62 protein-coding genes and 3 tRNA genes (2 of these 65 only partly in view) are annotated in these 54,985 nt (G+C 73.9%); 41 read left to right on the top strand and 24 right to left on the bottom strand.

Going from position 1 to position 54,985, the window contains the following annotated elements; translation table 11 throughout:
* The 3 genes from gyrA to WAB14_RS14090 all read left to right on the top strand — a co-directional run.
* Positions 1-1,633: the 3' portion of a DNA gyrase subunit A gene (gyrA, locus tag WAB14_RS14100; RefSeq protein WP_377002803.1), read on the top strand. Its footprint begins 980 nt before the window's first position; only the last 1,633 of its 2,613 coding nucleotides appear in the window; the start codon falls outside the window, past its left edge; it ends in the stop codon at positions 1,631-1,633.
* A gap of 443 nt (positions 1,634-2,076) precedes the next feature.
* Complete coding sequence (locus WAB14_RS14095; protein ID WP_340270708.1) at positions 2,077-2,445, top strand: DUF3566 domain-containing protein; 369 nt, start codon at positions 2,077-2,079, stop codon at positions 2,443-2,445.
* Between the two features lie 82 nt (positions 2,446-2,527).
* Positions 2,528-2,601 (top strand) — tRNA-Ile (locus WAB14_RS14090).
* A 16-nt stretch (positions 2,602-2,617) separates the two neighbouring features.
* On the opposite strand, the gene WAB14_RS14085 is transcribed toward WAB14_RS14090, so the two are convergent.
* The 3 genes from WAB14_RS14085 to WAB14_RS14075 form a co-directional block, all read right to left on the bottom strand.
* Positions 2,618-3,022 carry a nitroreductase/quinone reductase family protein gene (locus tag WAB14_RS14085; protein WP_340270707.1) on the bottom strand — a complete coding sequence of 135 codons (405 nt, stop codon included), beginning with the start codon at positions 3,020-3,022 and terminating at the stop codon, positions 2,618-2,620.
* 98 nt (positions 3,023-3,120) lie between these two features.
* Entirely contained in the window at positions 3,121-3,720 is a 600-nt protein-coding gene (locus tag WAB14_RS14080; RefSeq protein WP_377002801.1) for a response regulator, read from the bottom strand.
* Between the two features lie 65 nt (positions 3,721-3,785).
* Positions 3,786-4,943, bottom strand: coding sequence for a sensor histidine kinase (locus tag WAB14_RS14075; protein WP_340270704.1), 1,158 nt, complete (start codon positions 4,941-4,943; stop codon positions 3,786-3,788).
* A gap of 131 nt (positions 4,944-5,074) precedes the next feature.
* Between WAB14_RS14075 and WAB14_RS14070 the strand changes: the two genes are divergently transcribed.
* The 8 genes from WAB14_RS14070 (at position 5,075) to WAB14_RS14035 (ending at position 8,828) form a co-directional block, all read left to right on the top strand.
* Positions 5,075-5,785, top strand: coding sequence for a hypothetical protein (locus WAB14_RS14070; RefSeq protein ID WP_340270703.1), 711 nt, complete (start codon positions 5,075-5,077; stop codon positions 5,783-5,785).
* A 145-nt stretch (positions 5,786-5,930) separates the two neighbouring features.
* The gene (locus WAB14_RS14065; RefSeq protein ID WP_340270701.1) at positions 5,931-6,377 is read left to right on the top strand and encodes a hypothetical protein; all 447 of its coding nucleotides are present in this window, start codon (positions 5,931-5,933) and stop codon (positions 6,375-6,377) included.
* A gap of 3 nt (positions 6,378-6,380) precedes the next feature.
* Positions 6,381-6,878, top strand: coding sequence for an anthrone oxygenase family protein (locus WAB14_RS14060; RefSeq protein ID WP_340270699.1), 498 nt, complete (start codon positions 6,381-6,383; stop codon positions 6,876-6,878).
* A gap of 46 nt (positions 6,879-6,924) precedes the next feature.
* Positions 6,925-7,539, top strand: coding sequence for a sugar O-acetyltransferase (locus WAB14_RS14055; RefSeq protein WP_340270698.1), 615 nt, complete (start codon positions 6,925-6,927; stop codon positions 7,537-7,539).
* Positions 7,540-7,713: 174 nt separating this feature from the next.
* Positions 7,714-7,866: a hypothetical protein gene (locus WAB14_RS14050; RefSeq protein ID WP_340270697.1), complete on the top strand. Its 153-nt coding sequence runs from the start codon at positions 7,714-7,716 to the stop codon at positions 7,864-7,866.
* The gene (locus WAB14_RS14045; protein ID WP_340270696.1) at positions 7,863-8,546 is read left to right on the top strand and encodes a hypothetical protein; all 684 of its coding nucleotides are present in this window, start codon (positions 7,863-7,865) and stop codon (positions 8,544-8,546) included. The genes WAB14_RS14050 and WAB14_RS14045 overlap by 4 nt, the downstream gene beginning before the upstream one ends.
* Positions 8,547-8,605: 59 nt before the next feature.
* Positions 8,606-8,722 (top strand): DLW-39 family protein, encoded by a 117-nt coding sequence (locus tag WAB14_RS14040; RefSeq protein ID WP_340270695.1) that lies wholly within the window; start codon positions 8,606-8,608, stop codon positions 8,720-8,722.
* Between the two features lie 33 nt (positions 8,723-8,755).
* Positions 8,756-8,828 (top strand) — tRNA-Ala (locus WAB14_RS14035).
* A 95-nt stretch (positions 8,829-8,923) separates the two neighbouring features.
* Here the strand turns inward: WAB14_RS14035 and WAB14_RS14030 are convergent.
* Complete coding sequence (locus WAB14_RS14030; protein ID WP_340270694.1) at positions 8,924-9,226, bottom strand: hypothetical protein; 303 nt, start codon at positions 9,224-9,226, stop codon at positions 8,924-8,926.
* On the opposite strand from WAB14_RS14030, the gene WAB14_RS14025 reads away from it, so the two are divergent.
* The gene (locus WAB14_RS14025; protein ID WP_340270692.1) at positions 9,207-9,653 is read left to right on the top strand and encodes a hypothetical protein; all 447 of its coding nucleotides are present in this window, start codon (positions 9,207-9,209) and stop codon (positions 9,651-9,653) included. The two genes, WAB14_RS14030 and WAB14_RS14025, sit on opposite strands and share 20 nt — an antisense overlap.
* A 33-nt stretch (positions 9,654-9,686) precedes the next feature.
* Here WAB14_RS14025 and WAB14_RS14020 read toward each other — a convergent pair whose 3' ends face one another.
* Positions 9,687-10,742, bottom strand: coding sequence for an SH3 domain-containing protein (locus tag WAB14_RS14020; protein WP_340270690.1), 1,056 nt, complete (start codon positions 10,740-10,742; stop codon positions 9,687-9,689).
* A gap of 179 nt (positions 10,743-10,921) precedes the next feature.
* Between WAB14_RS14020 and WAB14_RS14015 the strand changes: the two genes are divergently transcribed.
* The gene (locus WAB14_RS14015; RefSeq protein ID WP_340270689.1) at positions 10,922-11,218 is read left to right on the top strand and encodes a DUF1905 domain-containing protein; all 297 of its coding nucleotides are present in this window, start codon (positions 10,922-10,924) and stop codon (positions 11,216-11,218) included.
* A 17-nt stretch (positions 11,219-11,235) separates the two neighbouring features.
* On the opposite strand, the gene WAB14_RS14010 is transcribed toward WAB14_RS14015, so the two are convergent.
* From WAB14_RS14010 to WAB14_RS14000, 3 genes are read right to left on the bottom strand one after another with little or no spacing between them, the layout of a single operon-like run.
* Positions 11,236-11,646, bottom strand: coding sequence for a hypothetical protein (locus WAB14_RS14010; RefSeq protein WP_340270687.1), 411 nt, complete (start codon positions 11,644-11,646; stop codon positions 11,236-11,238).
* 21 nt (positions 11,647-11,667) lie between these two features.
* The gene (locus WAB14_RS14005) at positions 11,668-12,030 is read right to left on the bottom strand and encodes a hypothetical protein (RefSeq protein WP_340270685.1); all 363 of its coding nucleotides are present in this window, start codon (positions 12,028-12,030) and stop codon (positions 11,668-11,670) included.
* A 22-nt stretch (positions 12,031-12,052) separates the two neighbouring features.
* Positions 12,053-12,865: a hypothetical protein gene (locus tag WAB14_RS14000; RefSeq protein WP_340270684.1), complete on the bottom strand. Its 813-nt coding sequence runs from the start codon at positions 12,863-12,865 to the stop codon at positions 12,053-12,055.
* 155 nt (positions 12,866-13,020) lie between these two features.
* On the opposite strand from WAB14_RS14000, the gene WAB14_RS13995 reads away from it, so the two are divergent.
* Complete coding sequence (locus WAB14_RS13995) at positions 13,021-13,551, top strand: peptidylprolyl isomerase (protein WP_340270682.1); 531 nt, start codon at positions 13,021-13,023, stop codon at positions 13,549-13,551.
* Positions 13,535-14,458 carry a rhomboid family intramembrane serine protease gene (locus WAB14_RS13990; RefSeq protein WP_340270681.1) on the top strand — a complete coding sequence of 308 codons (924 nt, stop codon included), beginning with the start codon at positions 13,535-13,537 and terminating at the stop codon, positions 14,456-14,458. Before WAB14_RS13995 ends, WAB14_RS13990 begins: the two co-directional genes overlap by 17 nt.
* A gap of 90 nt (positions 14,459-14,548) precedes the next feature.
* Here WAB14_RS13990 and WAB14_RS13985 read toward each other — a convergent pair whose 3' ends face one another.
* A complete protein-coding gene (locus WAB14_RS13985; RefSeq protein WP_340270679.1) occupies positions 14,549-14,797 on the bottom strand; it encodes a cell division protein CrgA in 249 nt (82 codons plus the stop codon).
* 102 nt (positions 14,798-14,899) lie between these two features.
* On the opposite strand from WAB14_RS13985, the gene WAB14_RS13980 reads away from it, so the two are divergent.
* From WAB14_RS13980 to WAB14_RS13965, 4 genes are read left to right on the top strand one after another with little or no spacing between them, the layout of a single operon-like run.
* The gene (locus tag WAB14_RS13980; protein WP_340270677.1) at positions 14,900-15,676 is read left to right on the top strand and encodes a DUF881 domain-containing protein; all 777 of its coding nucleotides are present in this window, start codon (positions 14,900-14,902) and stop codon (positions 15,674-15,676) included.
* Complete coding sequence (locus WAB14_RS13975; protein ID WP_340270675.1) at positions 15,673-16,419, top strand: class E sortase; 747 nt, start codon at positions 15,673-15,675, stop codon at positions 16,417-16,419. Before WAB14_RS13980 ends, WAB14_RS13975 begins: the two co-directional genes overlap by 4 nt.
* Positions 16,419-16,595: a hypothetical protein gene (locus WAB14_RS13970; RefSeq protein WP_340270673.1), complete on the top strand. Its 177-nt coding sequence runs from the start codon at positions 16,419-16,421 to the stop codon at positions 16,593-16,595. Before WAB14_RS13975 ends, WAB14_RS13970 begins: the two co-directional genes overlap by 1 nt.
* Positions 16,592-17,239, top strand: a complete 648-nt coding sequence (locus WAB14_RS13965; RefSeq protein WP_340270671.1) for an aminodeoxychorismate/anthranilate synthase component II — start codon at positions 16,592-16,594, stop codon at positions 17,237-17,239. Before WAB14_RS13970 ends, WAB14_RS13965 begins: the two co-directional genes overlap by 4 nt.
* 43 nt (positions 17,240-17,282) lie before the next feature.
* On the opposite strand, the gene pknB is transcribed toward WAB14_RS13965, so the two are convergent.
* The 7 genes from pknB to WAB14_RS13930 are packed head-to-tail and all read right to left on the bottom strand — an operon-like array spanning position 17,283 to position 25,870.
* A complete protein-coding gene (pknB, locus tag WAB14_RS13960; RefSeq protein ID WP_340270670.1) occupies positions 17,283-19,172 on the bottom strand; it encodes a Stk1 family PASTA domain-containing Ser/Thr kinase in 1,890 nt (629 codons plus the stop codon).
* Positions 19,169-20,497, bottom strand: a complete 1,329-nt coding sequence (locus tag WAB14_RS13955; RefSeq protein ID WP_340270669.1) for a protein kinase domain-containing protein — start codon at positions 20,495-20,497, stop codon at positions 19,169-19,171. Before WAB14_RS13955 ends, pknB begins: the two co-directional genes overlap by 4 nt.
* Complete coding sequence (locus WAB14_RS13950) at positions 20,494-21,948, bottom strand: peptidoglycan D,D-transpeptidase FtsI family protein (protein WP_340270667.1); 1,455 nt, start codon at positions 21,946-21,948, stop codon at positions 20,494-20,496. The genes WAB14_RS13955 and WAB14_RS13950 overlap by 4 nt, the downstream gene beginning before the upstream one ends.
* Positions 21,945-23,339, bottom strand: a complete 1,395-nt coding sequence (locus WAB14_RS13945; protein ID WP_340270665.1) for an FtsW/RodA/SpoVE family cell cycle protein — start codon at positions 23,337-23,339, stop codon at positions 21,945-21,947. The genes WAB14_RS13950 and WAB14_RS13945 overlap by 4 nt, the downstream gene beginning before the upstream one ends.
* Positions 23,336-24,625, bottom strand: a complete 1,290-nt coding sequence (locus tag WAB14_RS13940; RefSeq protein WP_340270663.1) for a PP2C family protein-serine/threonine phosphatase — start codon at positions 24,623-24,625, stop codon at positions 23,336-23,338. The genes WAB14_RS13945 and WAB14_RS13940 overlap by 4 nt, the downstream gene beginning before the upstream one ends.
* Positions 24,625-25,137: an FHA domain-containing protein FhaB/FipA gene (locus WAB14_RS13935; protein WP_340270662.1), complete on the bottom strand. Its 513-nt coding sequence runs from the start codon at positions 25,135-25,137 to the stop codon at positions 24,625-24,627. The genes WAB14_RS13940 and WAB14_RS13935 overlap by 1 nt, the downstream gene beginning before the upstream one ends.
* 10 nt (positions 25,138-25,147) lie before the next feature.
* Positions 25,148-25,870, bottom strand: a complete 723-nt coding sequence (locus WAB14_RS13930; protein WP_340270660.1) for an FhaA domain-containing protein — start codon at positions 25,868-25,870, stop codon at positions 25,148-25,150.
* Between the two features lie 154 nt (positions 25,871-26,024).
* Between WAB14_RS13930 and WAB14_RS13925 the strand changes: the two genes are divergently transcribed.
* Positions 26,025-26,108 (top strand) — tRNA-Leu (locus WAB14_RS13925).
* A gap of 61 nt (positions 26,109-26,169) precedes the next feature.
* Here WAB14_RS13925 and WAB14_RS13920 read toward each other — a convergent pair.
* The 3 genes from WAB14_RS13920 to WAB14_RS13910 form a co-directional block, all read right to left on the bottom strand.
* Positions 26,170-26,463 carry a hypothetical protein gene (locus WAB14_RS13920; protein ID WP_340270658.1) on the bottom strand — a complete coding sequence of 98 codons (294 nt, stop codon included), beginning with the start codon at positions 26,461-26,463 and terminating at the stop codon, positions 26,170-26,172.
* A gap of 125 nt (positions 26,464-26,588) precedes the next feature.
* Positions 26,589-27,620 carry a DUF389 domain-containing protein gene (locus tag WAB14_RS13915; protein ID WP_340270656.1) on the bottom strand — a complete coding sequence of 344 codons (1,032 nt, stop codon included), beginning with the start codon at positions 27,618-27,620 and terminating at the stop codon, positions 26,589-26,591.
* Between the two features lie 76 nt (positions 27,621-27,696).
* A complete protein-coding gene (locus WAB14_RS13910) occupies positions 27,697-28,161 on the bottom strand; it encodes an SRPBCC family protein (protein ID WP_340270654.1) in 465 nt (154 codons plus the stop codon).
* A 131-nt stretch (positions 28,162-28,292) separates the two neighbouring features.
* On the opposite strand from WAB14_RS13910, the gene ligD reads away from it, so the two are divergent.
* The 8 genes from ligD to WAB14_RS13870 all read left to right on the top strand — a co-directional run bounded on the left by ligD (position 28,293) and on the right by WAB14_RS13870 (position 36,250).
* Positions 28,293-29,270 carry a non-homologous end-joining DNA ligase gene (gene ligD, locus WAB14_RS13905; protein WP_340270653.1) on the top strand — a complete coding sequence of 326 codons (978 nt, stop codon included), beginning with the start codon at positions 28,293-28,295 and terminating at the stop codon, positions 29,268-29,270.
* A 128-nt stretch (positions 29,271-29,398) separates the two neighbouring features.
* Positions 29,399-30,613: an ATP-binding protein gene (locus tag WAB14_RS13900; protein WP_340270652.1), complete on the top strand. Its 1,215-nt coding sequence runs from the start codon at positions 29,399-29,401 to the stop codon at positions 30,611-30,613.
* A gap of 197 nt (positions 30,614-30,810) precedes the next feature.
* Entirely contained in the window at positions 30,811-31,929 is a 1,119-nt protein-coding gene (locus WAB14_RS13895; RefSeq protein ID WP_340270651.1) for an ABC transporter substrate-binding protein, read from the top strand.
* Positions 31,930-31,980: 51 nt separating this feature from the next.
* On the top strand, positions 31,981-32,745 hold the full coding sequence (locus WAB14_RS13890; RefSeq protein ID WP_340270649.1) for an ABC transporter ATP-binding protein: 765 nt from the start codon (positions 31,981-31,983) through the stop codon (positions 32,743-32,745).
* On the top strand, positions 32,742-33,581 hold the full coding sequence (locus WAB14_RS13885) for an ABC transporter permease (protein ID WP_340270647.1): 840 nt from the start codon (positions 32,742-32,744) through the stop codon (positions 33,579-33,581). The genes WAB14_RS13890 and WAB14_RS13885 overlap by 4 nt, the downstream gene beginning before the upstream one ends.
* Positions 33,578-34,420: an ABC transporter permease gene (locus WAB14_RS13880; RefSeq protein ID WP_340270645.1), complete on the top strand. Its 843-nt coding sequence runs from the start codon at positions 33,578-33,580 to the stop codon at positions 34,418-34,420. Before WAB14_RS13885 ends, WAB14_RS13880 begins: the two co-directional genes overlap by 4 nt.
* Positions 34,420-35,433 carry an amidohydrolase family protein gene (locus WAB14_RS13875; protein ID WP_340270644.1) on the top strand — a complete coding sequence of 338 codons (1,014 nt, stop codon included), beginning with the start codon at positions 34,420-34,422 and terminating at the stop codon, positions 35,431-35,433. Before WAB14_RS13880 ends, WAB14_RS13875 begins: the two co-directional genes overlap by 1 nt.
* Before the next feature lie 67 nt (positions 35,434-35,500).
* A complete protein-coding gene (locus WAB14_RS13870; RefSeq protein ID WP_340270642.1) occupies positions 35,501-36,250 on the top strand; it encodes a sulfite exporter TauE/SafE family protein in 750 nt (249 codons plus the stop codon).
* 14 nt (positions 36,251-36,264) lie between these two features.
* Here WAB14_RS13870 and WAB14_RS13865 read toward each other — a convergent pair whose 3' ends face one another.
* Positions 36,265-37,095, bottom strand: a complete 831-nt coding sequence (locus tag WAB14_RS13865; protein ID WP_340270641.1) for a fumarylacetoacetate hydrolase family protein — start codon at positions 37,093-37,095, stop codon at positions 36,265-36,267.
* A 123-nt stretch (positions 37,096-37,218) separates the two neighbouring features.
* Here WAB14_RS13865 and WAB14_RS13860 point away from each other — a divergent pair, with 123 nt between their 5' ends.
* From WAB14_RS13860 to WAB14_RS13845, 4 genes are read left to right on the top strand one after another with little or no spacing between them, the layout of a single operon-like run.
* Complete coding sequence (locus WAB14_RS13860; protein ID WP_340270639.1) at positions 37,219-37,911, top strand: FadR/GntR family transcriptional regulator; 693 nt, start codon at positions 37,219-37,221, stop codon at positions 37,909-37,911.
* Positions 37,908-39,086, top strand: coding sequence for a CaiB/BaiF CoA transferase family protein (locus WAB14_RS13855; protein WP_340270637.1), 1,179 nt, complete (start codon positions 37,908-37,910; stop codon positions 39,084-39,086). Before WAB14_RS13860 ends, WAB14_RS13855 begins: the two co-directional genes overlap by 4 nt.
* The gene (locus WAB14_RS13850; RefSeq protein WP_340270635.1) at positions 39,083-40,114 is read left to right on the top strand and encodes an amidohydrolase family protein; all 1,032 of its coding nucleotides are present in this window, start codon (positions 39,083-39,085) and stop codon (positions 40,112-40,114) included. Before WAB14_RS13855 ends, WAB14_RS13850 begins: the two co-directional genes overlap by 4 nt.
* A complete protein-coding gene (locus tag WAB14_RS13845; protein ID WP_340270633.1) occupies positions 40,111-40,962 on the top strand; it encodes a polysaccharide deacetylase family protein in 852 nt (283 codons plus the stop codon). Before WAB14_RS13850 ends, WAB14_RS13845 begins: the two co-directional genes overlap by 4 nt.
* Here the strand turns inward: WAB14_RS13845 and WAB14_RS13840 are convergent.
* Entirely contained in the window at positions 40,947-41,729 is a 783-nt protein-coding gene (locus WAB14_RS13840) for an IclR family transcriptional regulator (RefSeq protein WP_340270631.1), read from the bottom strand. The genes WAB14_RS13845 and WAB14_RS13840 overlap by 16 nt on opposite strands.
* A 184-nt stretch (positions 41,730-41,913) precedes the next feature.
* Between WAB14_RS13840 and WAB14_RS13835 the strand changes: the two genes are divergently transcribed.
* From WAB14_RS13835 to WAB14_RS13800, 8 genes are read left to right on the top strand one after another with little or no spacing between them, the layout of a single operon-like run.
* Positions 41,914-43,596, top strand: coding sequence for a thiamine pyrophosphate-binding protein (locus WAB14_RS13835; protein ID WP_340270751.1), 1,683 nt, complete (start codon positions 41,914-41,916; stop codon positions 43,594-43,596).
* Between the two features lie 42 nt (positions 43,597-43,638).
* Complete coding sequence (locus WAB14_RS13830; protein ID WP_340270630.1) at positions 43,639-45,246, top strand: AMP-binding protein; 1,608 nt, start codon at positions 43,639-43,641, stop codon at positions 45,244-45,246.
* Between the two features lie 47 nt (positions 45,247-45,293).
* Complete coding sequence (locus WAB14_RS13825) at positions 45,294-46,268, top strand: cyclase family protein (protein ID WP_340270629.1); 975 nt, start codon at positions 45,294-45,296, stop codon at positions 46,266-46,268.
* The gene (locus tag WAB14_RS13820) at positions 46,265-47,353 is read left to right on the top strand and encodes a tartrate dehydrogenase (RefSeq protein ID WP_340270627.1); all 1,089 of its coding nucleotides are present in this window, start codon (positions 46,265-46,267) and stop codon (positions 47,351-47,353) included. The genes WAB14_RS13825 and WAB14_RS13820 overlap by 4 nt, the downstream gene beginning before the upstream one ends.
* Positions 47,350-47,784 (top strand): Zn-ribbon domain-containing OB-fold protein, encoded by a 435-nt coding sequence (locus WAB14_RS13815; protein WP_340270625.1) that lies wholly within the window; start codon positions 47,350-47,352, stop codon positions 47,782-47,784. Before WAB14_RS13820 ends, WAB14_RS13815 begins: the two co-directional genes overlap by 4 nt.
* Positions 47,781-48,923: an acetyl-CoA acetyltransferase gene (locus WAB14_RS13810; protein WP_340270623.1), complete on the top strand. Its 1,143-nt coding sequence runs from the start codon at positions 47,781-47,783 to the stop codon at positions 48,921-48,923. Before WAB14_RS13815 ends, WAB14_RS13810 begins: the two co-directional genes overlap by 4 nt.
* 53 nt (positions 48,924-48,976) lie before the next feature.
* A complete protein-coding gene (locus tag WAB14_RS13805; protein ID WP_340270621.1) occupies positions 48,977-49,930 on the top strand; it encodes an MBL fold metallo-hydrolase in 954 nt (317 codons plus the stop codon).
* Between the two features lie 50 nt (positions 49,931-49,980).
* On the top strand, positions 49,981-50,820 hold the full coding sequence (locus WAB14_RS13800) for an alpha/beta fold hydrolase (protein ID WP_340270619.1): 840 nt from the start codon (positions 49,981-49,983) through the stop codon (positions 50,818-50,820).
* Here WAB14_RS13800 and WAB14_RS13795 read toward each other — a convergent pair.
* From WAB14_RS13795 to WAB14_RS13785, 3 genes are all read right to left on the bottom strand, one after another.
* Positions 50,814-52,457, bottom strand: a complete 1,644-nt coding sequence (locus WAB14_RS13795; RefSeq protein ID WP_340270617.1) for a phospholipase D family protein — start codon at positions 52,455-52,457, stop codon at positions 50,814-50,816. The two genes, WAB14_RS13800 and WAB14_RS13795, sit on opposite strands and share 7 nt — an antisense overlap.
* Positions 52,458-52,548: 91 nt before the next feature.
* A complete protein-coding gene (locus WAB14_RS13790) occupies positions 52,549-53,187 on the bottom strand; it encodes a CE1759 family FMN reductase (protein ID WP_340270616.1) in 639 nt (212 codons plus the stop codon).
* Positions 53,184-54,323, bottom strand: a complete 1,140-nt coding sequence (locus WAB14_RS13785) for an LLM class flavin-dependent oxidoreductase (RefSeq protein WP_340270750.1) — start codon at positions 54,321-54,323, stop codon at positions 53,184-53,186. Before WAB14_RS13785 ends, WAB14_RS13790 begins: the two co-directional genes overlap by 4 nt.
* Before the next feature lie 121 nt (positions 54,324-54,444).
* On the opposite strand from WAB14_RS13785, the gene WAB14_RS13780 reads away from it, so the two are divergent.
* Positions 54,445-54,985, top strand: partial view of a serine hydrolase domain-containing protein gene (locus WAB14_RS13780; RefSeq protein ID WP_340270615.1) — the 5' portion only. The gene runs 509 nt beyond the window's last position; 541 of the gene's 1,050 nt are visible here — the first part of the coding sequence; the start codon lies at positions 54,445-54,447; its stop codon lies off the right edge, out of view.

The following is a 54,985-nucleotide window of genomic DNA, read 5'->3' as shown; positions in this document are numbered from 1 at the left end:
CGTGCCCCGCACCCTCAGCCTCGACGGGTTCATCACCCACTGGATCGAGCACCAGCTCGAGGTCATCCGCCGGCGCACCCAGTACCGGCTGCGGCAGGCGCAGGAGCGGCAGCACCTGCTCATCGGGTACCTGCGGGCGCTGGAGAACCTCGACGAGGTCATCGCGCTCATCCGCCGCAGCGCCACGGTCGAGGACGCCCGCAACGGGCTCATGGAGCTCCTCGACGTCGACGAGGTGCAGGCGCGCGCGATCCTCGCCATGCAGCTGCGGCAGCTCGCGGCCCTCGAGCGGCAGAAGATCGTCGACGAGTACGAGGAGCTGACGGCGCAGATCGCCGACTACGAGGAGATCCTCGCGGTGCCCCAGCGGCAGCGGGACATCGTCTCCACCGAGCTCGCCGCGATCGTCGACAAGTACGGCGACGAGCGTCGCACCCGCATCGTCCCGAGCGGGGCGGAGGTGTCGATGGAGGACCTCATCCCCGAGGAGGAGGTCGTCGTCACCATCACCCGCGGCGGCTACGCGAAGCGGACGCGGGCCGACTCCTACCGTGCCCAGCGGCGCGGGGGCCGCGGGATCCGCGGGGCGGCGCTGCGCGGCGACGACGTCGTCGAGCACTTCTTCACCACCTCGACGCACCACTGGCTGCTGTTCTTCACCAACCTCGGCCGCGTGTACCGCGCGAAGGCGTACGAGCTGCCCGAGGGCGCGCGGGACGCCAAGGGCCAGCACGTCGCGAACCTCCTGGCGTTCCAGCCGGACGAGCGGATCGCGCAGGTCGTCGACCTCGCCTCGTACGACGACGCGCCGTACCTCGTGCTCGCCACCCGCGACGGGCTCGTGAAGAAGTCCCGCCTGCCCGACTACGACTCCCCTCGCACCGGTGGGCTCATCGCCGTGCGGCTGCGCGACGGCGACGAGCTCGTGGCGGCGCGTCTCGTCGGCGCCGACGACGACCTCCTGCTCGTGTCCCGCAAGGGCATGAGCATCCGCTTCACCGCCGACGACGCGACGCTGCGGCCGATGGGCCGCGACACCTCCGGCGTCACGGGGATGCGGTTCCGCGCGGGCGACTCGCTGCTCTCCGCGGCCGTCGTGCCCGCGCAGATGCAGGCGGAGTCGGAGAGCGCGGAGGGGGCCGACGTCGCCGCGGCGCCGGTCGCCCACGACGTCGTCGTGGTGACGGAGAACGGGTACGCGAAGCGCACCCCGGTCTCGGAGTACCGGGTGCAGGGCCGTGCGGGCTTCGGGATCAAGGTCGCGAAGGCCTCCGACGAGCGCGGTGACCTCGTCGCGTCCCTCATCGCGACCGACGAGGACGAGATCCTCGTCATCATGCAGTCCGGCCGCGTCATGCGGTCCCGGGTCGCCGACATCCGCTCGAGCGGGCGGGACACGTACGGGGTCATCCTCACCAAGCCCGGGGAGGGCGACGGCGTGCTGGCCGCCACGCTCAACAGCGAGGTGCGGGTCGCGGACGACGCCGCCGAGCCGGACGGAGCCGGCGAGGCGCAGGACGCTGACCAGCGAGTCCCCGCCGCCGAGGTCACCGAAGCGGCCGACGATGCCGTACCGTCGTCTGCTGAGGGGTCGGACGACCCCGGCCCCGACATGACGGGAGGTGACGGGTGAGCACGACCGAGGGTACGAGCTCTCCCACCACGGTGGGGTCCCGTCCGGGCGGCGCGAGCGCGTCCCCGGGCTCACGCGAGCAGGCACCCGCCGCGTCGCGGCCTCCGTCGTCGACGACGCCCGGGGGGGCACCGTCGCGGTCCGCCGGATCCGCTGGATCCTCTGGATCCGCTGGTCCCGCGGCGCGCACGCCGAACGGCACGGCGCGTCCGGCGCCGGCGGGTCCTGCGGCGCGTTCGGCACAGCCCCAGGCGCGGCCGGGTCAGTCCCGGCCCGGTCAGTCGGGTCGACCTGCTCAGCCCGGTCAGCCCGGTCAGCTCGCCCAGCCGGGTCAGGCCCGGCAGGTCCGTCCCGGTCAGCCCCGCCCGGGCCAGGTCCGCCCCGGACAGCGTCCCGGCCAGCCCGGGGCGGTCGCCCGTCCGCAGGGCCAGGTGCGTCCCGGGGTGCGGCGGGGCCCTCGCAAGGCGCGTCTGTCGGTTGCCCGCCTCGACCCGTGGTCGGTGCTCAAGCTGTCGTTCCTGCTCGCGGTCGCGCTCGGCATCGTCGGGGTCGTCATGACCGCCGTGGTGTGGAACGTCGTCAACGGCATGGGCGTCTTCACCGACGTCAACGAGATCGTGCGTCAGGTCGACGGCTCCGACCGATTCGACATCCTCAGCTACGTCGGCTTCGAGCGGGTGCTGTCGCTGTCGGTCGTCATCTCCGTCGCGAACATCGTCATCCTCACCGCGCTGGCCACCCTCTTCGCCTTCATCTACAACCTCAGCTCGGGTCTCGTCGGCGGCCTGCACGTCACCCTCACCGACGAGTGAGCGGGAGCCCGTCGAGGGCACCCGGAGGATTTCGGCGACACCGTGCCCGTCGGGTACCCTCGCCGTTGCGCGCGAGCGCAGCGGGCCTATAGCTCAGTCGGTCAGAGCGCTTCCCTGATAAGGAAGAGGTCGCTGGTTCAAGTCCAGCTAGGCCCACCCCCTCGGACGGCACTCAGCGTCGTGCCAGCTCCACCACCGGGATCACCCGGGTGGTCCGTCGCTCGTAGTCGCCGAAACCCGGTGCCTCCGCGATGATCCGCCGCCAGGCGTCCTCGCGTTCGGCAGGGTCCAGCTCGCGGGCCACGACCTCGACCTCGCCGTCGTCCGGGGTCTCGATCCGGACCTCCGGGTGCGCGAGCAGGTTGCGGTACCAGGCCGGGTGCTCCGGCGCCCCGCCCTTGGACGCGACCACGAGCCAGCCGGCCTCGGTAGGGAACGACATCACGGGCGACACCCGCGCGGTGCCGGTGCGCGCACCGAGGTGGTGCAGGAGCACCAGGCGGCGGCCGAACTGCGGCACCTCGCCACCGTTGGCGCGGAACGTCTCGATGACCTGCTGGTTCCAGTCCGCTGCCACGGTACCTCCACGGTCGTCGGAGCGTGCCGCTGGACGGCACGTCCTCCACAACCCCGCGAGCGCCCTGGCTACTCCCGCCGGGCGTGGCCTTCCGTGCCTCAGCCGTCCGCGACGCGTCCCGTCTCGTACGCCCACATCGCCATCTCGACGCGGTTGCGCGCCCCCAGCTTCGTCATGAGGCTCGTGACGTGCGCCTTCACGGTGCTGAGCGACACGAAGAGGTCGGTCGCGATCTCGGCGTTCGTGCGGCCGCGGGCGACGGCGAGGAGCACCTCCTCCTCGCGCTCGCTGAGGGGCACCTGCGGCTCGGCGGGCCGTGAGGGCGTGCGGCCGGCGAAGGTCGAGAGCAGGCGCGCCGTGACGCTCGGTGCGATGAGGGCGTCGCCCCGAGCGGCTGCGTGCACCGCCTGCACGAGCAGGTCCGGTCCGGCGTCCTTGAGGAGGAACCCGCGGGCGCCCCCCCGCAGCGCGTCGTGGACGTACTCGTCGAGGTCGAACGTCGTGATGACGACGACGGGCAGCGGGTCCTCGACCCCCGGACCGGCGAGGGCCCGCGTCGCCTCGATCCCGTCGAGGCCGGGCATGCGGACGTCGAGCAGGCAGACGTCCGGACGCAGCCGTCGGGCCGCCGAGACGGCCTCGACGCCGTCGCGGGCCTCCGCGACGACCTCGATGTCCGGCTGGGCGTCGAGGATCATGACGAGCCCGACGCGGACGAGGTCGTGATCGTCCGCCACGAGGACACGGACGTGCTCCGCCGGTGTCACCGCCGACCACCCGTCGGCACGGTCGCGTGCACGGCCCACCCGCCCGCGGGTCCGAGACCGGCCTCGAGCCGGCCGCCGAGCAGCTCGACCCGCTCGCGCATCCCCGCGATCCCCAGGCCGGAGCCGGCGCCGCGGGCGCTCGTGCGGCCGACCCCGTCGTCGCGGACGGCCACGACCACGGCGTCCACGGTCGCGCGCACGCTGACGTCGACCCGCGTGGCCCCCCGGGCGTGCCAGCGGGCGTTCGTCACCGACTCCTGCACCACCCGGTACACCGCCCCGTCGACGGTGCCCGGCAGGTCCGTGACGTCCCCGGAGACCGTCACGTGCACCGCGGGCGAGCCCGGTGCGCCGGGACGGTCGAGGTCGACGAGGTCGGCGACGCCCTTCACCGGCGCCCGCCCGTCGGTGTCGCCCTGCCGCAGGACACCGACCAGCGAGCGCATCTCCACGAGCGACCGCGTCGCCGCCTCCTCGATGACACGGAGCACCTCCACGGCACGACCGGGGTCCGCGGCGGCGACGGTCCGCCCGGCCTGCGCCTGGATGACGATGCCCGACACGTGGTGCGCGACGGTGTCGTGCAGGTCGCGCGCGAGGCGCTCGCGCTCCCGGTCCCGCACCTGCTCCTGCGCCCGCCGCCGGTCGGCCACCGCCAGCCGCACGGCGACCCCCAGCACCACGGGCAGGAGGAGGAAACCGGCGCCGATGAGGTTGTCCTGCGTGGAGCTGCCGTAGACCGGTTCGCGGCCGAAGTGGGCGACCATGAGGAACGCGACGCCCGCGAGGACGTGCCGGCCGGACGCCCACCGGCCGAGCGAGTACGCCAGCAGCAGCACGACGGCGGTCGTGTTCGGGACGCCGTACGGCAGGCCCGCGAGCGCGGGCGCGAGCCCGGTCACCGTCTGGGCGCCGTACGACAGCAGCACCATCCCGAGCGGGAACCGCGTGCGCCACAGGACCGACACGACGCAGACGAGCGTCATCACGAGGGTGAACAGCGGCCAGGGGACGTCGTCGCGGGCCAGCACCTCCACGACGGCTGTGGCGGTCAGCACCGCGACGACCGCCACGTCGACACGCCACCACCCGTCCCGCGCAGGGGGTGGCACGCGCGGCTCCCGCCACAGCGAGCGGAGGAGACGTCCCAGCACGCCCCGAGCGTATGGACCCTGCCCGGCCCCGTCATGGGACCTGTGGCCATCCGAGGGGTGGACCTTCGGCCATGCAGGTCCGGCTGCCCGACCGATGCGCCGATGGACGCGCCGGCGCGAGCGTGGTGGCCATGACGACGACAACGGTCACCCGCCCCCCGTCCACCCCCTCCGACGCGTCGGCCGCCCTCGAGCGAGGCGCCGGCGTCGCCGCGCTCGTCAAGGCCGCCACCTACCTCGTCGGTTTCGGCGTGATGGGCGCCTACCTCGCCCCGCGCGGCCTCCTCGACGTCCAGGGCGACCCGGCGGCCTCGCTGCAGTTCCTCCTCGACAACCAGGGCGTGATGTACGGCTGGTACCTCGTGCTCTACCTCGTCGGCGGCATCGCCCTCGTGAGCCTCGTGCTCGGTGTCCGCCGGCGGCTGCGCGGCGCACCCGCCCTCGCCCGCACCGCCGAGGTCTTCGGCCACATCTGGGCGGGTCTGCTGCTGGCCAGCGGCATGGTCCACCTCGTCGGTCAGCAGGCCGTCGTCGCTCTCGCGGCCGACGACCGTGCCACCGCTGCGACGGTGTGGGCGTCGACGGGTGTCGTGCAGGACGCCCTCGGTGGCGGCATCGAGGTCGTCGGCGCCGTGTGGGTGCTGCTCGTGAGCGTCGCCGCCCTCCGCACCCGCGCCTTCTCCCTCGGGCTCGCGGGCCTCGGCGTCGCCGTCGGGGTCGCGGGCCTGTGGACCGTGGTGCCCGCTGCCGCCGGTGTCGCGGCGTCCGCCTTCGGACTCGGCTTCGTCGTGTGGTTCGTGTGGGCCGGCATCGGTCTGCTCCGCGGGCCCCGCCGGCGTTGACCCGACCCGCCACCCGCGCGGCGTCGTGGGGCACAACCCGCCCCCACCGCGGTGCCTAGCGTCGCCACCAGACGACATGCACCACCAGACGAAGGAGGAGCACATGCCATCCCCACCCGAAGAACCCAGCACTGCGAGCGGTCGTGTGGCCGCCGCCGTCGCCGCCGCCCTCCTCGGCGCGGTCGCCGCCGGTCAGGTCGCGGCGGCCGCCGGGATGCCGGTCGGGGAGCACCTGTACGGCGGGCGCGTGGCGGAGGCCGACGGGCGCCTGCCGGTCCCCTACCGTGCCGCGAGCGGGTCCGCCGCGGTGCTGCTCGGGGCGCTCGCCCTGCTGCTGCTCGCCCGGGTCGGCCTCGTGCGCGCGCCCGGTGTCCCCACCCGCCTGCTCACGACGGGGACGTGGGCGGTCGTCGTCCTCATGGCCGTCAACACGCTCGGGAACCTCGCCTCCACGAGCGCCGTCGAGCGGTGGGGTCTCGGCAGCCTGACCGCGCTCGTCTCGGTCCTGGCGGCGGTCGCCGCGCGCTCGCCGCTCCCCGCGGCGACGCCAGCCTCCCGGCGGCCGCGCACCGGCGCCGTGAGCGGGGGCTGAGCGGTGGACGTCGTCGCCACGTCGACGACCGTCGCCGCGGTCGTGGCCACCGGGCTCGTCGCGGGGCTGCTCCTCGCCTTCGCCGTCGTCGTCATGCCCGGGTTGCGGGCACTCGGCGACGCCGACTTCCTCCGGGCCTTCCAGGTCGTCGACGGGGTCATCCAGCGGGGCTCGCCGGTGTTCATCAGCGTGTGGGCCGGCTCGGCCGTCCTCCCGCTGCTCGCGCTCGGTACCCGGCTGCTGGCCGGGCGGGGGCCCGACCCCCTGCTCCTCGGCGTGGCGGCCGCCGTCCTGCTCCTCGGCGTCCACCTGCCGACGGTCGCGGTCAACGTGCCGGCGAACAACCGGCTGCAGGCCGTCGACGTGGCGGGGCTCGACGCCGCGTCCGCCGCCCGGACGCGGGCGGGGTTCGAGCCACGGTGGAACCGGTGGAACCGGGTGCGGACCGTTGCGGCGACGCTCGCCCTCCTGCTGCTGGCCGTGTCGCTGCGCGTCGGGTGACGCCGTCGACGGGCGACCGTCCCGCGTGTCGGGCACGGTCGTCCGCATGACGTCCGAGTCCGACACCCGGTCGATGCGCGAGCGCATGCTCGCCGGCGACCTCTACATCGCCGACGACCCCGAGCTCGCTGCCGCGAGCACCGCCGCGCTCGACCTGATGGCGGCGTACAACGCGACGACGGTGCGGCAGCAGCCGCTGCGGCGGCAGCTGCTCGAGCAGCTCCTCGGGGCGATCGGTGAGGGGACGGAGATCCGGCCGCCTTTCCGCGTCGACTACGGCAGCCACATCCGGATCGGCGCCCGCTGCTTCGCCAACTTCGGTCTCGTCGCGCTCGACGTCGCCGCCATCACGATCGGCGACGACGTTCAGATGGGGCCGAACGTCCAGCTCCTCACCCCGACGCACCCGCTGGAGGCGGACCTGCGTCGCGACAAGTGGGAGGCGGCGCGGCCCATCACGATCGGCGACAACGTGTGGCTCGGTGGCGGGGCGATCGTGCTGCCGGGGGTGACCATCGGGGAGAACACGGTCGTCGGCGCGGGCGCCGTCGTCACGAAGGACCTGCCGGCGGACGTCGTCGCGGTCGGGAACCCGGCACGCGTGGTCCGCTCCCTGCCGCCGTCCGCCACCACTCGGAACGGCGGCACGGAACTCGGGTGACCCAGCGCCGTGACGTGCGGCACCGTCGGAGCGTGGACCTCGACGACCCCCCGCGCCCCGCGACCGGTCCGCCGCGACGACGGGCTCGTCGCCGTCCGCCCCGCCGAGCACAGCGGCCCCGAGGCGGTCCACTGCTACGACGACCCCCTGCACCGGACGTATCGCTGAATCGCGATGCTCGACCCCGTCGAGCTCGAGCAGCTCGGCGGGCACGGGGCCGGTGGCGGGTGGACGGTGGTCCTGGAGGCGGTCGACGTCGACCTCCCGCGACTCCTCGTCGCGGAGGACGAATCCGGTCACGCCGGGTCGGGTACGGGTGACGGGTGAAGGGAGCAGTCGTCGGGACGTCGCTGGCCGCCGCGGCTGTGCTCGCTGCGTGCGCCGACTCGTCCGGCACCGACGTCGCCGCACCGACCGCAGACCAGTCGTCCCGAGCGGCCGTCGTACCCACGGCTGCGCCGACGTCCGGCTCCTCGTCCGCGACGTCGACCAAGCCGTCGGGTCCGTCGGCGGAGGCCGCTGAGCGGTGCACGAGCCCGGAGGGCTTCAGCTACCGGGTGCCGGACGGGTGGCAGACGAACGACGGCTCGGTGGCACCACCGTGCTCCTACCTCGCGACGGGCCCGATCGAGGTGCCGGAGGGCACGGACGTGCGCCCGGGTGCCATCTCCGTCGACGTCGACCCGGTGGCCTTCGAGCGGGTCGCCGAGGAACGGGACAGCCACACCGACCGGACCGAGACGACGGTCGACGGGCTGCCGGCGGTGCGGGTCGAGGCGGTGGCCGGCGACGCCGGCTACTACTCGCCGGGGACGGAGCGGACGGCGTGGTACGTCGACGTCCCCGACGGGGAGCGTCCCCGGTCCCTCGTCGCCGACGTCGTCGACCTACCGGGCCAGGTGCCGTACGCGGACGCCGTCGCCGCCCTCGACGAGGTCGTCGCCTCGCTCCGGGTCGGACCCGGGCCCGCGACGGGACCGGGGGCCAACGACCGGCGGTCGACCTGACGCCGTGCTCTACAGTTGGCGAGCACGGACCGACCACCGACGACCCCCGAGGAGCAGCCGTGAAGCGAGTGCTCGTCATGGCGCTCGCCGCCGTCGCGGCCTTCGCCGCCTGGCGGAGGTGGACGGACCGCAAGCACGAGGCCGAGCTGTGGGCGGAGGCCACCGACCCGGTCTGAGCAGCACCACCGGGTCCCGGCCCGTCACACTCCGGGGGCGTGGCGCAATTGGTAGCGCACCTGCTTTGCAAGCAGGGGGTTAGGGGTTCGAGTCCCCTCGCCTCCACCCAGGCCAGCGGCGCTACTCACGTGCCCGCCGCCGCCTACTCAACCGGTGTCGCACCGCCACGACCGACGGGTCGACCCACCTACCGTCGGGCGTCACCGAACGAGAGGTGAGGTGGACGGGATGGACGCGACGGGACCGGGTGCGACCCGAGGGAGCACGGCCGCGACGGGGGACGCGCGGAGGAGCGGACCACCAGCACGGCACGCGGTCGCGGCGACGCTCGCGGCGGCGGTGGTGGCGCTCTCGCTGGGAGCCGCGCTGCCGGCAAAGAGGATGAGGTCCTGGTCGGCACCGCCCACGCTCGGCACGATGACGTTGTCGTAGAACCGGACGACGTTCTCGCCCAGGCGCGCGACGTCGGTGGCCCGCGGCGGCGTGGCGTGGGCCGGCGGCACCGTCGAGGACGTCTGCGCGTTCGACAACTTCGCCGACGTCGAAGTCCGGCTCCGCACCACCGGCGCCCCGCCGGAGCCGGGCTCCAGCGAGGACTACGGCGTGGACGAGCGGCTTCCGCTCACGCTCTACGACGGTGGTGGCCTCACGGTCTTTGAGTTCCTCGACCAGGAGTGCCCCGGCGTGCTCGGCGACGCCGACAGGGTGGAGCCACTCGCGACGGGCAAGGGGATGCTGCACGAACGGCTGTCGGTCCGCTGGGTCGAGGGCGCGGACGGTCCGATCCGGCTGTCGGAGTCGCGGAACAGCGCGACGGGGACGGTCGTCACGCCGGACGGGGAGCGGCTCGTCGTGCGGGGGGCCTCCTACGTGACGGAGGAACCGGAGCAGGTGATCCGCGAGGTGAGCGTCGAGGTCCTCAACCGCTGAGCGACGTGCCGCAGCCCGCTGGCGGCTCCTGCGTCAGCGGACGCTCACGTGCACGTGGTCGTAGTGGTTCGCCGTGGCGCCGCCCCGGTCCTCCATCCACTCCCACGCACCGGCGGAGTCGCCGGCCATCCAGATCTGCTGCTCGTAGATGATGTACGTGATGCCGAGCTCACCGGCCCGCGACTGGAGGAACCGCGCGATCTCCCAGCCGGGCGAGCCCGACACCATGATGTCGACGGCGCGCCCGCTGCCGTGGTCACCGCCGTCACCAGGGCGGTACCCGCCGAACGACGAGACGGACCCGCCGTAGGCCGCGCAGACGGCCCGGTACACGGCTCGGGCGTTCGCGGTGAGGCTGCTCTCGATGCTCGAGCTGATCGAGCAGGAGGCGTCGGATACGGCCGGCGCGGCCGCCTCCTGCGCCGCGGGCTCCGGCTCGGGCTCCGGCTCGGGCTCGGGCTTGCTGTCGGCGAGGTACGCGCTGTTGACCCAGCCGGCGGCGCCGTCGAGGACGACCTGGGTCCAGTCGCCGCTCGTCTCACCGGACACGTCGACCGCGTCGAGCGCCCCGAGGTAGCCGATGCGGTCGTGGCCGGTGCCGGGACCCGAGCGGACGTTGACGTCCGTCGTCGCCCACTTCTGCCCGACGACCGCCGGCGGCGGAGGAGGCGGCTCGGGGGTCGGCGTGGGCGTGGGCGTCGGGGAGGGGGTCGGCGACGCAGACGGCGTCGCGGACGGCGCCGGCGAGGCGCTCAGCGGGGCGCGGGGCTCACCGCGGCTCGCCTGTGCCTCGTCCCGGCCCTGCAGGGCGAGCGATGCCTCGACGCGGACGGCGTCCGCGGAGGCGCTCACCGAGGGGACCGGTGCGGCCTCGACCTCGGGCGTCCCCTCGAAGGGCAGCGCGACGAGCAGGTACCCGCCGAGCATCGTCCCGGCCACGGCCACACCGACGGCGGGACGGGACGCCGAGCGCGGCAGTCGCGCGGCGACCGCACCGGTGACGCCGGTGACGCGGCGGAGGGACGTGAGGGCCAGCTGTCGTGCGAGGAGCAGCGGGGCAGGCGCATTGCTGTGTCGGCCTCGGGGCACGGGTGCACTTCCAGGGGTGGGACGGCAAGGGAACGCGGCATCGTAACCATTTCTTTATCTTCGCGTCGAAACACGCGTCCACCCCCTGACCTGCAAGAACGGTCTGTCAGAGGCAGAAATCCGAGACCCGGAGGGCCTCGCGACCGATGAGTCCGGGGCGCCGACACGGTCTCCACGACATGACGACCACGACCTCCTCGCCGCTCGACCGGACGTTCACCGCGGTCCTCGAGACGAGCTCCGCCCCAGGTGGGTGGTCGTACGTCTGCACCGACTGGACCGCTGAGTACTTCGGCACGCGGGGGCTCGTGAAGGTGCGCGGCACCGTCGACGGCCACCCCTTCGAGGGCGCCTTCATGGCGCTCGGCGACGGCACGCACAAGCTGGCGGTCACGGCAGCGACGCGACGGGCGATCGGGAAGACGACCGGGGACCAGGTGACGGTCCACCTCAGCGAGCGGCTCGGCCGCGCCTGACCTGGTCGGGCGACGGCTCAGCCGGCATCGAGGCGGCGTTCGAGCAGCCGGTCGAGGTCCATCGACTCCCCGTCCCGCGCGCCCTTGCCGACGACCAGCGGCGGGTCCGTGGGCTCGAGCCGCGTGCCGGTGAGCCGCTCCCGCACCCCACCGATGGCCCGCAGGAGGTAGTAGCGCCCCTCGGTGTCGACGGCCACCGTGCCGTCCCGGGTGAGCACCCAGCCGGTCAGCCCGGTCCGGTACCGCCCCCGCCCGCCCGGGCCGTGGGCGACGAGCGGCTCCGGCGCCACGCCCCGCTCCCGCGCCTCGGCGACGAAGCGGTCGATGAGCGCCTGCGCGGCCGCGGACTCCTTCGCGGCGGCCCGCTGGGCGGCCTCGGCCTGCGCCGCGACGATGCGGGCGCGCTCCTGCGACCAGTCCTCCGCCATCACAGGGACCTTCCCACGCCTTCACGGGCCGGGCACGGCCTGACGGGTGCCGGGCAGGCGTACGGTCCGCGTCGGGGTCCCGCCGGTCGGCTGGTCCCGGCCGGTGCCGTCGAGCCGGTCCCCGACGAACGCGACGATCTCGAGGCCCCGACCGACGCCGACGACGAGCGTCCCGGCGACCACCGCCCCGAACGTGCAGACGAGGAACAGCGGCAGCGCGAACCCCTCGCCCCGGGTGGCGGCGACGAGGCCGACGACCACGCCGACGACGACGACGAGCCAGCCGGACGCGCTGAGGAACGTGCCGAGGCGTGCGGCGCGCGCGAAGTCCGGGCGCGGGACGCGGGAGACCCGGTGGGTCCCGGCCGGCGGCTCTGCAGGCACGAGCCGCACGCTACGGCACGTCTCAGCCCTTGTCGCCGTCCTTCGCCTGGTCGGAGCCGGTGTCGGACTCCCCGCCGTCGTCGGTCACGGTGTGCTCGCCGGGCGCGATGTCCGCGATGTCCGTCTCGGGACGCTGCTCGTCGTCCTCGTCGTCGCCGCTGGGGCTGTCCTCGGTCGCGGGCGCCGCGGGCGCGCTCGCGGGGGTCGGGCTCGGCGGCACGGGGGCCGGCGGGTACGTCGGGTACGGCTGCGCCCACGGGTCGCTCGCGTCGTCCTGGCGGCGCATGAGCACGGCGATTGCCGCGCCGAGGGCCCCGAGGACACCGAGCACGACCCAGACGGTGCGGGCGCGGTGCCGCTTCTTCGCCGGCTTCACGACGGCCTTGCCGCGCAGCACGTCGACAGCACCCGAGCCACGCTCGCCGGCGGCCGCCTTCGCCGCGGCCGCGGCGGCGGCCGCCGCGCCGACGCCCTCGACGACCTTCGGCAGCCACTCGTCGACGACCTTGTCGCGGGCGTGGTCGACGGCGGGGGCGATGCGGTCGGCAGCGGCCTCGACCTTCGGGGCGGCGTACGTGACGGTCGCGTCGGCGGCCTGGCGCAGTCGCGGCTCGGCCCAGTCGCGCGCGGTGTGGACGTGGGGCTCGGCCCAGTCCTTCGCGTGGTGCACGTGCGGGGTGGCCCACGCCACCGCGGCGTCGACCTTGGGGCGGGCGGCGGCCTCGGCAGCACCCGCCACCGCGCCGACGCGCGCAGCCGCCTTCTGCGTGGCCGTCTCGGCCGCCTTCGCGGAACGCTCTGCCTTGCGGCGGGCCTTGGTGCTGCTCCTCGACACGGGTCCTCCTCGCGGTTCTGGTGCCGGTCGTGTGGTGCCGGTCGTGTGGTGCCGGTCCTCGCACGTCAGGGCCCCTCGCCCGGACGCGCGGGCCCCATCCTGCCGCTACCCGTCGCCGGGCGCACCCAGTCACGCCCGCCTGAGACACTGGACGCATGCTTGCGACGCAGACCGCGACCATCAAGACGTCCAAGGGCGACATCCGCGTGGAGCTGTACGGCAACCACGCCCCGAAGACCGTCGCCAACTTCACCGGCCTCGCCTCCGGCGAGAAGCAGTGGGAGGACCCGAGGACCGGGCAGAAGCGGCAGGACCCGTTCTTCGACGGCCTCGCGTTCCACCGCGTCATCGACGGGTTCATGGTCCAGGGCGGCTGCCCGCTCGGCACCGGGACGGGCGGGCCCGGCTACACCTTCGACGACGAGATCCACCCCGAGCTCACGTTCGGTGAGCCCTACCTGCTCGCGATGGCGAACGCCGGCAAGCGCATGGGCAAGGGCACCAACGGGTCGCAGTTCTTCATCACCGTCGTGCCGACCCCGCACCTGCAGGGCAAGCACACGATCTTCGGCAAGGTGGCCGACGCCGAGTCGCGCGCCGTCGTCGACTCGATCGCCACGACCGCGACGGACATGCGCGACCGGCCCGTCGAGGACGTCACCATCACCGGTGTCGAGCTCTCCTGACACCCCGGGTGCGGCCGGGACCGGCGACGGTCCCGGCCCGCCTCCCGGTGGGCAGGCGGACCCGCCCGGCCACGCGGCCCCGCCGGTCTGCCCCCGCCACCCCGACCGCGTCTCCTACGTCCGCTGCCAGCGGTGCGAGCGGCCGACGTGCCCGCAGTGCCAGCGGCCGGCGGCGGTCGGCATCCACTGCGTCGACTGCGTGCGCGCCGACCCCGCGGTGCGCGCCCGCACAGTCGTCGGCGCGGTCCACGGCGGGGGCCGTCCCCTGCTCACGCAGGCGCTGCTCGTCGTGCTCGCGGTGGTGTACGTGCTCCAGCTCGTCGTGCCGGGCGTGACGTCGACGCTGGGGTTCAGCCCGGTCGTGTCGCAGTCCCAGCCGTGGCGCTTCCTCACCGCCGGGCTCGTGCACTCCCCGTCGTTCCCGTTCCACCTCCTCCTCAACGGTGTCGCGCTGTGGGTGGTCGGCCGTGAGCTCGAGCCGGTCCTCGGACGCGCCCGGCTCGGCGCCGTCCTCGGGGTGTCGACGCTCGCGTCGTCCGTCGGGGTCCTGTGGCTCACGTCGCCGCAGTCGCCTGCGTGGGCGGGCCTCACCGTCGGTGCGTCCGGCGCGGTGTTCGGGCTCCTCGGCGCCGGTGTCGTCCTCGACGCCCGGCGGGGGGCGCCGTTCGGGCGCCAGCTCGCCGTGCTCGGTGTCCTCGCCGTCGCGGGGTTCCTGCTGCCGGGCATCTCGTGGCAGGGCCACGTCGGCGGGCTGGTCGGCGGGCTCGCGTCCGCCGCCGTCCTCCTCCTGGCGCCCCGCGCCCGACGTCAGGCGTGGCAGGTCGCGGGGCTCGCCCTCGTCGTGCTCGGACTCGTCGGGCTCGTGCTGCTGCGGTGGGCCCTCGTGCCCGACGGTCTCCTCTTCTGAGGGCGTCGGGACGGACCACCGGTTATCCCCACTGTGGACAACAGGTGGGGACAACTTCCACCCGTGTAGTTCCCCAGGTCAGCGCGCGGATCAGCGCCAGCGCGTCGTCATGATGAACCCGGCCATCGCGATGGCGAACCCGATGCCGAGGTTCCACAGGCCGATGCCGGGGATCGGGTAGGCCTGCTGGGTGATGTAGAAGACGACGATCCAGATGAGCCCGAGGACCATGAGGCCGACCATGACCGGCACCCACCAGGAAGGGCTGGCCTTGGGGGCGCTGGACCGCTCGGGCGTGGGGGCCGCCGCCTTCTTGCGCGGCGGGGTGGACTCCGGCACGGGTGCTCCTCGGGGTGGGATGACGGGTGGCGCTGGTGCAGCCGACGGACAGACTACGGCGCCCGTGCCTCCCGGCCCTGACCTCGGGTGACAATGGGAGGGATGACGACGACCCCGCCCGCGCCCCCCGCCGCGCCCCCGCCGCGCCGCGGCATCGTCGCGCGCCTGCGCCGGCAGGGCCCGGGCATCGGCGTCGCGCTCACGCTCGCCGCCGCCGGCATGCTGTTCGTCGCGGGCGGCACGACCGCGCAGGGCACGGACCTGCGCGACGACAGCGCGGACCTCGCCGGGCTCGTCCGCGGGGAGGCGCAGGAGGCCGAGCAGGTCGCGGTCGTCGTCGAGTCCCTGCGCGGGGAGGTCGAGACGCTCGAGGAGCAGGCGGGGCGCACGGACCCCGCGCTCGAGGCCCGCCTGCTCACGACGAGCGAGGCCGCCGGCATGGTGCCGGTCACCGGCCCGGCCGTGCGGGTCGTCATCGACGACGCCGACCCGAGCAGCAACCGGGCCCAGCGCGCCCGCTCCCTCGACGACCTCGTCGTGCACCAGGAGGACGTCCAGGGCGTCGTCAACGCGCTGTGGCGCGGGGGTGCCGAGGCGATGATGCTCATGGACCAGCGCGTCATCTCCACCAGCGCCGTCCGCTGCGTCGGCAACACCCTCAGCCTGCAGGGACGGCCGTACTCCCCGCCGTACGTCGTCACCGCGGTGGGGGACGTCGCGCAGATGCAGGCCGCGCTCGAGGCGTCCGAGGCCGTGCGGACGTACCGGCAGTACGTCGAGACCTTCGGTCTCGGCTACGAGGTGAGCGTCCTCGAGGAGGCGGAGCTGCCCGCGTACACGGGGCCTCTCGAGCTGCGGCACGCCTCGGTCGTGTCGTGACCGCCGGCCGCCTCCTCGTCCGCACGACCGGCGAGCTCGTCATGACGCTCGGCGTGCTCCTCCTGCTCTTCCTCGCGTGGCAGCTGTGGTGGACCGACGTCGAGGCGGACCGGGCGCAGGCCCGCACCACCGCGGCGCTGGAGGAGCAGTGGGACGCGCTCGCGTCCGGGCAGGACGGCGCCGCGCCCGCCCGTCCCGAGCCGGCCGCCGAGCCGGACCCGGTGGCCGCCGACCCCGTGCTGGCCGCGCTGCCGAGCGAGGCCGTCGCGCTCCTGCGCGTCCCCGCCTTCGGCGACGACTACGTGCGCCCCGTCGTCGCGGGCACGGGCGAGCTCGAGCTCCAGCAGGGCATCGGCCACTACGACGGCACCGCCGGCCCGGGCGAGGTCGGCAACTTCGCGATCGCCGGCCACCGCACCACCTACGGCGCGCCGTTCAACCCCATCGCCGAGCTCCGCACCGGCGACCCGGTCGTCGTCGAGACCGCCACCGAGTTCCACGTCTACCGCGTGCAGGCGAGCCGGATCGTGCTGCCGACCGACGTCGAGGTCATCGCGCCGGTGCCGGACCGCCCGGGTGAGGAGCCGACCGAGGCGTGGCTCACCATGACCTCCTGCCACCCGATGTTCAGCGCGCGGGAGCGGTACGTCGTCCACGCCCTGCTCGAGAGCTCGACCCCGCGCGCCGACGGCCGTCCGGACGTCCTGGCCGCGGCGAGCGCGGCGACGGGCGGGGGCGCGTGATGTACGGCGCGCTCTGGCGTGCGCTGCCCGGGCCCTGGCCGGTGCGGATGCTGCAGGTCCTCGTCCTCGCGCTCGCCGTGGTCGCCGTGTGCTTCCTCTGGCTGTTCCCCGCCCTCGCGCCGTACGTCCCGTTCAACGAGCAGACCGTCACCACCTCGGAGGAGCCCGCCCCGTGAGCACCGCGACACCCGTCGACGGCCCCCGCGTCCTCGTCGTCGACAGCTACGACTCCTTCGTCTTCACCCTCGTCGGCTACCTGCGCCAGCTCGGCGCGCACGTCGACGTCGTCCGCAACGACGAGGTCGGGCCGGAGCACGCCGACTCCTACGACGGGGTCCTCCTCTCGCCGGGTCCCGGCACGCCGTCGGAGGCCGGGATCCTCGTCGCGACGGTCCGCCGGGCCGCCGAGCGCGGGCAGCCGCTGCTCGGCGTGTGCCTGGGGCACCAGGCGCTCGCCGAGGCGTTCGGCGCGACCGTCACGCACGCCCCGGAGCTGCTCCACGGCAAGACGAGCCCGGTCGTCCACACCGGGGACGGCGTCCTCGCCGCGCTCCCGTCGCCGTTCACCGCGACCCGGTACCACTCCCTCGCCGTGGTCGACGGGACCGTGCCCGACGAGCTGCGCGTCACCGGTCGCACGCCGGGCGGCGTCGTCATGGCGCTGCAGCACGTCGACCTGCCGCTGCACGGGGTGCAGTTCCACCCCGAGTCCGTCCTCACCGAGGGCGGGCACCTGCTGCTCGCGAACTGGCTCGCGGTGCTCGGCGACACCGAGGCCCCGCGCCGGGCGGAAGGCCTCAGCCCCCTCGTGCGCCGCTGAGGCGCCGGTCCCGCCGTGCGCTGCTCCCCAGCCGGTCGGAGCCTCAGCCCCCGGCGGTCGGCTCCCCCGTCGGCTCGGCGGTCGGCTCCGGCGGCCCGTCCGGGCCGTCCGGCTCCCCGGTGGGCTCCGCGGTCGGCGTCACGGTCTCCGTGACGGTCGACGGCGACGGGGCCGGCGCGACGGCCACCTCGAGGGTCACCGTGCTGCCGATGTCGAGGCGCTGACCGCTCGGGGAGCTCTGACCGATGACGGTCCCGGGCTCCTCGGGGCTGTCGACGTTCTGCGTCTCGACGGCGAAACCGGCGTCCTGCAGCGCGGCGATGGCCTCCGTCTGCGAGAGCCCCACGACGTCGGGCACCGCGTTCTGACCGCTCGCGAGGACGAGCGTGACGTCGCTGCCCTCCTCGACCGTCTGCCCGGCCTCGGGATCGCTCGACAGGACGGTGCCGCGCTCGGCGTCCGGGTCGTCCTCCTCGCTCGTGCCGGCGAACACGAGACCGGCCGCGACGAGCTGCTCGCGGGCCTCGGCCTGGGTGAGCCCGCTGACGTCCGGCACCGTGACCTCGTCGGGGCCCGTCGCGACCGTGAGGACGACCGGGGTGTCGACGGGCACGAGCGTGAGCGTGTCGGACGGTTCCGGCTCCTGGGCGACGACCTCTCCCGCCGGGGCCTCGGACTCCTCGTCCGGCTGGGTCGTGACGTCGGTGAACCCGAGCGTCTGCAGCTCCTGCACCGCGACGTCCTCCTGCAGCCCGACGACGTCGGGCATGCGGACCTCGTCGACGAGGGGCTCGTCCTCCCCGCCCGCGAACAGCCAGAACAGGACGCCGATGAGGCCGAGCGCGAGGACGACGAGCAGGACGTACAGCCACGCGCGGCGCTTCGGCTCCTCCTCCTCGTCGAGCTCGTCGCGGTACGGCGGCTGCGGGCCCGTCGGCCAGCCCGGGTCGGGCTCGCTGACGGTGCGGGGCAGGCGCTGCGTGGCGGCGCCCGCTGCGGCGGCGGGCATGAGCGCGGTCGCGGCGCCCGCGACGCCCGCGGCCGGCGGTGCGGCGACGGGCACGCCCGTCGCGACGCGGTCGAGGTCGGCGATGAAGTCGCCGGCGTCCTGGTAGCGCTCGTCGCGGCCCTTCGCGAGCGCGTGGAGGACGACGTTGTCGAGGTCCCCCGGAACCTCGGGGTTGAGGCTGCTCGGCGGCTGCGGCGTCTCCCCCACGTGCTGGTAGGCGAGCGCGAGGGCGTTCTCCCCGACGAACGGCGGGCGGCCCGTCAGCAGCTCGTAGAGCAGGCAGCCGGCGGAGTAGATGTCGGAGCGCTCGTCCACGGTCTCCCCGCGGGCCTGCTCCGGCGACAGGTACTGGGCGGTGCCGAGGACGGCGTTCGTGCCCGTCATGGTCGCGGACGTGTCGGCCATCGCCCGGGCGATGCCGAAGTCCATGACCTTGACCTCGCCGGAGTCGGTGACCATGACGTTCCCGGGCTTGATGTCCCGGTGGATGATCCCCGCGCGGTGGCTGTACTGCAGGGCGTCGAGCACGCCGGCCGTGATGCGCATGGAGTCGTCGACGTCGAGGGGCGAGGACTCCTGGAGGATCTGCTTCACCGTCCGGCCGCGCACGTGCTCCATGACGATGAACGGCTGCGGCGCCGGGTGCCCGTACGGGTCGGCAGCGGTGTCCTCGCCGGTGTCGTAGACGGACACGATCGACGGGTGGTTGAGCGAGGCCGACGACTGCGCCTCCCGCTTGAACCGTGCCTGGAACGACGGGTCGCGCGCGAGGTCCGTCCGCAGGAGCTTGACCGCGACGGAGCGCCCCAGGCGCGAGTCGCGGGCGGCCCACACCTCGGCCATGCCGCCGCGACCGATCTGCTCCGTCAGCTCGTAGCGACCGCCCACGAGGCGGGCGCCGCCAGGCGTCGTCTGATCCGTCATCGTCCGTCCTCGTCGTGCGTCCGGTGGAGCGAGCGTGTCACAGGGTCGTGGGTGGCCGCGGCGTCCGCGCCGTCCGGCAGACCCCCGTCCAGCAGCCCGAAGGCACGGAGGAGGGTGACGAGCAGCAGCAGCGCGACCAGCGCGATGAGCGCCACGAGCGGGGGCCGCAGCGCCCGGCGCGGGCGCCGTCCCACGCGCGGCGGCGGCCGGCGCGGCACCACCCGGTGCGCGACCGGTGGGACGGCGGGCGGGGCGTCCGTGTCCCTCGCCGGTGCCGTCCGGCCGGGTGCCTCGACGACCGGGACCGGACGGGTCGGCGGGAGCGAGGGTCGCGCGGGCTCCGGGGGCGTGCGCCTGGGCGCGGGCCCACCCGGGCCCCGCCACCCCGCGCCGCCGGCTGCCGCGCCCGCGGCGCCCGACCGGGCGGGTGCCGTCGGCCTGTCCTCCGCCCAGCCGCCGCTGCCGGGCTCGTCGAGGCCGCGACCCTCGCCGAGCGCCCGCAGCCGCTCGGCGAGCTCGGTGACGTCCGGGCGCTGGGCCGGGTCCTTGCGCAGGCAGCGGGCGACGGTCGCGCGCATGCCGGCGGGCACGGCCCCCGGTCCGCTGCCCGGGAGCGCGGGCACGGGGTCGTGGACGTGGGCGCGGGCCACGTCGGCCGCGCTGCCGGTGAACGGCGGCTGTCCGCTCAGCAGCTCGTACGCGACCACGCCGAGGGAGTACACGTCCGAGGCCGTCGTCGCGCGCTGCCCGCGCGCCTGCTCCGGCGACAGGTACTCCGCGGTGCCCATGACGAGCCCCGTGCGGGTCACGGGCACGGCGTCGGCGGCGCGGGCGATGCCGAAGTCGGTGACGCACACGTGCCCGTCGCTCTCGACGAGGTTCGCGGGCTTGACGTCGCGGTGGACGAGCCCGATCCGGTGCGCCGCGGCGAGGGCGTCGGCGACCTGTGCGAGCAGGGCCGCGACCTCGACCGCCGGCAGGGGTCCGCGCTCGGCGAGGACCTCGGACAGGGGCCGCCCGTCGAGCAGGTCCATGACGAGGTACGCCGTCGCGACCTGCTGCGTCGCGGTCGACCCGTCCTCCCCGTAGTCGTGGACCGCGGCGACGTGCGGGTGCCGGACGGACGCCGCGTGCCGCGCCTCCCCGCGGAAGCGCTCGAGGAACCCGGCGTCGTCGGCGAGCTCGGGGCGCAGCACCTTGACGGCGACGTCGCGGTCGAGGCGGTCGTCGTGGGCCCGCCACACCTCGCCCATGGCCCCGACGGCCACCTGGTCGAGCAGGCGGTAGCGACCGGCCAGCACGCGGCCGGGACCGGGCGCGCTCATCGGGCCAGCACCGCCTCCATGACGGCGCGGGCGACGGGGGCGGCCACCCGCCCCCCGCTGGTCTCGCTGCCGAGGTCGCCGCCGTTCTCCACGACCACCGCCACGGCGACCTGCGGGTCGTCGGCCGGCGCGAACGAGGTGAACCACGCGTGCGGGTCGGTGTCGTTGCCGGTCTGCGCCGTGCCGGTCTTGCCCGCCACCTGCACACCGGGGATCTGCGCCGCCGTGCCGGTGCCGTCCTCGACGACCGACACCATCATGTCGGTGAGCGCCGCGGCGGTCTCCGGGGAGAACGCCGTCGACAGCGGCTCCGGCTGGATGTCCTCGACGACCTGCAGGTCCGGGCCGCGGATGCTGCGGACGAGCTGCGGGGTCATGACGAGGCCGTCGTTCGCGACCGCCGCCGACGTCATCGCGATGTGGATCGGCGCGACGCGGACGTCGAACTGCCCGATCGCCGCCTGCGCGCTCTGGGGGGCGTTGAGGTCGCCGGGCACCGTCGCGGGCGTCACGGGCAGCGGGATGTCGAGGTCGGCGAGGTAGCCGATCTCGGCGGCCTGCTCGCGGATGGCCTCCGCGCCGAGGTCGATGCCGATCTGGCCGAAGGCCGGGTTGCACGAGGTCCGCATGGCGTCCGCGAGCGTCGTCGTGCCGTCGGCCTCGCACGGGCGGCGGCCGTAGTTCGGGAGCGTGGCGTCGGTGAGCGGCAGGTCGAGCTCCGCCCCACCCGGCAGCTCGGTCTCCGGCGTGTAGTCCCCGGACTCCAGCGCCGCCGCCGCGGTCACGATCTTGAACACCGACCCGGGCGGGTAGAGCCGTCCCGACAGCGCCCGGTTCTCCAGCGGCCGGCCCTCGTCGGCGTTGAGCTCCTCCCACGCCTCGCGGACGTCACCGAGGTCGTGCGACGACAGCCGGTCCGGGTCGTACGACGGGCTCGACACCATCGCGAGGACCCGGCCCGTCGCCGGCTCGAGCGCGATGACGGCGCCACGCTGGTCGCCGAGCGCCTCCGCCGCGGCCTGCTGCACGGCCGGGTCGAGGGTGAGCTGCACGGACCCGCCGGACGGGTCCTCGCCCGTGAGGATCTGCCCGATGCGGCTGTAGAAGAGGGCGTCGGCGGTGCCGGCGAGGACGTCGTTGTTCGTCCGCTCGATGCCGCTTGTGCCGTAGACGATCGAGTAGTAGCCGGTGGCGTGGGCGTACAGGGGCCCCGCCGGGTACTCGCGGAGGAACCGGTAGTCCCCGCCGACCTCCGTGCTCACCGCCACCGGGTCGCCGCCCACGACGATGGGGCCGCGCTCGCGGCCGAACTCGCGGTAGACCTCGCGGACGTTGCCCTGCCCGGCGGAGATCTCCCCCGCGTTGACGAACTGCACCCACGTCGTCGACAGCAGGAGGCTGCCGAGCAGGAGCGCGACGACGACCGACAGGCGGCGCAGCGGCCCGTTCACGGCAGCCTCACCACCTGCGTCGGGTTCTCGTCCTGCGGCGACAGCGCAGGGGCGGGCGCGCCCGGGCGGACCGGGAGGTCGGGGCGGCGGGCGAGGTCGGAGACGCGGAGGAGGAGCGCGACGACGAGCCAGCTGCCGAGCAGCGACGAGCCGCCGTACGCGAGCAGGGGCATCGTGAGGCCGGTGAGCGGGATGAGGCCCGTGACCCCGCCGGCGACGACGAACACCTGGAGCGCGATCGAGAACGCGAGGCCGGCGGCGAGGAGCTTGCCGAAGCCGTCCCGCACCCCGATGGCCGTCCGCAGCCCCCGCTGGACGAGGATCCCGTAGAGCACGAGGACGGCGAACAGCCCGGCGAGCCCGAGCTCCTCCCCGAGCGAGGCGACGATGAAGTCGCTCTCGGCGAAGGGCACGATGTCGGGGCTGCCGCGCCCGAGGCCCGTGCCGAGCAGCCCGCCGTCGGCCATGCCGTACATGCCCTGGACCACCTGGTACGACGGGCCGGTGACGAGCTCGGGGTCGAAGGGGTCGAGCCACACGCGCACGCGGTTGCGGACGTGGCCGAACAGCTCGTACGCCACGAGGCACCCGGCGACGAACAGTCCGAGGCCGATGACGATCCACGACACCCGCTCGGTGGCGACGTAGAGCATCGCGACGAAGATCCCGAAGAAGAGCAGGGACGTCCCGAGGTCCCGCTCGAAGACGAGGATCCCGACGCTCGCGACCCACGCGACGAGGATCGGACCGAGGTCGCGGGCGCGCGGCAGGCGCAGTCCGAGCACCTTCGGCCCGACGAGGGACAGGGTGTCCCGGGCGACGACGAGGTAGCCGGCGAAGAAGACGACGACGGCGATCTTGCCCAGCTCGGCGGGCTGGAAGGTCGTGACGCCGAGGTCGATCCAGATGCGGGCGCCGCGGACCTCCTGCCCGAGCCCCGGCACGAGCGGGAGGAGGAGCAGCACGAGGCCGACGACCATGGCGGTGTACGTGTACGCACGCAGCCGCCGGTGGTCGCGCAGCACGACGAGCAGCGCGCCCGCCGCGACGATCCCGATGGCGGTGGCGCCGAGCTGCCGGACGGCGAAGGAGGTGTCCTCCGCGAGGTCGAGCCGGTGGATCATGACGAGCCCGATGCCGTTGATGAGGAGGGCGATCGGCACGAGGACGGGGTCGGCGTACGGGGCCGCGACGCGGATGACGACGTGGAGGGCGAGGCCGAGGCCGAGCAGGCCGCCGCCGATGGCGAGCAGCCGCACCGGGAGCATGCCGTCGACCGCGAGTCCGACGAGGGCGTAGGCGGCGCACGACACCGCGACGGACACGACGATGAGGAGGAGCTCGAAGCCGCGCCGGGTGCCGGGCGAGAAGGCCGTGACGACCGTCGTCATCCACTCACCCCCGCCGTGGTCGCGGGGCTCGGGGCGGTGCCCTGCGTCGGTTCGGTGGTGGGGCTGGCGGCGGGGGTCGAGGCCGGCGGCTGCTGGCGCAGCCCCTCCGCCTTGGCGCGGGCGTCGTCGAGACCCCGCGCGGTGATGCCCTCGGAGACGGGCTCCTGCTGGTACGACGGCAGCTGGTCGACGGCGATGTCCGTGGTCTCGACGACGCTCGACAGGCTGATCGGGCCCAGGTCCTGCGGCAGCCCGCGGTACACCGCGACCACGTCGTCGCCGTCGTCGCCCTCGGCGACGCCGACGAAGTACTGCTGCTGCGACCAGGCCCAGGCGCCCCACACGGTGCCGCCGAGGCCGGCGACGAGCACCGCGACGACCACCCAGAACACCCACCGGCGTCCGTGCGGGCCGTCGTCGTCGTCCTCGTCGTCGCCGGCGTCGCGGGTGAGGGCGGCCGCGCGCTGAGCGGGGGTGTCCCCCGGTCCGGCCGCCGCCGCGCCCCGGGTCCGCTTGGCCGCGGCGCCGACGACCTGGGGGGCGGTCGACGGCGGGTCGTCGAGGTCGACGACGTCCGCGACGACGACGGTGATGTTGTCCTGGCCTCCGCCGCGCAGGGCGAGGCGGAGGAGGTTGTCGGCGGTCGTCGCGGGGTCGTCGCCCGCGGCGAGGGTGTCGTGCAGCGTCTCGTGGGACACGAAGCCCGACAGCCCGTCGGAGCACAGCAGCCACCGGTCGCCGGGACGGCCCTCGCGCACGGACAGGTCGGGCTCGTCGCCGTGCTCGCCCGTGAGGACGCGCATGACGACGTTGCGCTGCGGGTGGTTCTCGGCCTCCTCCGCGGTGATGCGGCCCGCGTCGACGAGGCTCTGGACGTACGTGTGGTCGACCGTCACCTGGACGAGCTCGCCGTCGCGCAGCAGGTAGGCGCGGGAGTCGCCGATGTGGGCGAGGATGAGCCGGCTGCCGGTGCGGAGCAGGGCCGTGACGGTCGTGCCCATGCCCGCGAGCTCGGGGTCGTCGCTCGTGCGGCGCTGGAGCGCCTCGTTCGTGCGGCGCAGCACGCCGGCGAGGCGGGACTGCGCCTCGCCGCTGCTCAGCGCCTCGCCGTCGAGGGCGGCGAGCTCCCCGACGGCGAGGGAGGAGGCGACGTCCCCGCCGGCGTGCCCGCCCATGCCGTCGGCGACCGCGAGCAGGTGGGGCCCGGCGTAGCCGGAGTCCTGGTTGTTGGAGTACCGGCCGAGCCCGATGTCGCTGCGGGCGGCGTAGCGGAGGGCGATCGACACTAGGCCCTCAGCTCCAGGACCGTCCGGCCGATCCGGATCGGCACCTTGACCTGCAGCGCGACCGGGCCCTGCACCTGCTCCTTCCGGACGTACGTGCCGTTGGTGGAGCCGAGGTCCTCCAGGACCCACTGCCCCTCCTGACGGGAGATGCGGGCGTGCCGGCCGGAGGCGTACTCGTCGTCGATGACGAGCGTGCAGTCCGCGGCCCGCCCGATGGTGATGGCGGACGTGCCGAGCGTGATCGTCGTGCCGCGCAGGGAGCCCTCGGTGACGACGAGCTGGCGGGGCAGCGAGGGCTGGCGCGGCTGGGCGGGCTGGGCCGGCTGCGACGGTTGGGGCTGGGCCGCGGCCTGCTCGCGGCCGCGTGGCGCGCGGGCCGGCTGCCGCGGCTGGCGCACGGCCACGCGGGTGCCGTAGAGGTCCCCGCGGAGCACGCCGACGACGCCGAGGACGAAGAGCCACAGCAGCACGAGGAGCCCGAGCTGCAGGACGGTGAGGGTGAGCTCGCTCATGCGGCGGCGGTCACCCCGCGTCCCGGACGACCACGCGGCTGTGGCCGACGAGGACGCAGTCGCCGACCTGGAGGGCCTGGTGACCGACGGGCTGCTCGCTGCCCGGGGGGGAGCCGGCGGGCAGCAGCAGCGTGCCGTTGGTCGAGCCGAGGTCGAGGACGGACAGGACGGTGCGACCGGGGCCGGTGTCGACGCGCAGCTCGCAGTGGCGCCGCGAGACGCCGGAGTCGTCGAGGACGATGTCGGCGTCGCTGCCGCGGCCGATCGTCGTGACCGGTCCGGTGAGGACGTACGCGCGACCGTCCACCTCGATGACCGGTCGACCGCCGGTGGCGGTGCGGCTCGTCGCCGGCGCGACGGCGCCCTTGACGGTCTGGCTCGAGACGTCGAAGAGGCCGACCTCGAGGTCGTCGGCGCGGTCGAGGACGACGGTCACGGGGCCGACGAAGGCGTAGCGCTGCTTGTCGGCGTGCTCCATGAGGGAGGCGGCGAGCTCGTCGGCGAGGGCGTCCTCCCACTCGGCGAGGCGGTCGTGGTCCTCGCCGCTGAGCGTGACGGTGAACGCGTTCGGCACGAGGGTGCGACCGCGGCCGAGCACCGCGGCGCGGTCGTCGAGCTCACGGCGCAGCGCGGAGGCGATCTCCACCGGCTGCACCTTGGACTTGAACGTGCGGGCGAAGACGCCGTTGACGGCGCGCTCGACGCCTCGTTCGAACTTGTCGAGCAGGCCCATGGCCGGGCCACCTCCTCTCGCTCGCGCGGGCACGACTGGGGACCGGACGTCGCCCGGCCGTCCCCGAGGGTACCGGCGGGACCTCCGGGCCACCGTACGTGCCGGGCGCGCGGCCGTCGGGGCGACCACCCGACCCGTGTACGCTTCCCTTTGCGCGCGAGTGGCGGAATAGGCAGACGCGCACGGTTCAGGTCCGTGTGCCCGAAAGGGCGTGGGGGTTCAACTCCCCCCTCGCGCACGACAGAGGACAGGGCCCACGACGCGTGCGTCGTGGGCCCTGTCCGTGTCCCTGGTGGTGCTCAGGGCTCGAGCGTGGCCTCCAGGTCGGAGAGCTCCTCCGTCGCCTCGGGGTCGAACTCGACCTCGGTCTCGGTCTCGGTCACCTCGACCTCGACCTCCTCCTCGTCGGTCCGGGTGACCGTGGCCGTGGGCTCGACCGTCAGCTGCTCCTCGACGACCTCGGTCTCCGTCTCGGTCGAGACCTCGGTGACCTCCTCGACCACCGTGCCCTCGCCGACCTCGTCGCCGCAGGCTGCGAGGGCCAGGACGAGTGCGGCGCCGAGGGCGGCGCCTGCCGTGGGGGTGCGCTTCATGGCTGGTGCTCCCTTCCGTTGCGTGCGGGTCCCTCTCCGGCTACCCGACACGGGGGTGGACAAACAGGACGAATCGCCCGGGAGGGTCACGATCGCGCAACGGTGGGGCGCCCCCTGGCGAGGGCTCAGCCCGCGCCGATCTCCCCAGCCGGGAGGCGCCGTCCCTGCGTCGTCTCCACGACGACCTCGAACGGCGGCAGCCACCCCACCTCGCCGAGCCGCACCACGAGGTCCCCGAGGTCGGGCGGTTGGTCCGGCGTCCGGATGCTGACGACGAGCGTCGGTCCCACGAGCTCGACGTCGGTCACCTCGGTCTGGGGTGCGGGCGCCGCCCACTCCTCCGCGACGCCCCGAACGCGCGCGAGGGCCACGTCGAGGGCGACGGCCACCGCGGTGTTGACCGTGAGCACCGTGGTGACGACGACGAGGAGTCCGCCGATGGCGGCGTAGGCGCGCCTGCCTCCGCGCGCCTCCGCGCGGCGCCCGACGTGGAGCGCCGCGAAGACGAGAGTGCCGGCGAGCACGAGCGCGAGCAGGTTCGACACGAAGAGCAGGAGCGCTCCGAGGGCGAGGTCGCTCCGACCCTGTCCGAGGCACACCCCGACCACCGCGAGCGGGGGCACGAGCGAGATGGCGATGGCGACGCCCGGCAGGACCGCGGCGACGTCCTTGCGCGCGAGCCCCACCGCTCCCGCGAAGCCGGTGGCGATCGCGGCGACGAGGTCGAGCAGACCCGGGGAGACTCGCCCGGACACCTGCCCGTTCCCGGCGAGGTCGTACGTGTCGGGCAGCGTGAGCGTCGAGGACGCGCCCACCGCGACGACGAGGACCACGCCGAGAGCGACGGTGAGCAGCGAGTGGAGGGTGACGGTCCGCTCGAGCCGTGCGATGCCGAGCGCCGCTCCCATGATCGGCGTCGACAGCGGCGCGATGATCATCGCGCCGATGACCGTCGCGGTGGAGTCCGCCAGCACGCCCGCCGTGGCGATGACACCCGACAGCAGGAGCATCGTCCAGAACGCCGACCGCTTGCTGCCCGGGTCCCCGCGCGACAGGTCGAGGTCGTCGGCGAGGTCGTCGAGGCTGCGCCGCTGCCGGGGCGGCAGGACCACGTCGGTCGCCCTCGCGCGCCACGACCGCCGGGTCGGCACCTCCACGGCCGGAGCCTGGCACGCGGGGTCCTCCGGAGCCGGGAGGCGTGGCCGCAGCGGGCGGCTGCTCGGCCGGCCTCTCTCAGCCGGTGGCGGCGCCCCGCTCCGCGGCGGCGGCGATGTCGTCGAGATCGGCACGCAGCGCCTTCTCGACGGAGCGGGTGGCGAGCGGGGCGGTGAGGGCGCCGAGCACCTTGGCCACCCTCGTCGTCGGGCGGCCGCCGAACGTCATCGTCGCCTCCGTCGCCCCCTCGCCGGCCGGGGCGAAGGAGAACGTCGAGAGGTAGTGGACCCCGCTGCTCGTGGCCTCGACCGTGTACGAGCGGCCGGGGTCGACGGCGGAGACCGTCATCTCCTCCGTGGCCGAGCGGCCGAACATCGTCCGTGTCTCGCGCCATCGCGTGCCGACCCCGAACGGTCCCGGGGTGAGGACCTCCACGGCGTCGATGCCGCGGACGACCTGGGGGGCGGACTCGAGGTCCGTGGCGATCCGCCACACCTCGTCGACGGGTGCCTGCACCCGCCGGTGCACCTCGACGTCGGACATGGCCGCTCCTCTCTCTCGGGTACCCACCATCGTGGCAGGGCGGGCTGGGCCTCGAGCGGCTCGCCGTCGCGCACCGGACGGGTGGTGTCGCCTCGGGTGTCGCACGCGGCGCCCGGGCGTAGGTTGCCGGTGTGGCGGGCTCGTCCTCCAAGGCGCCGGCGGTCGAGATCGACGTCGACGGGCTCACGGTGCGGTTGTCGAGCCCGGACCGGGTCTACTTCCCCGCGCGCGGGGAGACGAAGCTCGACCTGCTGCAGTACTACCTGTCGGTGGGCGACGGCATCGTCAACGCCCTCCGCGAGCGGCCCTGCATGCTCCACCGCTTCCCCAAGGGCGTCGCGGGCGACAAGGTCCACCAGAAGCGCGTGCCCGCCGGCGCACCGCCGTGGGTCGAGACCGTCCGGGTGTTCTTCCCCCGCTGGAGCCGCACCGCCGACGAGCTCTGCGTCACGCACGTCGCGCAGGTCGCGTGGGCCGTCCAGATGTCGACCGTGGAGTTCCACCCCTGGAACAGCCGCCGTGCCGACACCGAGTCCCCCGACGAGTGGCGCATCGACCTCGACCCCGGGCCGCTGTGCGACTGGGCGACGGTCCGCCGCGTCACGCGCGTCGTCCACGAGGTCCTCGACGACCTCGGCGCCGTCGGGTTCCCCAAGACCTCCGGCGGCAAGGGCCTCCACGTCTACGTCCGGATCCCGCCCACGCACGGCTTCACGGACGTCCGCCGGGCCGCGCTCGCCTTCGCCCGCGAGGTCGAGCGCCGAGCGGGCGACGACGTCACGACGGCGTGGTGGCGGAAGGACCGCGACCCCTACGCGCTGTTCGTCGACTACAACCAGAACGCCCGCGACCACACGATCGCCGCGGCCTACAGCGTCCGCGGCAACCCCGAGGGCACGGTGTCGACGCCCGTGCGGTGGGACGAGGTCGACGTCGTCGAGCCGGGCGACTTCACGATCGCGACCGTGCCGGCCCGCTACGCCGAGCTCGGCGACCTGCACGCCGACATCGACGACCACGTGTTCGACATCGCCCCGCTGCTGGAGTGGGCGGAGCGGGACGAGCGCGAGGGGGCGGAGACCCCGCCCGAGCCCGACCCCGCACCCTGACCGGTCGATGGCCACGTATCGGGGTCTCTCCGCCAGAGGCTAGACAGCAGTAGAGAGACCACGACACGCCGATCGCTGTCTCTACGCACCTCTGCGGTGAGGGCTAGACGCGCGAATACCGTCCTGGCATGGACCCCGTCCGCAACCCCTACGCCCCCGGCGCCGGCCAGCGCCCGCCCGAGCTCGCCGGCCGCGACGGCGAGCTCGAGGCCTTCGAGGTCCTCCTCACCCGCGTCGGACGCGGCCGCCCGGAGCGCAGCATCGTCCTCACGGGGCTCCGCGGCGTCGGCAAGACGGTCCTGCTCAACACGCTGCGCTCGCAGGCCGTCCGCCGTGGCTGGGGGACGGGCAAGGTCGAGGCGCGGCCCGGGCAGTCGCTGCGGCGCCCGCTCGCCGCAGGGCTCCACCTGGCCGTCCGCGAGCTCGGCGCGCCCGCGAGCGAGACCGAGCACGTCCTCGGCGTTCTCAAGTCGTTCGCCCTGCGCCACCACGACGGCGACACCAAGGTGCGCGACCGCTGGCAGCCCGGCATCGACGCCCCCCTCGTGCCCGGCCGCGCCGACTCCGGGGACATGGAGATCGACCTCGTCGAGCTGCTCGTCGACATCGGCGGGCTCGCGGGCGACTGCGGCAAGGGCGTCGCGGTCTTCCTCGACGAGATGCAGGACCTCGGCCCGGACGACGTGTCGGCGCTGTGCGCGGCCGCCCACGAGATCAGCCAGGCAGGGCTGCCGTTCGTCGTCGTCGGTGCCGGCCTGCCGCACCTGCCCGCGGTCCTGTCGGCGAGCAAGTCGTACAGCGAGCGGCTGTTCCGCTACGTCCGGATCGGGCGGCTCGACCGGGAGGCCGCCGACCGTGCGCTCACCGCCCCGGCGAAGGAGGAGGACGCGGAGTTCACCCCCGACGCCCTCGACGCGATGTACGAGGCGACGGCCGGCTACCCGTACTTCGTCCAGGAGTACGGCAAGACCGTGTGGGACGTCGCGACGACGAGCCCCGTCACGGCCGACGACGTGCGGGTCGCCGTGCCTCGCGCCGAGTCCGAGCTCGCCGTCGGCTTCTTCGGCTCCCGCTACGAGCGCGCGACGCCGGGGGAGCGGGAGTACCTGCGCGCCATGGCGGACGTCCTGGCGCAGCAGGAGACGGCGCTCGACGGGCCCGGCGACCCGGACCAGGCCGTCCCGACCGCCGCGGTCGCCGCGGCTCTCGGCCGCAAGCCGCAGTCGTTGTCCCCGGCCCGCGACGCGCTGCTGAAGAAGGGGCTCGTGTACAGCGCGGAGCGCGGTCTCATCGCCTTCTCGGTGCCGCACTTCGGCCGGTACCTGCGGCGTCAGGACGGCTGAGGCCCACGGAACGGGGGCCGGCAGACCGAACCGGGAAAAGTAAGACAGTGTCTTGACTTTGCCGTTCGAGCCGTAGCATCGTGAGGAGCGCCGGCACCGCCGACCCCTCCGGTCACCTCGACGACGAGGCGTCCCGGGGAGCGGGAGCAGGGCAGCCAACCGCTCCACCCGATGCACCGATTCGAAGGAGACTCGAGATGCAGACAACCCGTCCCGCCGCGGTCCTGGTCCTTGCGGGGGCGCTCGCGCTGACCGCCTGCTCGGGGGACGAGACCGCGCCGGCATCCGCGGGCGGGGACGGCAGCCCTGCTGCGGCCGAGGAGCGCGCGAGCATCACGATGGCCATGGCGGCCGAGGACACGTACACCGCGGAGTGGTGGGGGTGGCTCGCGGCCGACAACCTCGGCTACTACGACGAGCTCGGCCTCGACGTCGAGTTCGTCGCCACGGGTGGCTCGGGTGACGCGATGGAGCAGATCGTCGCGGGGAACGCCGACGCCGGGAACCCGTCGGCGCCCGCCTTCGGGGAAGCGGCCCTCGTAGGGCTCGACGTGGTCAACATGTTCACGTACTCCAGCGGCGCGATCTTCGGCATCTTCGTCCCGCAGGACGGTGGCATCACGGACATCGCGGGCCTCGACGGGGCGAACATCGGCATCTCAGAGCCGGGCGGCGGCGAGGTGGCGTTCCTCGAGGCGGCCCTCCGGGCCGAGGGCATCGACCCCATCACGGACGTCCAGCTCATCCCGATCGGCGACGGCGGTCCGGAGACGCTCGCGGCCCTCGACAACGGGTCCGTCGACGCCTACTCGACGGCCTACAACGACATCTTCGCGCTGCAGACCGCCGGCTACGACCTCCTCGACCTCACCCCGGACATCTACAACACGTTCCCTGCGCGCGGCATCATCACGACACCCGCCGTCCTGGAGGAGAAGCCCGACGCCATGGCCGACTTCGCGCGCGGCACGGCCATGGGCATGTACTTCTGCCTGGAGAACACCGAGGCGTGCCGCGACATGATGCGGGGCGCCATCCCCGCCGCGTTCGAGGAGAACGCCGACGGCGTCTCCCAGGGCGACCTCAGGTTCGAGCTGTCGCTGCAGCAGGTGGACCCGGCCGACCTGGAGCGCATCGGCGCCCACGACGTCGAGGGCACCCAGGAGTTCCTCGACCTCATCCAGTCGACGTCCGACGACTACCAGGACGTCGAGGCCGAGGCCGTGCTCAACGACGAGTTCGTCGACTACGCCAACGACTTTGACCGCGAGCGCGTGGCGCAGGACGCCCAGGACTACGAGCTGCAGAACTCCTGACCGCCTGCCCGTGCCACGGCCGACCCACGGAGGAGACCGGGAATGAGAACGATGGAACGTACGAGCCTCGTCACGACGTCCTACATCAGCAAGGTGTTCGGCACCGGCGACACCGAGATGGTGGCACTCAGCGGACTCGACCTCGACGTCCACCACGGGGAGTTCCTGTCCCTCCTCGGGCCGAGCGGGTGCGGCAAGTCGACGGCGCTCAACATCATGGGCGGCCTGCTCACACCGTCCGCCGGTGAGATCAGCTTCGACGGCCGGCCGCTCACCGAGCCGAGCCGCGACATCGGCATGATGTTCCAGCAGGCCGTCATGTTCCCCTGGCGGACGACCTTGCAGAACGTGCTGCTGCCCGTGGAGGTCTTCGGGGAGAACAAGAAGGAGTACATCCCGAAGGCGCGCGAACTCCTCGGGATGGTGGGCATCGACGAGTTCGAGAACTCCTACCCCTGGCAGCTCTCCGGCGGAATGCAGCAGCGCGCCGCGCTGTGCCGGGTGCTGCTCAGCGACCCGAAGCTCCTCCTCCTCGACGAACCGTTCGGCGCCCTGGACGAGTTCACCCGCGAGTCGATGAACCAGGAGCTCCTCCGCCTGCAGGCCTACTCCGGCAGCACCGCGGTCCTCGTCACGCACAACATCAACGAGGCGGTCTTCATGTCGGACCGGGTCGCCGTCATGAGCGCCCGCCCCGGCCGGCTCGTCGGCATCCTCGACGTGCCGTTCGACCGCCCGCGCACCCCGGACCTGCAGACGACCCCTGAGTTCGTGCAGCTTGTCGCCGAGGCCCGCAGGATGCTGGAGCTGGCATGACCACGCTCGCCCCGCCGCCTGCGCGGACCGTCACGGATCCCCGGCGCACCCGCCTGCGTCGTGTCCGGGACAGCTCGGCGACGATCGCCCTCTCCACCGTCGCCGTCCTGCTCCTCACGTGGGAGCTCGTCCCGCGCCTGGAGTCGGTAAACCGCATCCTCGTCCCCACCTTCAGCGACGTCGTCGCCGGCTTCGTCCAGCTCCTCGGTACCGGCTACTGGTGGGGGGACCTGTGGAAGACGATGTACGCGGTCGCCATCGCGTGGGTCATCGGGGTCGCCTTCGGTTTCGTGATGGGAGTGGCGCTCGGGACGTCGCCGTACGTGCGGCAGGCCATCACCCCCTACGCCATCGCGGTGCAGGCGCTGCCCAAGGTCGTGCTCGCCCCGCTCCTCATCGGCTGGCTCGGGTTCGGGTCCGAGAGCAAGATCGCGCTCGCGGTCATCATCTGCTTCTTCCCGGTGTGGATCGACACGATGGTCGGCCTGGCGCTCCCGTCCGCCAACGAGTTCCGGCTCATGCAGTCGCTCAAGGCGTCGCGGCGGCAGGTCTTCCTCAAGCTCCAGCTGCCCTCGGCCGTGCCCATGATCATGGTGGGCGTCAAGCACGCGTTGCTCCTGGCGTTCACGGGCGTGCTCGTCGCCGAGATCCTGTCCGCCTCCGACGGAGGCCTCGGCAAGCTGGCGAAGGAGTTCGCCTCCCAGCTCAACATGCCGCTCACGTACTCCGTCGTCCTCGTCGTCGTGATCCTCGCCGTCGCGCTCGTGTCGGTCGCGGACGTCATCGAGCGACGGGTCGTCTTCTGGTCCGACGAGAACCGAGCGAGGACCCGATGAGCATCACGCAGTCCGTCACGTCACGTCGCGACGTCACGCGCAGCAGCGTCCCGCGCCCGCGCCGGCTGCCACCGGCCGCGCTCACCGTCGCCCTCCTGCCCGCGATCGTCGCGGTGTGGTGGGTGGCGACCAACTCGGGCGCCGTGCCGAGCATCCTCCTGCCGACCCCGCAGCAGGTCGTGGAGTCGGTCCCGCGGGTGGTGCTCGCCGACGGCTTCGGCGCTCAGGCGGGCAGGACGGTGCTCGAGATCGTCGGAGGCTTCGCCCTCGGCGCGTCGGTCGGCTTCCTCCTCGGCGTGCTGCTGAGTGCCTCCGACCGCCTCCGGGCGGCCTACCTGCCGTTCCTGTCGGCACTCGAGGCGATTCCGACGGTCATCCTCGCGCCGATCATCATCGCCTCCGTCGGCTTCGGCGTGGAGGGGAAGATCCTCCAGGCGGCCATCGCCTGCTTCTACGCGGTCTTCATCACGACCCTGTCGGGCCTCGGCCTCGCCGAGCCGAACGCCGTCAACCTCATGCGGTCGCTGCGCGCGACGCGCTGGCAGACGATGGTCAAGCTGCGGATCCCCACCGCGCTGCCCGTGATCTTCGGTGGCCTCCAGCTGGGCGCCACCACGGCCATCATCGGTGCCATCGTGTCCGAGTTCATCGGGGCGACGGGCGGTCTCGGGTACCTCATGCTGCGCTACCGGTCCGGCTTCGACACGGCGGCGTACTGGGTGATCATCTTCATCTTCCTCGTCATCGGCCTCGCCGCCTACCTCATCGTGCGGACCGTCGAGCGCCGCGTCGTCTTCTGGCGGGACTCCGCCATCACCCGTCCCGACCTGGAGTCCTGATGGCGATCGACATCCACGCCCACACCGTTCCCGCGGACTTCGTCACCGAGCTCGCACGCGCCGTCCCGAGCGCGGGGCCGGTCCTCCGCGAGCGGGACGGCTCGTGGTGGCTCGACTACCCCGACGGTCGACGGAGCGGGCCGATCCCCCGTGGCATGGTCGACACCGAGGCGCGAGTCGCGGACATGGACCGTGCCGGTGTCGACGTCCAGGCGCTGAGCGTGCCACCACCGCACTTCAACTACCGGCTCCCCGCGGAGGCCGCCGCCGACGCAGCCCGGCTGCACAACGACGCGATGGTCGCCATGGCCCGCGAGCTGCCGGAGCGGTTCGTCGTCCTCGGCCACCTGCCCATGCAGAGCGAGGAGCACGCGCTCGCCGAGCTCGAGCGGCTCGTGGCCCTCCCGGAGGTCGTCGGCCTCGAGCTCGGCACCAACGTCGCGGGGGTCAACCTCGGCGAACCGCAGCACGAGGAGGTCTGGCGCGCCGTCGACGCCGCCGGCCTCGCCGTCGTCCTCCACCCCGGGGCCGACGTCGCCGGTGCCGCACGGATGCAGTCCCACTACCTCCACAACTTCGTCGGCAACCCGACGGACACGACCGTTGCGGCGGGCTCGCTCCTCTTCTCCGGGGTCCTGCAGCGCAACCAGGCGCTCCGGTTCGGACTCCTCCACGGGGGCGGCTTCCTGCCGTACCAGATCGGCCGCTTCGACCACGGCTGGTCGGTGCGCCCGGAGTCCAGGGCCGACCTGGAGGTCGAGCCGTCCAGCCTCCTGGACCGGTTCTTCTTCGACACCCTGACCCACGACCCGCTGTCCCTCCGCTTCCTCCACGACCGGGTGGGCGACGACCGTCTGTGCCTGGGGAGCGACTACCCGTTCGACATGGCCGACCCGGACCCGGTCGGGTCCCTCCGGGCTGCGCTCCACGACCGGCCCCAGGCAGTCGCGAAGGCGCTCGACGACAACCCCCGGGAGCTGCTCACGCGCCGCCCGGCGCTCGTGGCCGGGTGAGGAGCGCCGGACCCCGCTGCCGAGCGCCTCTCCCCGCACCCCGACCACCGGCCGGGAGCTGATCGCTGTGCTCGTGGCGCTCGTCGTCGCGGCGGCGGTCCTGCTCGGTGCGGTGGCCCAGCGCGTGTCGGGGATGGGGTTCGCACTCGTGCTCGCGCCCGTCCTCGTCCTCGCGGTGGGTCCCGTCGACGGCGTGCTCATGGTGAACGTCTGCGGCGCGGCGTCGTCGTGCCTCGTCATCACCCGCGTGTGGCGGCTCATCGACTGGCGTCAGTACGCGCTGCTCGCGGTCCCGGCCCTCGTCGCCGTGATCCCCGGCGCCCTCGTGGCGGCCCGCCTCGGCGGGCCGGTCCTCCAGGTGTCCATCGGCGTCCTCGTCGTCGTGGCGCTCACCCTGTCCCTCGTCGTGACGGGGAACCGCACGCGCACCGCGGCGAGGCTGCCGACCGGCATCCTCTCCGGGGCCGCCTCGGGCTTCATGAGCGCGACGGCCGGCGTCAGCGGACCCACCGTCAGCATCTACGCGGTCCTGACCCGGTGGGAGCACCGGCAGTTCGCGGCCACGGTCCAGCCGGTGTTCGCCACCCTCGGTCTCGCCGCCTTCGTCGGGAAGGCGGTGGCGCTGCCTGAGGGCCTGCCGGAGTACCAGTGGTGGCTGTGGCCGTTGATCCTCGCCTGCACGGTCGCCGGTCTCGCCGTCGGGGAACGACTCGCCGCGGTCGTGAGCCCACGCGCGGCGCGGGTGTCGGTCATCGCGCTCGCGTACGGCGGCGGGGTGGTCGCCGTGCTCGACGGCCTCGGGGTGACCGGCGGGTGACCGGCGGGTGCGGCTCAGCCGGAGGCCGGGCGGGGTGCCACGACGGGCGTGGACACCGAGCCGACGCGCTCGATGCGCACGGTCACCGTGTCGCCCGGGCGCAGGTACCGGGGCGGGGTCCGCACGTAGCCGACGCCCTCGGGGGTGCCCGTCACGAGGACGTCGCCGGGACGCAGCACCATCGTGCGACTGACGAGGGCGAGCACGTCGCCGACCTCGAAGAGCATGTCGGCGGTCGACGCGTCCTGGACGACCTCGTCACCGACCAGCGTCTGCAGGCGCAGGCCGTCCCGGAGGTCCCCCACCTCGTCCGCCGTGACCAGGTCACCCATCGGCCCGGAGCCCTCGGCGTTCTTGCCGAGGGTCCACTGCGACGTCAGCTTCTGCGCGCGACGCGCCGTGAGGTCGTTGAAGGCCGCGTACCCGAGGACCGCCTCGCGAGCCGTGTCCGCGTCGACGCGGTCCAGCGGGCGTCCCACGACGGCGGCCACCTCGCCCTCCCAGTCGAGCCCCACCTCGTCCACCGGTGCGGTCACCGGGGTGCCGTCGACGACGAGCGAAGCGGTCCACCGACCGAACAGCAGGGGGTGCTCCGGGGGCCGGAACGACCCCTCCGCCGCGTGCGCGCGGTAGTTGAGTCCCAGGCAGAGGACACGAGCGCCGTCCGGGACGGGGTGGGCGATCGCCGTCCCCGCCGACGGGAGGCGCGGGCCCTGCCCCGGCGCCGTGAGCGAGGCCGTGGGATCCGCCCAGAAGTCCTCGACGGGGGCGAGCACGACGAGGTCCTCGCCGTCCCGCCGCGCGACGTGGCGACGTCCGTCGACGTGCACACCGACAAGGCGCACGGTGACCCCACCTCCAGGCGCGGTCGAGCGGGAGCCGACCGGCAAGCACACTGTCGACCATCCCACCTAAACATTGCAACCTTTCGCTTGAATGTCGTCGGTCGCCGTGGGTACGTTCGCCGCATGCCGACCCAGGCCCCCGCCACGCGTGCCCAGGCCCTCGCCGGCGAGGTCGAGCGCACCATCGCCGCGGAGGGACTGACGGCGGGTGACCCGGTCGGCACCATCGACGGGTGGCGGCTGCGCTCCGGCTTCGGACGCGCGACGGTGAGCGAGGCGGTGCGCCTGCTCGTGGACCGTGGCGTCGTCGAGGTGCGACCCGGCCGCGGAGGCGGTGTGTTCGTCGCGGGCACCGGGCCGGTCGTCCGCCTGCGTCACACCCTGCTGTCCGTTCACGGCCACGCGACGACGCTCGCCGACGCCCTCGCCATCCGCGAGGCACTGGAGCCGCTCGTCGTCGCCGACGCCGCCCGGTCGCGCACCGCCGCCGACCTCCGCCGGCTGCGGTCCCGGCTCCGCCCCCTCGAGGCAGCGGTCGACGACCACGACGCGTTCGTACGGGCGGTGTGGTCGCTCCACGAGGCGATCGCGAAGGTCACGCCGAACGAGATGCTGCGGGCGATGTACCTGGCGACGCTCGAGGTCATCGACCGGTGCTCGGAGCAGGCGCGCAGCGACGCCGACGACCCTGCGACGGCCGCCGCCTACCGTCGCGACCGCCTCGAGGTGCACCGCGAGCTCGTCGACGCGATCGCCGACGGCGACGAGGACGTCGTGGCCCGGGCCCTCGCCCGCCACCGCGGGGGTGCGACGTGAACGAGGGACCGCTCGCCGGGCTGCTCGTCGTCGATCTCGGCCGGGCCCTCGCCGCACCCCACGCGGCAATGATGCTCGGTGACCTCGGGGCACGGGTCGTCAAGGTCGAGTCGCCGCAGGGCGACGACACCCGCCGCTGGGGACCACCGTTCGTCGGTCCTGCCGGGCAGGAGGAGTCGACGTACTTCCTCTCGTGCAACCGGAACAAGGAGTCCGTCGTCCTCGACCTCCGACTCGAGGCGGACCTCGGCGTGCTGAGAGCGCTCCTCGTCGAGGCCGACGTGCTCGTCGAGAACTTCCGTCCCGGTGTCCTCGAGCGACTCGGCCTGGGCCTCGAGGTGCTGCGCGCCCTCAACCCCCGGCTGGTCGTCCTGTCCATCACGGGCTTCGGGCACGACGGCCCGGACGGAGGGCGTGCGGGGTACGACCAGATCGCCCAGGGTGAGGCCGGACTCATGTCCCTGACCGGCGCGGCCCCCGGGGAGGAGCAGCGGGTGGGGGTCCCGGTGGGCGATCTCCTCGCGGGCATGAACGGCGCCGTGGGCGTGCTCGCCGCGCTGCACGAACGGGAACGGACCGGGACCGGCCAGGTCGTGAGGACGTCCCTGCTCGCCTCCGTCGTCGCCGCGCACTCCTTCCAGGGGACGCGGTGGACCGTCGCCGGCGAGGTGCCGAGGGCTCGTGGTAACCACCACCCCTCGATCGCCCCGTACGGCCTGTTCCGCGCCGGTGACGGCGCCGTCCAGGTCGCCTGCGGCTCGGAGGCGCTGTGGCGGGCGCTCTGCTCCGCCCTGGGTCTCGACCCGGGTGCCGAGGGTCTGGCGACCAACGACGAGCGGGTGCGCAACCGCAACCTCCTCGTCGCGCGTCTCGAGGCGTCGTTCGCCGAGCGGGACGTCGGCGAGGTCCTCGAGCTGCTCAGCCGCGCCGGGGTGCCGTGCGGCGTGGTCCGCACCCTCGACGAGGTCTACGAGTGGGAGCAGACCCGCAGCCAGGGTCTCGTGGTCACCGTCGACCACGAGACGCTCGGCCCGACGTCGCTCCCGGGTCCACCGCTCCGGCTGTTCGGCCACGACGGCCGCGAGCGCACACCCGGTGCCCACCGGCCACCGCCCACGCTCGGGCGGCACGACGAGTCCGTGCGCGAGTGGCTGTCGTCGAGGGTCGGGCGGTGAGCGGGGCGCCGGCCGCTGCGCACGCGGCCGTGCCCGGGGACGCCGTCGTCGACGTCCACGGTCACGTCTACCCGCCCGGGTACGTCGCCGTCGTCCGCGAGGCGGCGCGGGGCGCGGGCCCGCACGCAGAGGTCGCCCGGGCCTTCCTCGACCACCCCCTCGTCACGACGGAGCCGGCCTTCCTCGGGGCGTACGACCGCCGGCTCGCGCTCATGGACGCCGCGAGGATCGACGTGCAGCTCCTGGGCTTCGCCTCGATGAACGTGTGGCACCCGGACCCCGTCACCCGCAGCAGGCTCGTCCGCGCCTTCAACGACGGGTGCGCCGAGGTGGTCGCGGCGCACCCGGACCGGTTCCGCTTCCTCGCGTCGCTGCCCCTGCCCCACGTCGAGGCGGCCGTCGAGGAGGCGAGGCGAGCCCGCGACCTCACCGGCTTCGCCGGCTACTGCATCCCGACGCACATCGACACCGCGGCCATCGACCTGCCCCGGTGGGACCCCGTGTGGGGCGCCCTCGCCGAGACGGGATCGCTCGTCCTCCTGCACCCGGATGGCTTCTGCGCACGTGGGGCGCTCACCGACCACGGCATGGAGTGGTCCGTCGGGGCGCCTTTCGAGGACACGGTCGTGGCCGTCCGCCTGGTCGCCGGGGGGGTGATCGAGCGGTTCCCGGCCATCACGTGGGTGGTGCCCCACCTCGGCGGGACGCTGCCCTTCCTGCTGCACCGCCTGCGCTGGCGGTGGGAGCTCGAGGCGCGGCGGATGGGAGCCTCGCTGCCACGGGCGGAGCTGCTCGACCGGCTCCTCTTCGACACCGCCAACAGCTCGCCGGAGACACTGCGTCTCGCCGCGCAGGTGCTGCCGCCCGGGCGGCTCGTCCTCGGCACCGACTACCCCTTCGTCGGGTCGGACGACCTGGCGCCGTCCGTCGACCTCGTGCGGAGGGCGGTCACCGAGGGCCTGGTCGATCCGGGCGCACTCGGCGGGCTGCTCGCCGCCGTCCTCCCCACACTTTGGAGCAGTCCGTGAGCCCTCAGCCGCCGTCCAGCTGGCCCTCCGGGTCCCGTGGGGCCCTCGTCGTCAACATCATGTACGAGCAGTGGGAGCCGGGCGTCGCCCCGGGTCTCGGACCCATGGGCAACCCCCTGCCCGCGGGTGCGCTCGACCACCAGGCACGCGGCTGGGCCGACTACGGCTGGCGCACCGGCGTGCCGGCGGTCCTCGACCTGCTGCGCCGCCTCGACGTGCCCGCGACCTTCTACGTCAGCGGCTGCCTCACCGAGACCCGCCCCGGCACCGTCGAGGCCGTCGCCGCCGCGGGGCACGAGGTCGCGGCCCACGCCTGGGCGCAGAACCGGATCCCGGCGCTCCTGGGGCGGGACGCGGAGGCCGAGGAGGTCGAGCGGTGCGCCGACGCGCTCGGCCGCCTGGTAGGGCGTCGGCCGCGTGGCTGGATCAGCCCGCGGTGCACGCCGAGCGCCCTCACGGCCGAGCTCCTCGCTGCCGCGGGCTACGACTGGTTCGGGGACGTGTTCGACGCGGACCTGCCCTACCGGCTCGACACCCCGGCGGGACCCATCACCGCGCTGCCGTTCGGCCTGGAGACCAACGACCTGCCGATGACCGTGCGGTACGGCCGCCCCGTCAGCGACCTCGCACGCAGCTTCGAGTACGAGGCCCGGGCGATCGTCGGGACCGACCGGCTCGCTTACGTCGACGTCACCCTCCACGCCCACGTCGGGTGCCGCCCGGCGGGTCTGCTCGCCCTCAGCGAGATCGTGTCGACCGCCCGGGCGGCCGGCATGTGGTGCGCGACGCGCAGCCAGGTCGCCGACTTCGTCGTCGGTGACCGCCGGGGCGCTCAGCCCGGGACGTGACCGAGGCGCTGCGACAGCGAGCGCGCGGCGTCGCGGACGGCCTCGCCGATCTCCTGCACCGACATCGTCGCCAGCCGGTCGGCGGGGCAGGAGAGGGTGAGCGCGCCGGCGCACCGACCGGACGCGTCGAAGAACGGTGCCGCGATGCCCGCCCCGTTGGGTACCCACCGGCCCGGGCTGAAGGAGTAGCCGAGCTCGCGGTCCCGGACGACCTGCGCCCGCACCTGGTCCGCCTCGGTGAAGCTCTGGGCCGTGTGCGCGTCGATGGGCTTGCGGAGGACCGCCTCGACCTCCTCGTCGGTCATCCCGCTGAGGATCGCCATGCCGGAGGCGCCGCTGACCAGGGGGAACGGCTTCCCCATCTCGATGACGTAGCGGATCGTGTGCTCGCAGTCGACCTTGTCGCGGAACACGAGCTCGTCGTCCATCCGGGCCGCGAGGTAGCACGTCTCGTTGAACCGGTCGACGAGGCCGCGGAGGGCGGGTCTCGCGGCGCGGCTGAGGGAGTCCCGCTCGGCCAGCGCGGCCACCAGGGCGAAGAGCCGCGGGCCGGCCCGGTAGAGCCCCCGCTCGCGCTCCTGCTCGATGTACCCGAGCTCCTCGAACTGCGTGAGGATCCGGCTGACCGCGCTCCGGTCGATCCCGGTACGGCGGGCGGCCTCGCGCACGCCGATCCCCTCGGACTGCATCGCGACGAGCTCGAAGAGGGTGATGGCCCTCGACAGCACGCTCGAGCGCGTGCCGTTCGCGGTGTCTGTGCTGCTCATCGGCACCTTCCGTAGGGCTGGCCGGCGTCGCCGTCGAGGCTACCGGCGCGACGACGTCACGAGGCTTGACACTCTCCGACCGCGCCGGGCATGCTTTCGAGACGACGTCTTGTTAGACAAGACACTTGGCCGGGAGCGAGGACGCTCCGCCAGCGGACACCGGAGGGCAGCACCCGTGAGCGAGATGTCAGGCGCGCGCTACCTGGCCCGGTCTCTGGACGCCTACGGCGTGAGTGCCGTCTTCCTCGTGCCGACGGTCCTGAGTGCGACGCTCGTGGCGATGGAGGAGGAGACCTCCATCCGCCGGATCGTCGCCCACGGCGAGAAGGCGGCGGCCTACATGGCCGACGGCTACGCGCGCGCCAGCGGCCGGCCCGGCGTGTGCATGGCCCAGAACATCGGCGCCGCGAACCTCGCCGCCGGCCTGCGGGACGCCTACCTCGGGTGCTCGCCGGTGCTGGCCGTCACGGGCGGACCGTACGAGTACAGCCGTGGCCGCAACTACTACCAGGAGATCGAGGACTTCCCGCTCTTCAAGCCCGTCACACGCTCCAGCCGCCAGGTCCACGACGCCGCGCGCCTCCCGGACCAGCTCGCGCAGGCCTTCCGCGACGCCACGTCCGGCAAACCTGGTCCGGTGCACCTCGAGCTCGCCGGGCACACGGGGGACGTGGTCGAGTCGCAGACCATCGACGCGGAGGTCCCGCAGCCGTACGAGCACGCCGTCCCCGCGGTGAGGACGGCGCCCGACCCGCTGGCGGTGGCGGCCGCCGTGCAGGCGCTGCGGGCGGCGTGCCGCCCCGTGCTCGTCTCCGGCGGGGGCGTGCGCGCGTCCGGGGCCGCCGCGGAGGTCGTCGCGCTCGCCGAGCGGCTCGGGGCCCCGATCGCCACGTCTCTCAACGGCAAGGACACGGTCCCCGCCGACCACCCGCTCGCCGTCGGCATCCCCGGCCTGTACGCCCGCGCGAGCGCCAACCACGTGCTGCTCGAGGCCGACCTCGTGATGTACGTCGGCAGCCAGACCGGCAGCCAGGTCACGCTCACGTGGCAGGTCCCGTCGTCCGGCACCCGGGTGGTCCACCTCGACATCGACCCGACCGAGCCGGGCCGTCACTTCCCCGACACCGTGGGTGTCGTCGCCGACGCCCGCCTCGGCCTCCGCGCCTTCCTCGACGCCCTCGGCGACGTCGACACCGCCGCGACCGCGGCCTGGCGCGAGCGAGCCGCCGCGCTCACGGCGTCCTGGCGGGCGTCCGTGGCCCACCACGTCCAGTCGGACGAGGTGCCGCTGCGTCCCGAGCGCCTCACCGACGAGCTCGGCCAGCTCCTGCCGGACGACGCCCTCGTCGTCGCCGACACCGGGCACGCCGGCATGTGGACCGCCGGCTACCTCGACCTCAGCCGGCCCGGGCAGGGGTTCGTCCGCGCGGCCGGCTCCCTCGGCTGGGCGCTGCCGGCCGGGATCGGCGCGCAGGTGGCCCGGCGGCACCGGCCGGTCGTCGTGTTCACGGGGGACGGGGGCCTGTACTACCACCTCGCCGAGCTCGAGACCGCGGCACGGTGGGGGATCCCCGTCACGGTCGTCGTCAACGACAACGCCTCGCTCAACCAGGAGATCAACCCCTACACGGTGGCGTACGGCGGGTCGCTCCACGGCCGCCACCACGAGCTGTGGCACTTCCGGGACGTCGACCTCGCGCGCGTCGCGGAGTCCCTCGGGGTCACCGGGTTGCGGGTCGAGAAGCCCGCCGAGCTGGCCTCGGCCGTCGAGCGGGCCCTCGCGACCCCGGGCCCGGTGCTCGTCGACGTCACCACCTCACGCGACGCCGTGGCCCCCAAGGGCTCGGCGGCTCGCGCCACCCACTGACCGGACCGCCGCGTGCGGCTCGACGACGCAGGAGGACGACTGATGGACCCGCGACGGCTGGACGTGCGGACGTTCCTGGAGGGGACGGCCGAGCGCAACCCGACGGCCCCCTTCCTCATCTGGGAGGACGAGGAGCAGTCCTACGCGGACTTCGACGCCGCGGTCGACCGTGCCGCCGCCCTCTGGCACGAGCTGGGGGTGCGCAAGGGGGACCGTGTGGCCTTCATGGCGGACAACAGCCCCGGCTTCCTCCACGCGTGGCTCGGGCTCGCCAAGATCGGAGCGGTCCTCGTCGCGGTCAACACCGGCTTCAAGTACGACGAGGCCCGCTACCTCGTCGAGCACTCCGAGGCGGCGTTCGCGCTCGTCGACCCGGCGCACGCCGAGCTGTTCCACCGCATCGGTGCTTCGTCGGCCTCGCTGCGCACGACGATGTCGCTGGGTGCGGCCGACGGGCTCGACGACTTCGTGGCCCACGCGGAGGCGCTGGCGGGGGCGGCGCCTGCGGTCGACATCGACGGCGACGACGTCATCAGCCTCATCTACACGTCCGGGACCACCGGCAGACCCAAGGGGGTCATGCAGCCGCACCGGAACTACGTGCTCACCGGGCAGGCCTACCCCCACTGGATGCGGATGGAGAAGGGGGACCGGATCTACGCCTGCCTGCCGCTGTTCCACATCAACTCGCAGGCGTACTCGACGATGGGCGCGATCGGCGCGGAGGGCGCCCTCGTGCTCGCCCCGCGCTTCAGCGCGAGCCGCTTCTGGCCCGACGTGCGCCGGCACCGCGTGACGGTGTTCAACTTCATCGGCGCGATGACGGTCATCCTCTCGAAGAGCACCCCGTCGCCGGAGGACCGGGACCACTGCGTCCGCGTGGCGTACGGCGTGCCTGCGCTGCCGCACGAGGTGCGCATGCAGGTGGAGGAGCGGTTCGGCCTGGCGTGCGTCTCCGGCTTCGGCATGAGCGAGACGACGTTCGGGCTGCTCGAGCCGATCGACGGGGAGCGGGTCCCCGGCTCGATGGGGGTGCCCCGTTCCCACCCCGACCCCTCGCTCCCGCTCACGGAGGCCATGATCATCGGCGAGGACGGGACGGAGCTGCCGCGCGGCCAGGTCGGAGAGCTCGCGCTCCGCAGCCCCGCGCTCATGCTCGGCTACTTCAAGGACCCGGACAAGACCGCGGAGACCCTGGTCGACGGCTGGCTCCGCACGGGTGACAGCGCGTGGCAGGACGAGGAGGGCCGGTTCTTCTTCGTGGACCGCCTCAAGGACATCGTCCGCCGACGCGGCGAGAACGTGTCGTCGCTGGAGGTGGAGATGGTCATCAACCGCCACCCCGACGTCCTCGAGTCCGGTGTCATCGGGGTTCCCTCGGAGCTCACCGACGAGGAGCTGTGCGCGTTCGTCGTGCCCCGGCCCGGGCACACCGTCGACCCGGTCTCGGTCGTCGAGTGGTGCGAGGAGCACCTCGCGGCGTTCAAGGTCCCCCGGTACGTCGAGACGATCACGAGCCTGCCCAAGACGCCCACGGCGAAGCCGGAGAAGCACCGCCTGCGGTCCGGGGACTACCCGGCCGGGACGCGGTACGACGCCGGCGCGCGCTCCACGCGACCCACCGCCGTCGGTGCGGGGGCCGGGCGATGACCACCCATGGGACGACCGTCCCCACCACCCACGGAAGCGAGCCCGACATGGCCGAGCAGACACCCAGCGTCGAGACCGTCCGCGAGCTGAGCCGCCGGTACTCCAACTGGGGCCGCTGGGGCGACGACGACGAGCGCGGCACCCTCAACCACGTGACGCCGGAACGCGTCGCGCGCGCCGCCGCGTGCATCCGGTCGGGGACCCGCATCTCGCTCTCCCTCCCGATGGACGCGACGGGACCACAGGTGAGCGGGGGTTTCGGCGGCCGCTTCAACCCCATCCACCTCATGTTCCGCGACGGCGGCGACATCTCGATGGGGACGGTGGTGGACGAGTTCTACTCCGGACGCGACCGGCACCTGCGGGGCACCGACGACCTCGTCATCATGGCGCTGCAGTCCTCGACCCAGTGGGACGCGCTCGCCCACATCTTCTTCGACGGCCACATGTACAACGGGCTGTCGCCGGACACCGTGACGAGCAAGGGCGCGCGGCGCGGCGCGATCAGCCAGGCCACCGACCAGATGGCGGGCCGCGGGGTCCTGCTCGACATCGCGCACGTCAAGGGCGTCGACGCCCTCGAGCCCGGCTACGCCATCACCGCCGACGACCTCGAGGCGGCCGAGCAGGCCCACGGCGTCACCGTCGGAGCAGGCGACTTCGTCATGGTCAGGACCGGGATGATGGGCGAGCGCAAGGGCAACTGGGGCGACTACGCCGGTGGACCGGCACCCGGCCTCGGCCTGGGTAGCGTGCCGTGGGTCGCGGGCCGCGACATCGCCGGCCTGGCCGTGGACACATGGGGCATGGAGGTGCTCCCCAACGAGACCCCGGACGTGTTCCAGCCCCTCCACTGCGTCTTCATCGTGGGGATGGGGCTGTGGATCGGGGAGATCTTCGACCTGGAGGAGCTGGCGGCGCACTGCCGGGAGGACGGGCAGTACGACTTCTTTTTCTGCGCCCCGCCGCTGCCGTTCACCCGGGCGGTCGGCTCGCCCGTCAACCCCATGGCGATCAAGTGACGGACGTCCCCACCGCGCGCTACTCCGTGGCGGTGCTGCCCGGCGACGGGATCGGGCAGGAGGTCGTGCCGGCAGCCATCGAGGTGGTCGAGGCGGTCGCGTCCCTGCACGGCTTCACCGTCGACTTCCGCGAGTACCCGTGGAGCTGTGCGTACTACCAGCAGCACGGCGTCATGATGCCGTCCGACGGCCTCGCGCTCCTCGCTCGTCACGATGCGATCCTGCTCGGCGCCGTCGGCGACCCCTCCGTTCCCGACCACGTCTCGCTGTGGGGCCTGCTCGTCCCCATCCGACGGGCGTTCGACCAGTACGTCAACCTACGTCCGGCGGTCCTGCTGCCAGGGGTCCGCAGCCCTCTCCGCGACACCGGCGCCGGCATCGACATCCTCGTCGTGCGGGAGAACTCCGAGGGCGAGTACTCGCAGGTCGGCGGACGCATGTTCCCCGGCACGCCGCACGAGGCCGCGGTGCAGCAGGCCGTGTTCTCGCGACGCGGGACCGAGCGGGTCATCGAGTACGCCGTCGAGCAGGCACGGCGGCGCAGCGGTCGCCTCACGTCCGCCACGAAGTCCAACGGGATCATCCACTCGATGACCTTCTGGGACGAGGTCTTCCGCGACGTCATGGACCGCCATCCGGACGTCTCCGGTCGGCTCGTGCACGTCGACGCCCTGGCGGCGCGGTTCGTGAGCCATCCGCACGAGCTCGACGTCGTCGTCGGGTCGAACCTTTTCGGCGACATCCTCACCGACATCGGCGCCGTCGTGGTCGGGAGCATGGGCATGGCGCCCTCGGCCAACCTCAACCCCGAGAGGACCGCACCCTCCATGTTCGAGCCCGTCCACGGCTCCGCTCCCGACATCGCCGGCCGCGGCACCGCGAACCCGGTCGGGCAGATCTGGTCCGCCGCCCTCATGCTCGAGCACCTCGGCGAGCCGGAGGCCGGCGAGACGGTGCTCGGGGCGGTCCGCCGGGTGCTCGAGGACGGTGAGGTCCGCACGCCGGACCTGTCCGGGACCGCGACCACCCGCGACATGACGGACGCGGTGCTCGGGGCGCTGCGGTCCGTGGCGGTGGCCCGGTGAGCGAGCGGCCCACGCGGCCCGCCTTCGTGCCGCGGGGTGAGGAGCGCCTGTTCTACGACCGGCTCCGCGAGCACGAGCTCGTCTTCCAGCGCTGCACGTCGTGCGCCCGCGTGGTCTTCCCGCTCCGCACCGTGTGTCCCGGGTGCGGCTCCGAGACAGCCCTCACGGTGGAGCGTGCCGAGGGAGGCGGGGTCGTCCACTCCTGGACCACCCAGCACCGTGCCCCGCACCCGCACTTCGCCACGCCGCTGACGCTGGCGCTGGCGGACCTCGACGAGGGGTTCCGCGTGCTGGCCGCCGTCCCGGAGCCCACGGACCTCGCCGTCGGCGCCAGGGTCCGTGTCGGGTTCGACGACGTCGACCCCGACCTCACGCTCCTGCGCCTCGACGTGGTGACGGGACGGACCGACCCGGAGGAGGCTCGCGGATGAGCACGGCAGCAGCGGTCGTCGGCGCGGCGCAGGTCGACACCTTCAGGACGGAGGGCCGCTCACCCGTGGGCCTGATGGCCGTCGCCGTCACCCGGGCGCTGGCCGACGCGGGCCTGCGGCTGGAGGACGTCGACGGTCTCTTCACGTCCTCCTCCTACTACGCGATGCCGACGCTGACGTTGGCGGAGTACCTCGGTGTGCGACCCCGCTTCACGGACTCGACGGCCATCGGCGGCTGCGCGTTCGTCGCGCAGCTCGGGCACGCGGCCGCTGCCATCCGGGCGGGCCTGTGCTCGGTCGCCGTCATCGCCTACGGGAGCACGCAGCGCAGCGACGCCGGCTCCCTGGTGAGCATGGCCGAGCAGTCGCCCTACGAGGCGCCGTACGGGCTTCTCCACCCTGTGGGGGCCTTCGGGATGATCGCCCGGCGCCACATGGCGCAGTACGGCACGACGAGCGAGCAGCTGGCCGAGCTGGCCGTCTCGGCTCGCCAGTGGTCGCTCCTGACCGACGACGCCCCGTACCCGACGCCCCTCACGGTCGAGGACGTGCTGTCGTCGCGGATGATCGCGGACCCGCTCCACAAGCTCGACTGCTGCCTCGTGACCGACGGCGGAGGGGCCGTCGTCGTCACCTCCGCGGATCGAGCGCGTGATCTCCCCTCGCGGCCGGTCTATCTGCTCGGCACAGGTGAGGCCGTCAACCACCGCAGCGTCTCGCAGATGCCGGACCTCACCGCGACCGAGGCGGCCGCGAGCGCCGGCAGGGCCCTGACCATGGCCGGTGTCACGCTCGACGACGTCGACACCGCGCACGTCTACGACGCCTTCACCATCAGCCTCCTGGTCCTGCTGGAGGACCTCGGGTTCTGCGGGAAGGGCGAAGGGGGCGACTTCGTGAGCGGCGGCGCCGTGGCACCCGGTGGGCGACTCGCCCTCAACACGAACGGCGCGGGTCTGTCGTACACCCACCCGGGGATGCTCTCGATGTTCCTCGTCGTCGAGGCGGTGCAGCAGCTGCGTGGGACGGCCGGGCGGCGACAGGTCCCCGGGGCGACGGTCTCCCTCGTCCACGGTATGGGGATGACGCTCGCCGCCCACGCGACCGCGGTGCTGTCGAGCGAGCCCGCAGCCGCCTGAGGATCCGTCGTCCGATCACCACCCCGCCGCACCGCAGCCCGGAGGAGAGCACCGTGCAGACCTGTGACCGGCTCGTCGTCACCGTCCTCGTCGACAACTACATCGACATGCTCATGCAGAACTCCGCCACCGTCACCCGGCAGGGCATGGTGGAGCACTTCCTGCCGCGGCGCGGCACGCCGCTCGCGGAGAACGGCATCTCCTTCCTCCTCGAGGCGACGACCGCCGGTCGCACGACGCGGATCCTCTTCGACGCGGGCATGAGCGGTGTCCCGATCCTCCACAACGCCGATGTCCTCGGTGTCGACCTCACCCAGGTCGACCAGGTGGTGCTGAGCCACGGCCACCCCGACCACTTCGGAGGGATCTACGCGGCGCTCGGGGCGATCGGACGGCGGGTGCCGATCGTCGTCCACCCCTCGGCATTCCTGCCCCGGTCCATCCGCCGACCCGACGTCATGATCCAGTACTTCAACCGTGGCCTTACCGAGCGGCAGCTCGTGGACGCGGGAGCAGCCGTCATGGCCGTGCGCGAGCCCCTCGACCTCGCGCCCGGCATCACGACGAGCGGTGAGATCCCCATCACCGTCGACTTCGAGCACGAGGTGCCCGTCGGTCGGGTGTCCGTGCGGGACGGCCGGGTCGGCCCGGACCCCATCGAGGACTACATGACGCTCGTCGTCGACGTCACGGGCGTGGGGCTGGTCGTGCTCGACCCATGCGGGCACTCCGGTGTGCTGAGCTCGCTCGACCACGCCGCCCGCCTCACCGGCAACGACCGCCTGCACGGGATCCTCGGCGGCTTCCACCTCGCCCACGCGGGGATCACGCGTGAGAAGATCGACAAGACGGTGGAGGGATTGGTGGACCGAGGGCTGCGACTGGTGTCTCCGATGCACTGCAGCGGCTTCACGGCCCAGCGGGTGGTGGCGGACCGGTTGCCGGACGCATTCACGCTCATGACTGCGGGCGCGCGGCTGGTGGTCGAGGCGTCAACGAACGCCTAGGCCGACCCGCTCGGCTGGCGGAGCCGGGGCCGACGTCGCACTGTCGGCGGGTGCTTCGCGTCCAGCGCCACGGCTCCGGCGAGCCCCTCGTCCTCGTCCACGGCCTCGGGGCGACCTCCGACTGCTGGCGACCGGTGCTCGAGCCGCTCGCGCGCCACCGCGAGGTCGTGACGCTCGACCTGCCCGGTTTCGGCGACTCGCCGCCGCTGCCCGGGCCCTTCGCCCTGGCGACGCTCGTCGACGCCGTCGAGGCGACCCTCGCGGCGGAGGACCTGCTGGGTGCGGACCTCGTGGGCAGCTCGATGGGGGGCGAGGTCGTCCTCGAGCTGCTGCGCCGCGGCCACGGCGGGCACGTCGTCGCCCTCGCGCCGAGCGGCTACTGGGGAGCGCTCGGGCGGGCGTGGTTCGTGCTCGTCGCGTGGACCGCGACCGTCCTCGTCCACGTCCTGCGCGGACTGGTCCCGCACCTGGTCGCGCTCGGCGCGGCCCGTGCCCTCCTGCTGCGGCCGCTGTCCCCGCGACCGGTCGCGCTGCCACGCGACGTCGTCGTCGACGGCTCGCGCCGCTTCGGGCGCACGGCGTCGTTCCTGCCGGGCCTGCGGTGGATCGCGAGCCGGCGCCCGGCGGTGACCGTCCCGGCCGGTGCGGTGGCCGGGCGCCGCGTGACGCTCGGCTGGGGCCGGCGGGACGGGCTCTGCCTGCCGCAGCAGGCGGCCCGGGCGGCGGCGGCCGTGCCGGGCGCGACCGTCCGGTGGTTCGAGCGGTCCGGTCACCTGCCGCCGTGGGACGAGCCGGCGGCGACGGTCCGGGTGCTGCTCGAGGCGACGGGCGGGGCGCTCGCCCCGGACCCGGCGCCCGCCGTCGCCCGGTCCTCGACGACGGGTCAGTAGCCGCCCCGGCGCCGCAGCGCGCGTGGCCGCCCGTCGGGGTCGACGGTGAGGTGGTACGCCGGGGCGCCCAGCGCCACCTGCCACGCCCGCGGACGTTCCCACGGGTGGCTCCGCAGCCGCCCGTGCGGACGTGGGCCCCGGCGACCGCGCCCGTGCCAGCGGTCCACCTCCTCGGCGCACGCGCGCACGGCGTGCACCGCGGCGTCGGGGTCGAGGAGGTGGTCGGCGGCCGCGGGGTGCTCGAGCCGGCCGTCGGCGTCGGTGAGACCGAGGTGCTCGGCCATGAGCCGCAGCCGCAGCCCGCGCGCGAACACGCGGGCGCCGTCGCCGAGCCCGGCCGGGTCCGCAGGCACCCGCTCGTCGCGCGCGGCGTCGAGGACGGCGACGGTCAGCTCGGCGTCGTAGGTCCACGAGCGGCGGTTGAAGTTGTCGCTGCCGACGCACGCCCACACGTCGTCGACGACGCACACCTTCGCGTGGACGTACACCGGCAGCCCGCGGTCGTTCTCCAGGTCGACGACCACGACCCGCCTGCCGCCCGCGTCCTTCACGCGCCGCAGCGCCCGGGCGTGCCCGACGGACATCGGGAGGTCGCCGGCACCCCCGTTCTCGGAGTGGCGCGGGACGACGGCGACGAGCTGCAGGCGCGGGTTGTCGCGCAGGGCGTCGGCGAAGACCTTCGCCACCTCCGTCGACCACAGGTACTGGTCCTCGACGTAGACGAGCCGCCGCGCCCGGCGCAGGGCCCTGAGGTAGGCCCTCGCGACGCTCCGTTCGCCCGAGGGGGCGAACGGGTGGTGACGCACGTGCCGCCGCGGGTACGTGCGGAGCACCTGCACGGCGCACGAGCCGTGCGGCGCGGGTGCGGGTCGGGGCGGTGGCAGCGGGTCGGCGCGGCGGTCGACCCCGTGCACGAGGTCGGGCACGACGTGCCACAGCAGCAGCGAGACGGGGGAGTCGTCCTCCCAGCGCTCCCGGAAGGAGTCCTCGACGTCGGCGACCGCGGGCCCGCACACCGCGACCTGGACGTCGTGCCACGCCGGTGTCGGGCCGTAGACGTCGGCGAAGCGACGGGTCTGCGGGTCGCCGTGGTGGAGGTCGTCGTCACGGCGGCCGTGCCCGAGGTCGAGGCCCCCCGCGTACGCGACGTCGCGCTCGGGCCGCCCCGCGTGCCGGACGACGACGAACTTCTGGTGGTGGCAGCCGAACGGCCGCACGCGCTGGTCGAGGAGCACGCGGCCGCCCGCGTCCTCCACGGACAGCGCGAGCCCGCGGTTCTCCTCGTGCGTGAGCCGGAACGCGTCGAGGTGGGAGTGCCACAGGAGGCCGCGCACCGTGGCGCCCCGCCGCGCCGCGGCCGACAGGGCCTCGCCCACCGTGGGACCGTCGTCCGTCAGGAGCTCGTCGGGGTCGCCGCGCCAGCCGGCGACGAGCACGAGGTCGCCGGGACCCACGCCGGCCAGGGTGTCGGCGAGTCGAGGGAAGTACGTCCGTCCGTGCACGAGCGGCTCGACCCGGTTGCCGCTCGTCCACGGCCGCAGGCGCGACGCCGGGTTGCCGCGCCCGTCGGCGTCGAGGAACCAGTCGGTCGCCCCGTCGCCTACCTCACCGTCGCCTGCCTCGCCGTCGCCTCCCACGCCCCCGGAGTCTGTCGCGATGCGCCGCCGGGCGCACCGCCTCGCGACCCCAGCCCTCCGTCGGTCCGAACGCAGACGTGGCGGGCGAGAGCTACGAGGTGCGGAGGGAGCCCAGGAGGTCGGTGAAGGCGGGCGCGTTCTCGTACTCGTCGACGACCCGCTTGGGGTCGCGGGACGCGACGAGATCCGCGAGCTCCCCGGCCGCGCGCTCGATCCGGCCCGACAGCGCCCCGGCCGCCTCGCCGTCGCCGCCCCAGTCCTCGCTCGCGGCGAAGACCCCGGTCGGCACGGTGAGCGCGCGCAGGTAGCTGAACAGCGGACGCATCGCGTGCTCGAGCGCGAGGGAGTGCCGGGCGGTGCCGGCGGTCGCGGCGAGCAGCACGGGCGTGCCGTCGAAGGCGGCCTGGCCCAGCAGGTCGACGAAGCCCTTGAACAGCCCCGTGTACGCCCCGGAGTAGACCGGCGACGCGGCCACGACGCCGTCCGCGGCGAGGACGGCGTCGAGGTCGGCCTGCAACGACCGCCCCGCGAAGCCGGTGAGCATCGCGTTGGTGATGTCGTGGGCGCGCGGGCGCAGGTCGAAGGTCGTGACCTCGGCGGCGACACCGCGCGCGGCCAGCGCCGCGACGGTCGCCTCGCCGAGCCGGTCGGCGAGGCGTCGGGTGGCGGACGTCTCCGACAGACCGCCGCTGACGACGGCGATCCGACGCGACGCGGGGCGGGCGGTCACGCCGACACCTCCTCCTCGGCCTGGCGGGCCGACTCGTGGGCGGGGCGCGGGAGCAGCAGCCCGGCCTCCTTCTTCTCCAGCAGCGACGCGTGCGTCGGCGCGTCGGGCACGTGCGCGGGACGGCCCTTCGCGAACTCCTCGCGCAGCACCGGGAGCACGTGCTCGCCGAGGAGGTCCATCTGCTCGAGGACCGTCTTGAGCGGCAGGCCGGCGTGGTCGAGGAGGAACATCTGGCGCTGGTAGTCCCCGACGACCTCGCGGAACGACAGGGTGCGCTCGATGACCTGCTGCGGCGAGCCGACCGTCAGCGGGGTCTCGCGCATGTACTCCTCGAGCGACGGGCCGTGCCCGTAGACCGGCGCGACGTCGAAGTACGGGCGGAACTCCCGCACCGCGTCCTGGCTGTTCGGGCGGACGAAGACCTGCCCGCCCAGCCCGACGATCGCCTGGTCGGCGGGGCCGTGGCCGTACTGCTCCCAGCGCTGGCGGTAGAAGCCGACCATCCGTCGCACGTGCGACGACGGCCAGAAGATGTTGTTGTGGAAGAAGCCGTTGCCGTAGTAGGCCGCCTGCTCGGCGATCTCCGGCGAGCGGATCGACCCGTGCCACACGAACGGGGGGACGCCGTCGAGCGGGCGGGGGGTCGAGGTGAACCCCTGCAGCGGCGTGCGGAACTTGCCCTGCCAGTCGACGACGTCGGTGCGCCACAGGGTGTGGAGCAGGTCGTAGTTCTCGATGGCGAGCTGGATGCCGTCGCGGATGTCCTTGCCGAACCACGGGTACACCGGGCCGGTGTTGCCGCGGCCGAACATGAGGTCGACGCGCCCGTCCGACAGGTGCTGGAGCATCGCGTACTGCTCGGCGATGTGGACCGGGTCGTTCGTCGTGATGTGGGCGATCGACGTCGAGAAGACCAGCCGCTCGGTCTGCGCCGCGAGGAACGCGTGCATCGTCGTGAGCGCCGACGGCACGAACGGGTGGTCGTGGTGCTCGCCGAGGGCGAAGACGTCGAAGCCGACCTCCTCCGCCTTCCTCCCGATCTCCATGAGCGCCTTGATGCGCTCGTGCTGGGTCGGGGTCCGTCCCGTCGTCGGGTCGGGCGTGACGTCGCCGACGCTGAAGACGCCGAGCTGGATGCCGGTCACCGCTGCCTCCTGATGATTGACGTTTCTACGACCCGTGAACGTCCGGAGCCCCGGACCTATGCCCACCAGGAAACCGCTCGACGGCGGTGGCCGCGCGCGGGACCCTCCCCACATGTCGACGGAGGCCCTGCGGGCGCTCGACCGGCGGCTCGCCGAGCGGGCCGAGGCCGACGAGCTGTCCGGGGCCGTCCTCCTCAGCGTGGCGGGGGAGACGCTGCTCGAGGGGTGCTACGGCCTCGCCGACCGGGCCGCCGGGGTGCCCGTGACGACGCGGACGCGCTTCGGTGTCGCGTCGATGTCGAAGATGTTCACCGCCGCGGCGGTGCTCGACCTCGTGGGCGAGGGACGGCTGACGGTCGGGGACCGGGTGGTCGACGTGCTGCCGGCGGCCCGCAGGCCCGCGACGCTCCGCGACGACGTCACCGTCCATCACCTCCTCACCCACACCTCCGGCATCGCCGACTACGCCGAGGAGGACGAGGACACCCCCGGCTACGTCGAGGACTACGGCGCGCTGTGGCGCGACCTCCCGTGCTACCGGGTGGAACGGCCCGACGACTTCCTCCCGCTGTACGGCGACCGGCCGCCCTACCGCGCGCCCGGGGAGCGCTTCCACTACTCCAACGCCGGGTACGTGCTCCTGTCCGCCGTCG

Source organism: Aquipuribacter nitratireducens, from assembly GCF_037860835.1.
Lineage (GTDB): Bacteria > Actinomycetota > Actinomycetes > Actinomycetales > JBBAYJ01 > Aquipuribacter > Aquipuribacter nitratireducens.
The sequence above is the reverse complement of the archived record's forward strand: the minus strand, read 5'-3'. Positions and strand labels throughout refer to the sequence as shown.

What these genes read in the sequence shown, in the direction of transcription:
- WAB14_RS14080 (WP_377002801.1), bottom strand. Translation starts at nt 3,720, where the DNA reads ATGATCCTCGACGCCCAGCCGGACATCGAGGTCGTCGCGGAGGCCCGC.
- WAB14_RS14070 (WP_340270703.1), top strand. Translation starts at nt 5,075, where the DNA reads ATGACGACGACAACGGTCACCCGCCCCCCGTCCACCCCCTCCGACGCG.
- WAB14_RS14055 (WP_340270698.1), top strand. Translation starts at nt 6,925, where the DNA reads ATGACGTCCGAGTCCGACACCCGGTCGATGCGCGAGCGCATGCTCGCC.
- WAB14_RS14050 (WP_340270697.1), top strand. Translation starts at nt 7,714, where the DNA reads ATGCTCGACCCCGTCGAGCTCGAGCAGCTCGGCGGGCACGGGGCCGGT.
- WAB14_RS14015 (WP_340270689.1), top strand. Translation starts at nt 10,922, where the DNA reads ATGACGACCACGACCTCCTCGCCGCTCGACCGGACGTTCACCGCGGTC.
- WAB14_RS14010 (WP_340270687.1), bottom strand. Translation starts at nt 11,646, where the DNA reads ATGGCGGAGGACTGGTCGCAGGAGCGCGCCCGCATCGTCGCGGCGCAG.
- WAB14_RS13995 (WP_340270682.1), top strand. Translation starts at nt 13,021, where the DNA reads ATGCTTGCGACGCAGACCGCGACCATCAAGACGTCCAAGGGCGACATC.
- WAB14_RS13980 (WP_340270677.1), top strand. Translation starts at nt 14,900, where the DNA reads ATGACGACGACCCCGCCCGCGCCCCCCGCCGCGCCCCCGCCGCGCCGC.
- WAB14_RS13970 (WP_340270673.1), top strand. Translation starts at nt 16,419, where the DNA reads ATGTACGGCGCGCTCTGGCGTGCGCTGCCCGGGCCCTGGCCGGTGCGG.
- pknB (WP_340270670.1), bottom strand. Translation starts at nt 19,172, where the DNA reads ATGACGGATCAGACGACGCCTGGCGGCGCCCGCCTCGTGGGCGGTCGC.
- WAB14_RS13955 (WP_340270669.1), bottom strand. Translation starts at nt 20,497, where the DNA reads ATGAGCGCGCCCGGTCCCGGCCGCGTGCTGGCCGGTCGCTACCGCCTG.
- WAB14_RS13945 (WP_340270665.1), bottom strand. Translation starts at nt 23,339, where the DNA reads ATGACGACGGTCGTCACGGCCTTCTCGCCCGGCACCCGGCGCGGCTTC.
- WAB14_RS13935 (WP_340270662.1), bottom strand. Translation starts at nt 25,137, where the DNA reads ATGAGCGAGCTCACCCTCACCGTCCTGCAGCTCGGGCTCCTCGTGCTG.
- WAB14_RS13930 (WP_340270660.1), bottom strand. Translation starts at nt 25,870, where the DNA reads ATGGGCCTGCTCGACAAGTTCGAACGAGGCGTCGAGCGCGCCGTCAAC.
- WAB14_RS13920 (WP_340270658.1), bottom strand. Translation starts at nt 26,463, where the DNA reads ATGAAGCGCACCCCCACGGCAGGCGCCGCCCTCGGCGCCGCACTCGTC.
- WAB14_RS13910 (WP_340270654.1), bottom strand. Translation starts at nt 28,161, where the DNA reads ATGTCCGACGTCGAGGTGCACCGGCGGGTGCAGGCACCCGTCGACGAG.
- WAB14_RS13900 (WP_340270652.1), top strand. Translation starts at nt 29,399, where the DNA reads ATGGACCCCGTCCGCAACCCCTACGCCCCCGGCGCCGGCCAGCGCCCG.
- WAB14_RS13895 (WP_340270651.1), top strand. Translation starts at nt 30,811, where the DNA reads ATGCAGACAACCCGTCCCGCCGCGGTCCTGGTCCTTGCGGGGGCGCTC.
- WAB14_RS13890 (WP_340270649.1), top strand. Translation starts at nt 31,981, where the DNA reads ATGGAACGTACGAGCCTCGTCACGACGTCCTACATCAGCAAGGTGTTC.
- WAB14_RS13885 (WP_340270647.1), top strand. Translation starts at nt 32,742, where the DNA reads ATGACCACGCTCGCCCCGCCGCCTGCGCGGACCGTCACGGATCCCCGG.
- WAB14_RS13880 (WP_340270645.1), top strand. Translation starts at nt 33,578, where the DNA reads ATGAGCATCACGCAGTCCGTCACGTCACGTCGCGACGTCACGCGCAGC.
- WAB14_RS13875 (WP_340270644.1), top strand. Translation starts at nt 34,420, where the DNA reads ATGGCGATCGACATCCACGCCCACACCGTTCCCGCGGACTTCGTCACC.
- WAB14_RS13860 (WP_340270639.1), top strand. Translation starts at nt 37,219, where the DNA reads ATGCCGACCCAGGCCCCCGCCACGCGTGCCCAGGCCCTCGCCGGCGAG.
- WAB14_RS13840 (WP_340270631.1), bottom strand. Translation starts at nt 41,729, where the DNA reads ATGAGCAGCACAGACACCGCGAACGGCACGCGCTCGAGCGTGCTGTCG.
- WAB14_RS13835 (WP_340270751.1), top strand. Translation starts at nt 41,914, where the DNA reads ATGTCAGGCGCGCGCTACCTGGCCCGGTCTCTGGACGCCTACGGCGTG.
- WAB14_RS13830 (WP_340270630.1), top strand. Translation starts at nt 43,639, where the DNA reads ATGGACCCGCGACGGCTGGACGTGCGGACGTTCCTGGAGGGGACGGCC.
- WAB14_RS13825 (WP_340270629.1), top strand. Translation starts at nt 45,294, where the DNA reads ATGGCCGAGCAGACACCCAGCGTCGAGACCGTCCGCGAGCTGAGCCGC.
- WAB14_RS13810 (WP_340270623.1), top strand. Translation starts at nt 47,781, where the DNA reads ATGAGCACGGCAGCAGCGGTCGTCGGCGCGGCGCAGGTCGACACCTTC.